The organism is Sphingopyxis sp. CCNWLW2 (assembly GCF_037095755.1).
Taxonomy (GTDB): domain Bacteria; phylum Pseudomonadota; class Alphaproteobacteria; order Sphingomonadales; family Sphingomonadaceae; genus Sphingopyxis.
Genome location: NZ_JBAWKJ010000001.1, coordinates 794,989 through 852,659, shown reverse-complemented (window position 1 = coordinate 852,659; position 57,671 = coordinate 794,989). Strand labels below are relative to the sequence as shown.

The 57,671-nt window shown below is 63.3% G+C and carries 37 protein-coding genes (2 of these 37 only partly in view); 8 read left to right on the top strand and 29 right to left on the bottom strand.

Features of this window, described 5'->3' with window-relative positions; translation table 11 throughout:
- Positions 1–116: the start of a conjugal transfer protein TraD gene (locus tag V8J55_RS03960; RefSeq protein ID WP_152682490.1), read on the bottom strand. Its footprint begins 208 nt before the window's first position; only the first 116 of its 324 coding nucleotides appear in the window; it begins with the start codon at positions 114–116; its stop codon lies off the left edge, out of view.
- A 173-nt stretch (positions 117–289) separates the two neighbouring features.
- Between V8J55_RS03960 and traA the strand changes: the two genes are divergently transcribed.
- Positions 290–3,241 (top strand): Ti-type conjugative transfer relaxase TraA, encoded by a 2,952-nt coding sequence (gene traA, locus V8J55_RS03955; RefSeq protein WP_336444447.1) that lies wholly within the window; start codon positions 290–292, stop codon positions 3,239–3,241.
- Positions 3,242–3,250: 9 nt separating this feature from the next.
- A complete protein-coding gene (locus V8J55_RS03950) occupies positions 3,251–3,712 on the top strand; it encodes a hypothetical protein (protein WP_062185654.1) in 462 nt (153 codons plus the stop codon).
- A 392-nt stretch (positions 3,713–4,104) separates the two neighbouring features.
- Here V8J55_RS03950 and V8J55_RS03945 read toward each other — a convergent pair whose 3' ends face one another.
- The 6 genes from V8J55_RS03945 to V8J55_RS03920 form a co-directional block, all read right to left on the bottom strand.
- Complete coding sequence (locus V8J55_RS03945; RefSeq protein WP_336444446.1) at positions 4,105–5,256, bottom strand: RES domain-containing protein; 1,152 nt, start codon at positions 5,254–5,256, stop codon at positions 4,105–4,107.
- Positions 5,257–5,385: 129 nt separating this feature from the next.
- A complete protein-coding gene (locus V8J55_RS03940) occupies positions 5,386–6,834 on the bottom strand; it encodes an argonaute/piwi family protein (RefSeq protein WP_336444445.1) in 1,449 nt (482 codons plus the stop codon).
- Positions 6,834–8,591 carry an SIR2 family protein gene (locus V8J55_RS03935; RefSeq protein ID WP_336444444.1) on the bottom strand — a complete coding sequence of 586 codons (1,758 nt, stop codon included), beginning with the start codon at positions 8,589–8,591 and terminating at the stop codon, positions 6,834–6,836. The genes V8J55_RS03940 and V8J55_RS03935 overlap by 1 nt, the downstream gene beginning before the upstream one ends.
- Before the next feature lie 251 nt (positions 8,592–8,842).
- Positions 8,843–9,508: a hypothetical protein gene (locus V8J55_RS03930; RefSeq protein WP_336444443.1), complete on the bottom strand. Its 666-nt coding sequence runs from the start codon at positions 9,506–9,508 to the stop codon at positions 8,843–8,845.
- 203 nt (positions 9,509–9,711) lie between these two features.
- Entirely contained in the window at positions 9,712–10,530 is an 819-nt protein-coding gene (locus tag V8J55_RS03925; protein WP_336444442.1) for a hypothetical protein, read from the bottom strand.
- Complete coding sequence (locus V8J55_RS03920; protein ID WP_336444441.1) at positions 10,530–10,892, bottom strand: hypothetical protein; 363 nt, start codon at positions 10,890–10,892, stop codon at positions 10,530–10,532. Before V8J55_RS03920 ends, V8J55_RS03925 begins: the two co-directional genes overlap by 1 nt.
- A gap of 163 nt (positions 10,893–11,055) precedes the next feature.
- Here V8J55_RS03920 and V8J55_RS03915 point away from each other — a divergent pair, with 163 nt between their 5' ends.
- The gene (locus tag V8J55_RS03915) at positions 11,056–12,447 is read left to right on the top strand and encodes a hypothetical protein (RefSeq protein WP_336444440.1); all 1,392 of its coding nucleotides are present in this window, start codon (positions 11,056–11,058) and stop codon (positions 12,445–12,447) included.
- Positions 12,448–12,645: 198 nt separating this feature from the next.
- On the opposite strand, the gene V8J55_RS03910 is transcribed toward V8J55_RS03915, so the two are convergent.
- Genes V8J55_RS03910 through V8J55_RS03900 form a run of 3 tightly spaced genes read right to left on the bottom strand, consistent with a single transcriptional unit; the run spans position 12,646 to position 14,540 of the window.
- On the bottom strand, positions 12,646–13,044 hold the full coding sequence (locus tag V8J55_RS03910; protein ID WP_336444439.1) for a nuclear transport factor 2 family protein: 399 nt from the start codon (positions 13,042–13,044) through the stop codon (positions 12,646–12,648).
- A 45-nt stretch (positions 13,045–13,089) separates the two neighbouring features.
- The gene (locus V8J55_RS03905; protein WP_336444438.1) at positions 13,090–13,788 is read right to left on the bottom strand and encodes a pirin family protein; all 699 of its coding nucleotides are present in this window, start codon (positions 13,786–13,788) and stop codon (positions 13,090–13,092) included.
- 53 nt (positions 13,789–13,841) lie between these two features.
- Positions 13,842–14,540 (bottom strand): pirin family protein, encoded by a 699-nt coding sequence (locus V8J55_RS03900; RefSeq protein ID WP_336444437.1) that lies wholly within the window; start codon positions 14,538–14,540, stop codon positions 13,842–13,844.
- A gap of 112 nt (positions 14,541–14,652) precedes the next feature.
- Between V8J55_RS03900 and V8J55_RS03895 the strand changes: the two genes are divergently transcribed.
- On the top strand, positions 14,653–15,582 hold the full coding sequence (locus V8J55_RS03895; protein WP_336444436.1) for a LysR family transcriptional regulator: 930 nt from the start codon (positions 14,653–14,655) through the stop codon (positions 15,580–15,582).
- Positions 15,583–15,619: 37 nt separating this feature from the next.
- Here the strand turns inward: V8J55_RS03895 and V8J55_RS03890 are convergent, their stop codons facing one another.
- Positions 15,620–16,495, bottom strand: a complete 876-nt coding sequence (locus V8J55_RS03890) for a LysR family transcriptional regulator (protein ID WP_336444435.1) — start codon at positions 16,493–16,495, stop codon at positions 15,620–15,622.
- Between the two features lie 147 nt (positions 16,496–16,642).
- Here V8J55_RS03890 and V8J55_RS03885 point away from each other — a divergent pair, with 147 nt between their 5' ends.
- On the top strand, positions 16,643–17,779 hold the full coding sequence (locus V8J55_RS03885) for an MFS transporter (RefSeq protein WP_336444434.1): 1,137 nt from the start codon (positions 16,643–16,645) through the stop codon (positions 17,777–17,779).
- A 3-nt stretch (positions 17,780–17,782) separates the two neighbouring features.
- Here V8J55_RS03885 and V8J55_RS03880 read toward each other — a convergent pair whose 3' ends face one another.
- From V8J55_RS03880 to V8J55_RS03850, 7 genes are all read right to left on the bottom strand, one after another.
- A complete protein-coding gene (locus V8J55_RS03880) occupies positions 17,783–19,141 on the bottom strand; it encodes an alginate export family protein (RefSeq protein ID WP_336444433.1) in 1,359 nt (452 codons plus the stop codon).
- A gap of 2 nt (positions 19,142–19,143) precedes the next feature.
- The gene (locus V8J55_RS03875) at positions 19,144–20,736 is read right to left on the bottom strand and encodes an MFS transporter (protein ID WP_336444432.1); all 1,593 of its coding nucleotides are present in this window, start codon (positions 20,734–20,736) and stop codon (positions 19,144–19,146) included.
- Positions 20,733–21,143, bottom strand: a complete 411-nt coding sequence (locus V8J55_RS03870; protein ID WP_336444431.1) for a DoxX family protein — start codon at positions 21,141–21,143, stop codon at positions 20,733–20,735. The genes V8J55_RS03875 and V8J55_RS03870 overlap by 4 nt, the downstream gene beginning before the upstream one ends.
- 3 nt (positions 21,144–21,146) lie before the next feature.
- Positions 21,147–23,078: an amidohydrolase gene (locus tag V8J55_RS03865; protein ID WP_336444430.1), complete on the bottom strand. Its 1,932-nt coding sequence runs from the start codon at positions 23,076–23,078 to the stop codon at positions 21,147–21,149.
- Entirely contained in the window at positions 23,075–23,323 is a 249-nt protein-coding gene (locus V8J55_RS03860; protein WP_336444429.1) for a XapX domain-containing protein, read from the bottom strand. The genes V8J55_RS03865 and V8J55_RS03860 overlap by 4 nt, the downstream gene beginning before the upstream one ends.
- A 23-nt stretch (positions 23,324–23,346) precedes the next feature.
- Entirely contained in the window at positions 23,347–24,183 is an 837-nt protein-coding gene (locus V8J55_RS03855) for an alpha/beta fold hydrolase (protein WP_336444428.1), read from the bottom strand.
- 70 nt (positions 24,184–24,253) lie between these two features.
- The gene (locus V8J55_RS03850) at positions 24,254–24,913 is read right to left on the bottom strand and encodes a hydrolase (protein WP_336444427.1); all 660 of its coding nucleotides are present in this window, start codon (positions 24,911–24,913) and stop codon (positions 24,254–24,256) included.
- A 370-nt stretch (positions 24,914–25,283) separates the two neighbouring features.
- On the opposite strand from V8J55_RS03850, the gene V8J55_RS03845 reads away from it, so the two are divergent.
- Positions 25,284–25,880, top strand: coding sequence for a response regulator transcription factor (locus tag V8J55_RS03845; RefSeq protein ID WP_197411472.1), 597 nt, complete (start codon positions 25,284–25,286; stop codon positions 25,878–25,880).
- On the opposite strand, the gene V8J55_RS03840 is transcribed toward V8J55_RS03845, so the two are convergent.
- On the bottom strand, positions 25,866–27,551 hold the full coding sequence (locus V8J55_RS03840; protein WP_336444426.1) for a sensor histidine kinase: 1,686 nt from the start codon (positions 27,549–27,551) through the stop codon (positions 25,866–25,868). The two genes, V8J55_RS03845 and V8J55_RS03840, sit on opposite strands and share 15 nt — an antisense overlap.
- 915 nt (positions 27,552–28,466) lie before the next feature.
- On the opposite strand from V8J55_RS03840, the gene V8J55_RS03835 reads away from it, so the two are divergent.
- Positions 28,467–34,418, top strand: a complete 5,952-nt coding sequence (locus V8J55_RS03835) for an autotransporter domain-containing protein (protein WP_336444425.1) — start codon at positions 28,467–28,469, stop codon at positions 34,416–34,418.
- 260 nt (positions 34,419–34,678) lie between these two features.
- On the opposite strand, the gene V8J55_RS03830 is transcribed toward V8J55_RS03835, so the two are convergent.
- The 7 genes from V8J55_RS03830 to V8J55_RS03800 all read right to left on the bottom strand — a co-directional run bounded on the left by V8J55_RS03830 (position 34,679) and on the right by V8J55_RS03800 (position 40,962).
- On the bottom strand, positions 34,679–34,888 hold the full coding sequence (locus V8J55_RS03830; protein ID WP_225940932.1) for a DUF2798 domain-containing protein: 210 nt from the start codon (positions 34,886–34,888) through the stop codon (positions 34,679–34,681).
- 8 nt (positions 34,889–34,896) lie between these two features.
- Positions 34,897–35,934 (bottom strand): alpha/beta fold hydrolase, encoded by a 1,038-nt coding sequence (locus tag V8J55_RS03825; RefSeq protein WP_336444424.1) that lies wholly within the window; start codon positions 35,932–35,934, stop codon positions 34,897–34,899.
- A 24-nt stretch (positions 35,935–35,958) separates the two neighbouring features.
- Positions 35,959–36,375: an organic hydroperoxide resistance protein gene (locus V8J55_RS03820; protein ID WP_192648811.1), complete on the bottom strand. Its 417-nt coding sequence runs from the start codon at positions 36,373–36,375 to the stop codon at positions 35,959–35,961.
- A 36-nt stretch (positions 36,376–36,411) separates the two neighbouring features.
- Positions 36,412–37,761 carry an epoxide hydrolase family protein gene (locus V8J55_RS03815; RefSeq protein WP_336444423.1) on the bottom strand — a complete coding sequence of 450 codons (1,350 nt, stop codon included), beginning with the start codon at positions 37,759–37,761 and terminating at the stop codon, positions 36,412–36,414.
- Positions 37,762–37,795: 34 nt separating this feature from the next.
- Positions 37,796–38,605 (bottom strand): SDR family NAD(P)-dependent oxidoreductase, encoded by an 810-nt coding sequence (locus V8J55_RS03810; RefSeq protein ID WP_192648813.1) that lies wholly within the window; start codon positions 38,603–38,605, stop codon positions 37,796–37,798.
- Between the two features lie 132 nt (positions 38,606–38,737).
- On the bottom strand, positions 38,738–39,640 hold the full coding sequence (locus tag V8J55_RS03805; protein ID WP_336444421.1) for a LysR family transcriptional regulator: 903 nt from the start codon (positions 39,638–39,640) through the stop codon (positions 38,738–38,740).
- 362 nt (positions 39,641–40,002) lie between these two features.
- A complete protein-coding gene (locus tag V8J55_RS03800) occupies positions 40,003–40,962 on the bottom strand; it encodes an AraC family transcriptional regulator (RefSeq protein ID WP_336444420.1) in 960 nt (319 codons plus the stop codon).
- 271 nt (positions 40,963–41,233) lie between these two features.
- Between V8J55_RS03800 and V8J55_RS03795 the strand changes: the two genes are divergently transcribed.
- Positions 41,234–54,838, top strand: a complete 13,605-nt coding sequence (locus tag V8J55_RS03795; RefSeq protein ID WP_336444419.1) for an autotransporter-associated beta strand repeat-containing protein — start codon at positions 41,234–41,236, stop codon at positions 54,836–54,838.
- A 191-nt stretch (positions 54,839–55,029) separates the two neighbouring features.
- Here the strand turns inward: V8J55_RS03795 and ahpF are convergent, their stop codons facing one another.
- From ahpF to V8J55_RS03780, 3 genes are all read right to left on the bottom strand, one after another.
- On the bottom strand, positions 55,030–56,586 hold the full coding sequence (gene ahpF / locus V8J55_RS03790) for an alkyl hydroperoxide reductase subunit F (protein ID WP_336445702.1): 1,557 nt from the start codon (positions 56,584–56,586) through the stop codon (positions 55,030–55,032).
- A gap of 123 nt (positions 56,587–56,709) precedes the next feature.
- Positions 56,710–57,273 carry an alkyl hydroperoxide reductase subunit C gene (gene ahpC / locus V8J55_RS03785; RefSeq protein WP_062185594.1) on the bottom strand — a complete coding sequence of 188 codons (564 nt, stop codon included), beginning with the start codon at positions 57,271–57,273 and terminating at the stop codon, positions 56,710–56,712.
- 142 nt (positions 57,274–57,415) lie between these two features.
- Positions 57,416–57,671, bottom strand: partial view of a hypothetical protein gene (locus V8J55_RS03780; RefSeq protein ID WP_056369387.1) — the 3' portion only. The gene runs 38 nt beyond the window's last position; only the last 256 of its 294 coding nucleotides appear in the window; its start codon lies beyond the right edge, outside the window — the gene reads right to left on this strand; the stop codon is at positions 57,416–57,418.

The window sequence follows — 57,671 nt, the reverse complement described above, 5'->3', positions numbered from 1 at the left end:
TCGGCACCCGTTGCTATGACCAACTCGCCGAACTGGCCCTGCTTCCTCGTCTTGAGCGCCTTCGCCTTGTCGGTCAGTGCCTGGAGTTCGGCATCAAAATCGCGGGGTTTACGCATCGTTTGTCCTTCCATGTTCATGGGATCGGACGAACCAGCTATGCCGAGTCTCACGGCCCCGCAAGGTCCTGGAATTCCGTGAGATGACCTGATCCCGAGCGCGATGAAATCGTGTGAGGGCGCGCTTATACGTCGTGCCGACGTGCTCGTTTTGCCCTAAATGAATAGCCCTCATGGCGATCTATCATTTCTCGGCAAAAGTGATTTCCCGCGCCGGCGGCAGCAGCGCGGTCGCCGCCGCCGCCTATCGCTCGGCCGACCGGCTGCACGATGAGCGGCTCGGTCGCAGCCATGACTTCTCGAACAAGGCGGGTGTCGTCCACAGCGAGGTGCTGCTGCCCGAGGGCGCTGACGAGCAGTGGCGCGATAGGGAACGGCTCTGGAACGATGTCGAGGCGGCCGAGCTTCGCAGGGACGCGCAGCTTTCCCGCGAGATCGAGTTTGCGATTCCCAGAGAGATGACCCAAGAACAGGGCATCGCGCTCGCCCGTGATTTCGTGCAAGCCGAGTTCGTCGATCGCGGGATGGTCGCCGATCTAAATGTGCATTGGGACATCGGCGCCGACGTGCTCGCCAAGCCGCACGCCCATGTCATGCTGACGATGCGCGAGATCAAGATCGGTGAGGATGGAAGCGCCGAGTTCGGCGCCAAGGTGCGCGACTGGAACCGCACCGAGCTTTTGACGCATTGGCGCGAAGCCTGGGCAGAGCATGTCAACGAGCGGCTTGCCGCGATCGACATTGATGCGCGCGTCGATCATCGGACCTTGGAAGCGCAGGGCATCGACCTCGAGCCACAGCACAAGATAGGCCCGGCGGCCTCGCGCATGGCGGCCGAAGGGCTGGAGGCTGATCGGCTCGCCGAGCATATCGAGATCGCGCGCACAAATGGTGAGAAGATCATCGCCAATCCCGGCATCGCGTTCGACGCGATCACGCATCGCCAGGCAACGTTCACCAACCGCGATCTTGCGATGTTCGTGCACCGCCACAGCGACGGCAAGGAGCAGTTCGACGCCGTCATGTCGGCAGTCAAATCGTCGCCCGATCTCATCGCGCTTGGCAGGGATGGACGCGGCGACGATCGGTTCACGTCCAAATCAATGATCGAGACCGAGCAGCGGCTCAAGCACGCCACCGCCACGCTCGACGCGCGTCGTAATCACGCTGTCGCCGACCGTCACCGCGAACGGGCGCTGGCCGGCGCGTCAGCGCGCGGCCTTGACCTTTCCGCCGAGCAACGCGGCGCGCTCGAGCATGTCACCAGCGCGCGCGGAGTCAGCAATGTCATCGGCTATGCTGGGACCGGCAAGAGCGCGATGCTCGGCGTTGCCCGCGAGGCATGGGAAGCGGCTGGCTATCAGGTACAGGGTGCCGCGCTGTCGGGCATTGCGGCGGAGGGTCTCGAGCATGGCTCCGGTATCGCATCGCGCACGCTCGCGAGCCTTGAACATCAATGGGCCAATGATCGGGAGCGTCTAACCGACAAGCATGTCCTCGTCATCGACGAGGCGGGGATGGTGGGGACGCGCCAGCTCGAACGCGTCGTGTCCGAAGCGGAGCGTCAGGGCGCCAAGGTCGTCCTGGTCGGCGATCCGCAGCAGCTTCAGGCGATCGAAGCGGGTGCCGCGTTCCGCGCTGCAGCCGAACGTCACGGCGCTGTCGAGATCATGGACATCCGCCGCCAGCAGGAGGGCTGGCAGCGCGAAGCGACGCGTGAGCTTGCGACCGGACGGACCGGCGAGGCGATCGGGCGTTATGCTGAGGCCGGCTTTGTGCACGCGGCCGAAACCCGCGAGGCGTCGCGCGCCGAGCTGGTCGATGCCTGGGATCGTGATCGCCGACACTATCCGGATGCCAGCCGGATCATCCTGACCCACATCAATGACGAGGTGCGGGCGCTCAACGAGGAAGTGCGCGACCGACTGAAGACGAACGGCGCGCTCGGGGCCGAGGTTGCTATCACCGTCGAACGCGGCGAGCGGATGCTCGCCGCGAACGACCGTGTGATGTTCCTGAAGAACGAGCGGAGCATCGGCGTGAAGAATGGCTCGCTCGGCACGGTGCAGAATGTCGACCGCATGCGCATGGCGGTGATGCTCGACGACGGACGTAGCATCGCCTTCGACCTGAAGGACTATGCCCATGTCGATCATGGTTATGCCGCGACGATCCACAAGGCGCAGGGCATGACCGTCGACCGCGTGCAGGTGCTCGCGACGCCGGGGGTAGACAGCCACTCGACTTACGTCGCGCTGTCCAGGCATCGCGAGCAGGTCGATCTATATTACGGCCGCGACGATTTTGCGACTCGGAACAGGCTCGTGCATGCTGCCTCGCGCGAGCGCGGCAAGGACATGGCGAGCGACTATCGGGCACCGACACCCGCGAAGTCGACCGAGCCCAAGCGCGGCATGTTCGACGGGCTGAAACTTTCCGTCGCGCGCGAGACGCCAGCCGCAGTGACAACCGAACGGCGGCGCCCAGTCAAGTTTGCGGAGGTCCGCGTGAGCGCCCGGTTGCTCGATGCCGAGCCGTCGCGTTCGCCGCTCGACAAGGCCATTGAGCGATTCGCGCGCATCACGAAGCAGATCGTCGATGCCCGGCGCGCCGGCGGGAAGGAACTGCCGCACGAACTCGATGCCTATCGCACGGCCCGGCGGGAACTCGATGCGCTGCGTCCCGGCGCCGCGAACGATCTGCGTGAGGCTTTCGGAAAGAGCTACCAGCTGACGAAGGACGCGGCGGAGGGTCGGACTGATGGCGCGATGGCGGCGATGGATCGCCAGGACGCGGCACGCGCTGCCGAGCGAGCAGCGGCCGAACGCACTACGCGCGATCGCGTCAGGCTTGCCGCCGATACCGAGAAGCAGGCCGATCTGTTCGTTGCGACCTGGAAGAAGGAGAGCGCGCGCGTGAAGGACGCCCCGACCTATGCGGCGCGCGACGCGGCGCGTGCCAATCTGAGCGACATGGCGAAGAGCCTTCACCGCGACCCGCAGCTCGAGTCGCTGCTTCAGAACCGGCGTGCGCAGCTCGGGCTGGACGTTATGAGCACGAAAACGCTGTCTCAGGATCTCCAGCTAAGTCTAGGCCGTGGACGCGGCATGGGCATAGGGATGTAGGCTGCATCCATGACCCAGAAACCAGCTCGCACAGCCCGGCAGCCCGCCGATGCCGCCACCGCCTTCGAGGATCTGCGCCGCGAGATATCGCTTCAGCGCACCGCGATCGAAGGCCTGACCTCGGCCAAGGACAAGCTCCCCGATTACTCGCCAACGCTGCGCGACATGGAAACGCGGCTCGGCCAGTTGGAAAAGCACGTAGAAAGCATCAACGAACACCCGGCGATGCTGCTCACGCCGCTGACGATTGCTACGGAAATGCACGAAGGATTGATCACCTACCGAGCTGATGACCGCAAGATCCTCGTGGAGGCGTGCGACGCGCTGGCGCGCTCGCTCGGCCGGGTCGAGGGCATGATCAAGCAGAAGCGCTCGAACGACCAACAGAACTGGTGGGTGACATGGGCGGGCACGGGCGGATTGATGTTTGGTGCGTTCTTGACGCTCATCGGCGTGGCGGTTTGGACCTAAAATGACAGTACCGTGTCTCGGCGGCAATGCGCCTCGATTGTCGCCGTTCGGCCCCCGGCCGACGATCCTGTAAGCAGTCATAGTTCTTCTCGCCCGGAGCTGAAGCAAGAACGGCCGACACTGAGTACTTTGGCCCTCGTACGGCGATGGCAGGCTTCTGAGAATTGCCAATTGGGATCCGGGTGCTCTTTCTCGATGGCGTTTGTCACACCGGTAGACGAGGTACTCGCTAGAAATCTTGGGCATCTAGATCAGGTAGTGCGAGGCCAATAGTCGGCGACGCGTAGTGAGTGTCGACGGCATAGACCGCCGATCCCACCTCCAGCAACTCGATCGAGCCTTCCACATAAGCCAACCCAGCGTTCGACGCTGCGGGGAGAGGGGAAGCGAAGTCAAGAAAATCGAAGTCCGCCTCGGGGCGCGTGGGCGGAGCTTCGCCTTCCGCTTCTTGAGGCGCTTGCACGCAGATGATCGCGGCGTCGCCCATAACAGCGATGTTCTTCCCACCTTCCCGCTGCGCTGAACGAAAAATGATCGCGTCGGGTGTCACCTCGTCCCCCCCGCCAGCGCACAGACTTGTTGGTGAGGTACTCTGCCACCACCTGCGCGGGAACGTATTCTAGGTGCTCGTCCCCCGGAAGGATTGGCTGGCTGATCTCGGACGCGAAGCTCTGCATGAACGCCCATTGCGTGGCGCGGACCATCTGGTTTTTGGCGAAGATATCGAGCTGCCTGCCCGCCCGAGTGAACCGTGTGAGGTCGAGCACGTGAATCGGGCGGTAGACACGGAACGCGGCTAGGCTGATTAGCGAGCCCACGGCGGGGCGCAACTCGGCGACTGCAGTGTCCTTCTCCGTCGCGCCATAGAACACCGCGATGCCGGCAGCATTCATACGTCCCGCCCGCCGTAGCGGTCGGGGAGGCGGTCCCATCAGACCGGCGGGGTTCTGCGCTATCGCGCGGAAGGCTTCCTCGTCGGCGACGATGCGGGCGCGATAGAAGAGGGGCTCATCTGCGGGCGAAAGGCGGTAGAAGGCTGGCTTATTGTCGATGTCTGACTGATTCTGGATTCCGTCGAAAATCTCGGCGAGGAACTCCTTGGCGGGATCGTTAAAGAAGCGCTGGTGGTGGAGTATCGCCTCGCGGAAGCGACGCCATAGTGCACCATGGCGCCAGCCGTCGACGCGGATCGGGACGTATGTCTGGTCCTCCGCGAAGAAGGCCTCCTCACCGTCAGGCGGCCAGTAGTCATCGTTGTCAATCAGCCATCCGATGAGCGCGTCGATGACCAGATCATCGTCGGCGCCAGTTGTCTCATTAATCACCGTGTGGAGGTCGTCGCCCTCCTGCGAGTCGAACATCCACTCGCCGATCGCGTAGTTCGCACGCAAAGCCGGTTCGACGATCCGGCCGACTTCAGCAATCGGGATGGCCTTGCGGGTCGGATGGAACTGGCAGTACTCGCCGTCGGGGAGAGCGGGCCGAATTTCGATAAGCCGGCGCTTCAGCGTCGTATTCTCAAAGCACTCCGGACATACATTCATCACGCGTCCCCAACCTCGTACAAAGCCTGCTCACGCGAGCGGAGGCTTGCACCTTTTGTTTGCCCAAACAAAGCCTCTTGAGCTTCGCCGATTCCTCTCACCCGAACCCCTCGAAAAAGGGTGAAGTCGTCACATAAACAGGCGATATGGGTAGACATTGCGCGGCAGGTCGGGGACGTTTGCTATCGTGCGTGCCAGTCTCTGCGAATAGCGAATGCTAACTGGCACAGGATCGTATAGCGCGTCATTATTCCAATCCATCTTGGTGAGCGCCAATGCCTCACGAGCCGTCAGCTCAAGCGGCCCGCTGCCCGCATGGCGGATCAGTTGAAGGGGACGCGGAATGCTCTTTTTGCCTTGATAGTAGTCGTCTTTGGTCGAAACTTGGGGAGCGTTGCCCGCTACCCATACCAAAGCCGAGTTGCCTGTGCGGACCACCATTGTTCCGCGCGGCACGGGAAAACCCGACGGCTTAGACGGCGGTTTCTCCACGCCCGATTTGATGAGCCAGACACCCCGCCAACATGACGCCGAGCCCACCTCAACGCACTCTATCTCCCCTACGCCAGCAAGTGCATCGAAGGCGCCCTCGATTTCGGCATCCCTGAAGGCCGTTGTTTTGTGAATGACCATGCGCTTTGGCAGGTCGCCGCCATTGCGCCCCTGATAGAGTTCCAAGCTTCGGGCGAGGACCGCGCGCATGTCGTCGCGGCTCAGAAAGGGGTTTCTGCGAGCTTCGACAATGTCGGCCACCGGGTCTCGGGCTTCGAACGCAACGAACTGCATGCCCCCGCCGTCCATGTCAAAGACTTGCGAGCAGCACGTCACATAATGCGCATCCTGCTGGTCGCCGCGCAGAGCGTAGGCCAGTCCGATATAGGCGGTATCGGTAGGCACGCCTACAAGTGGAGCGAGCTTCCACGGCGTGCCTCCAGCCTTCACATAGAGGGCGGTGGAAAGACGCCAGGCGAGCGAAGCTTTGTAGTTGAAGGTGAAGGCGCGATCGTTCAGTACTTGGGTCGGAATATTATACTTAGCGCCCAGTGCCTTCAGTGCGTCGTGCGCGTCGAAGAATTTTCCGCGTGTCGCCGTTTCCCAGGCATCGGGAAAATGGACCAGCACCACGTCGAACTCGTTGCGAACGGCCTCGAGCCTGCGGAGCGCGGCATCCATGGCAAGGTAGAGGCGGTACTGCGCATCGCCATCGCCTGACAACTGCTCTAGGTGTTCCGGCCACTTGACGTGTGCGCTGGCTGGTGCAGCCTCGAGTGCCACCCGGAACAGGCGTTCGAAGCCCGGATATTCGGGCACATATTCGGCTCGGTCGGTAGCCCGATGCACGTCGCGTAATAGCCGCATCAAATCACCGCGCCGGTGGAAGGCGCTTTCTGGGCCAACCGTGGCTATACGCACGCGCGGGGTATATCCGCTAAACGATCCCATCGAATACGGCCCGAAATTGACAAGCCCGCGCAGTGGATGAACATCGACCTGCGAGGCGTCGGATGGCGAAAACGACAGATCGGGCTCGTCCAAAAGCGTGAATGGCGGCAGCTCGGTCAGGGCTGGGTTCACCATCACTTGCTCCTATCGAAGTAGGTATGATGGTGCGACGGGCGGCTGTACCCTGTGACGGGTGACACTTTGAACACGGCGTCAATGCCCATGCCATCTTCAAGCCCGAAAGCGCTTCGCGTCGTCCCGGCCGTTTCGGTGAGAAGTTGTGCCCAAGCCCCAATAATGCTGGCCCAGCTCTTGTTAAATCGCGGAGCCCAGCGTTCTCGACGCCAGTCCCCAGCGGGATCACCCCGGCGCTCTACCTGCATACCCATTTCAGCTGGAGCTTGGTCAGCAGAGAGATCATCCCTGTCCGATTGAAGGGGGTCCTGGCGCGGTAGCTGAACGAAGGTGTACGGCTCGAACCCGCACCACCACTTGCCGTCCACCTGTTCTAGCTTGAGGTGAACCCCCTCCTGAAACGGGAAGCCAAGCTTAGGTACTGCGCCGAAAAGACCAGTGCCATAGGCGCTGCGTAACCTAGACAGAACTTGCTGCTGGCGGTGCGATCGCTCGGGATCATCGCCTTCACGCGGTGTGGCGACGACCAGCGAGTGGCCTGAACGCCTATAGCGAGGGATAAGCGGGCGCTGTCGGGCGAGAGATCGGACGAGCGTATCGTAGAGCAAGCCTAAGGCCCAGCTATCAGCGACAGGGTCGAGGTCGATCGTTCCTGCAATCGAGGGGCCCAGCGGCGCTAATGCGTCGAGAATTTCTTGGTCCCGCCCGAACACCGCAAGCTCCCGCCCCAACGCGGCGGCGGCTGCTCGACATCCGCTCGCCTTGAAGATTTCGCGCACCTCCGCGGACGTAGTCGATTGACTCAGCTTGATGCGCCTCGCGGTGCTCGGCATCGATTGGAGAAGAATGGCCGAATAACGCAGCACCGGGAATGCCCGGGCTTTGGCATGAGGAATTTGAACGGGGATAAGACGCGGCGTAGGCCGCCCTTCCATTACGCTATCGTAGAGCGCATGTGGCATGTCGGTCGTCTTGATGATCTCGGCGGCCAGCTCGTCGAACGTCGTGCATTCGACAACCGACACGTCAACTCCGGCCGCTAGCGCTCGATCTAGGAATTCAGTGACCGCCGGGAGCAGGCGGCTCGCTGCTGAGGCGACCCAATAAAGCCCGTTCGGGAACGGTGAAGGCGAAGCAAGGACGTCGTTCAAGGCTTCCAAAATCGAAGCATCGCGTCCGCTGTAGCCTACGAACAGCATGCCAAATCTCTTGCCGGCCTCGACCAGCACGTGCCGCATGCGAGCATCCTGCTGCTCCAGCTCCGATCCGGTATTCTTGATCGCTATTGACTGGTAATCCCCATGGAGTTTCGCGATCAGCGGCCAGTCGGATTCATCGAGGCAACGCATGGCGCGGTCAGCGGAGTCGATCGCCGCCACAGTGGGCCGTCTCTGTTCGGCGATCGGCAGGATCGTGTTAGCAGAAGTTACGGCGTCTTCCGCGAGCGGGTCGAAATTAGTCGTGAAGATGCAGTCGACCTTACCCGCCGCCATCAGGCTGGCGAGCACCTTGTGTCCGAAGCATGGAGTACCCTTGGCAATTGCATCCGCAATATATTGTCGACGGTGGCGAGGCTGCGGGTAGACCGCTTCGAAGGCAGCCGCATACTCCGTGGGATCTCCATCAGGCGGCAGCAGCGAGGTTCCGCGGAAGAAATCATTGATCCGTTCAATCCAAATTGGGTCGGCGGTATCTATTTCCCGCTTGGAAAGGTTTGTCTCTTGGCAGAAGATTTGGGCCTTAAAGTCTCGGATCATTGCGTACCCGGTCGGGATCCCGGATGCAGCCGACGCGCCAGCGCCGAGAAACCATGCGACCAGATTTGGCCGGAGGGCCAAGGCCGTCGCAAACTGAGCCGCGGACATTGTGGGAACGGAACTGATAGGGCTCTCCTTCGGCAAATCTTATCGTGGCTTAACTTATGACTTCCAGATTCAATCAAAGTATATCGGGAAAATAGCGCCCATCTAAGATCTTTATTGTCTAGGACGAATTAAAACGGGCGAAATCAGCGGTAGATCGGGCCATACATTCCCGAGTTGACCATCGCTTCGTAGATCTTCTTCATAGCCAACGCCGTATCTTGAGAGACAAACAGTGATGATCGCGCGCCATGAGGTGAACCTAAGAAGTATGTGCGCATATTTTCCCATGTTTCGCCCACCTCAGACCATCGCCAAGCTGGCACTTCTTTCTCGAGCATAAGCGGTACGGCGAGAGATTTTGGAATAGTGTAGCCATGCTCGAGGTCAGTCATCCACTCGCACTTTACGAGGATCGGCGTCGTCCCCTTGGAATAGAACGGTGCGTCAAGAGCCTCGGCCGTCACGTAGATGTTCTTTGGGCCAACAATGTCGTTCGCGGAGCGCATTACTTCTTCGCCGTCTCCGTAGGGACAAGTGACAAATCCATGGGCGAAGTAGACCGTGTGGTCGAGGCCGCGATATCCACAGCGTTCGCTTGGGATTGTTACTTGGTCGCTCGCTTTCAGCGATTTCGCCACAAGCGGGTGCCAACTGGGATAGCCTCCCACGACGGGCCCACAAGTTGTGACGATATCCGCTAATGCACGCTCCGCGTGTTGCCGCTCATCCGCAGTCAAGCTGCGCGGGATGAGATATCGTTTAACTCGCTCCAGTCCGACCTCTGCCGCTTCATCTGCGCGAAATGCCACCAGAACCTCTCAAAAGCTCGAATCAAAGCATTTGGTTAAGGTAAAGAGCATGAAATTGCAATATTATGCGTAATGTAGCAAATCCATGCGCATGAGGGCTGCAGAGTGCTCCGCCTTGTCGGCGTCAGAAGACGTTCGTGCGAGCAAAAATTAGTCTGATTGCCTTTGTGCGCGAGGCAATCTTATTGCAGGCGAAGGTGCGATCAGGCCGGGCCGCGGTCAAACCGGCGCATCAGCAGCTTCGCAGTCAACAACACGACATGAAGGCGGTATGTGCTGTCATCCTCGTCCGAGAGGCCGGGGTGCGGACCTTCGGGATGAAGCCGGCGGATCAGCCCATTGAAATAGCCGGTGCCTTGGTCGTTCCATTCGTTGAGCGCCGTGCTGAGGAAGTTCGCCTGCGCGAGCTTGATGCGGCGCGGCTGGCCGGTCGAAAGTACGGCGTTTGCGGCATCGATCCTCTCGGCGATCGTGTCTAGTAGCGCGTCGATGAAGGTGCGGATCTGGCCGTTCGCACCCGCCCAATTAGCGCGGGCGTGCGCATCGACGGCTTGGTTTAAATGGCTTTTCGCGATCTCGAACCCATGCTTGTCGAGGAGGCGAACCAATTCGGACTCGGCATCGGGAAGACCGATTTCGGTCGGTAGCGCACGGCGGAGGGCGCCTTCGCTCACGACAAAACCGTCGCGCTCGAGCGCTCGGAGAAACGCCTCCATGTAATCAGTGCGCCGCGGACCACGCGACCATTCGAACGTCTGCTTCGGTTCGGGCGGGAGCATGGCGACTGCGCGCTCGATGAAGACGTCTTCAAGTGGCGTGCCGTCGACAACGAATCCCGGATTTCGGTCGAAAAAAATCTTGAGGTCACTGAGCCGCTTTTTGAGGCTCGTTGCCTCGTCGCGGATATGGGGGTAGATCGCGGGGCCCAGTTCGACAAGAAACTCGGTGAATTGCGCGTGGTTCCAGCAATCGAGAACATCGATTGCCGCGAGGACCGTGCGGCGCGAATAGACGGCTGCCATCACACCGCGTATCCGAGTTCGGTCGCAAGTGCAGCATAGTCCGCGTCGGCGTAGCGGATTTGCTGAGTGTGGGGACTCATCGCAGTCTTAATTGACGTGCCGAGCGCGGGAAACCGTTGTGTCAGTTGCGCGGCGTCCTGCGGGTCGGTGATTCGGACTGAGGCCACGATTTTTGTCTTCGTTGCGGCCCAGTCTCCCGATAGGTTCTTGCCGAGCCACTCCAATAGTAGGCCATAGGGTGAGGGCAGTGTAAGTCCTGCCTTGTCAAACTTCTTCGGCGCGCTCGACGAGACAGGCCCTGCCGAATAGACCGGATATACGGCATGCGATCTCGCGAGGTCATTCCATTTTTTCTTCGGCACGCGCTACCCCCCATTCTGTTGCGAAGGGGACATCTATCAACATGATCGACGAGGTCCAGCGGGTTAGAAGGGGGCGTTGGTACGGCCAGATGGAGAAGGGGCGACAATCGAGAGCGCAAGCGTTGGGCGGGAGCAAGGCGTGGTGAGGGAGATGCACCAAGGGATGTTCGACATTTTTGCGCTCGCGCTGCCGCGCGGGCACGGGTTTCGAGATAGGCCGCCGATCGAGGCCTGGCGGAGCAGCGACGATAGCGCGTGGGCAGCGGTGACGCGCCATGTCGAGAGCGGCGATATCGGGCTAATTGTGCTTCGCCGGCGCGAGGACCGGGTATGGACGATCGTTTGCGACGTCCATGGGCTCCGCGGCGTCGCGGAAGCGCGCGAGCGCGCACGAGCGGAAATGAAGGAAAGCTCACCGCCGGAGCCAGTGCCCGCGGGGACGGCGCGCCGACCCTCGCTTTATGATCTCGGCGGGCGGCCGGCGAGCGAAACCATCAAGCTCCTCACAACCGAATCCTATCGTAATGCGGGATGGTTGCTTGGCGAGCTTTACCTTGCACTGCCGCGGCCCGACCGCAACTGGGCGAGCGACCTCCGGAGCGGCAATTTCCACACCCGCCTCTGGGAGGCGCAGCTACTTGCGAGTCTTCGCGAGCAAGGCCTGCTCGTGACGCAACCGGAAGACGCGCCAGACTTTCGGATCGAGAATGGCAAAGGCGAGGTCGCTTGGATCGAAGCGGTCACCGCCAATCCGCCCGAGCGATATGAGCATGTCAATGCGAAGCCGACGGTGCAGCCGGAGGAACCGGAGGAACTCTTTTTCGGACCGGCGGCGCTCCGCTTCGCAAAAACCATCGGAAGCAAGCTCCAGCGACGCTACGACAGGTTGGAACATGTCGAAGGCTACCCCTTCGCGCTCGCGCTAGCCGACTTCCAAGCGGGCGCCTCGATGGTCTGGAGCCGGGAGGCGCTCATCGGTTATCTGACCGGGATAGGCGCCACTGTTGAGGGTACTGGTACCGAGCGTTTACCTAAGCAGCTTGAGGCCGAAACCCTACTCGGTCACGCGGGCTTCAAGGCGGGGCTGTTCCGCGACAATGCGCATGCCGAGCTGTCGGCGGTGATCTTCACTAATGCGTGCACGCTGAGCAAATTCAATCGCATCGCGGTCACTCACGGAGCGTCGCCACGCGGGCGGCGCTACATTAGATACGGGAAATTTGAGGACAGCGCGCCGGGTTCGCTCAACGGTATCCCGTTCAGCCTCGACGTTGCCGGCGATGAATATCGCTCACTCTGGCCGGACGGGCGCGAGCCATGGTGCGCAGAACTAGAGGTTTTCCATAATCCATTTGCAAAGCATCCACTTCCGAACACCTTATTACCCGAGGCGACGCACTGGCGGCTTACCAGCAAGGGATGGGATTATGAGAGCCATTACAAGACCCGCATTCTCTGGTCCCGCGCGATCATCGCCGACCCGAAGGAGGGGGTTCCAACCTATGACGAAGTGCCAGCCTTTCTTAAGCGGCTAATGCGCGCGGCTTCCGAATGACGACGCCCATTGTCCGATTGCACGCTGGCGGAAGCAAGACACGATAGCGAAGGGGCGTAGACAGATGATCATCGGTCTTTTTCCGTCGGAGGTGCCGATTTGCGATTAAAGGTCTGCTTTTCACGATTTCTCTCCGAAGCCGACAGTCTCCAACCGGCCAGAGCGCGACGGTGATCGAGCTTCCGGCAGAGTCGGGAATTAGCCGGTTGGGTTCAGCAACACCCAAAGACGAGCTATTCTGCCATCGACGATCTCGGCGACATCCGTTCCCGTCACCATATGTGGAGTGGATGGGTTACCCGCATGCCAGCGCAGTGTACCAACATGGTGGTGGCCGATGCCGTCGGCTTCGGGAGTGAACCGGAAGTCCGCACCGAACTGGTCGAGTAGTTTACCGGCAACTGCCGATATTGCCTCACGCCCCTCGATAACGGCATCGGGCTCGTACATGATTGGGTCCGCAACATAGAGTTCCGCAATTGCAGCGGCCCGCAGGCCGGGGTCACGCTCGTTGAATACGCGCTGAAGATTTGCGCGGAGGAGCCGATTGAAGTCGGCTGGAGCGGCCTGGTCTGCGGGATCGATGCTCGAGGACATGGTCATTCTCCTTGCTGGGTTTGGGGTGTCGGCGCATCGTGCCGGTCAGGGTAGGTCGATCAGCAGCACTTCAACGTCCGTCTCCGCCCCGATAAACAGTTTGTCTTCCGAAGTGATCGCGGCGCCGTCGCCTTCGCGCATTTCTATTCCGTTGAGGCTGACGATTCCGGCGACGACCTGGATCCAATAGCCGCGAGCTGGGTCGAGCGTACGCGCGATGCTTGCGCCATCGTCGATGTGCGCGATCTCCATCGACGCGTCCTGGCGCAGCGTCAGCGATCCGTCGCGGCCGTCGCCGCTGGCGACCGTGACCCAGCGGTTACGCGCCCCGTCGTCGGCGAACGACTTTTGCGCATAGGATGGCGGGCCGCCGGTTTCAGCGGGGATAATCCATATCTGGAGCAGATGGGTGCGTTCGTCGGTGCTCGGATTGCGCTCGCTGTGACGGATACCCGTACCTGCGCTCATCCGCTGGACCTCGCCCGCGCGGATGACAGCGCTGTTGCCGAGGTTGTCGCGATGCTCGACAGCCCCCTTCAGCACGATCGTCACGATCTCCATATCTTCATGGCCATGTTCGGGCAGGCCGGCGCCGGGAACGACGCGGTCTTCGTTGAGCACACGGAGCGCCCGGAAACCCATATGCTTGGGGTCGTTATAGTCGGCGAAGGAGAAGCTGTGGTGGGCGTCGATCTGAGCCCCCTGGTGGCGACCTCGTGCGCCGCGGTCCCTGAACTGGATCATGGCTCTCTCCCGGAAGATGGAGCGCCGCCTGACAGGCGGCGCTCCGGTCATTGTCAGGCGGCGTCGACGAGGACGATCTCGCTGTCCTCGATCGCGGTCACGCGCAGCACGTCCATATCGCTGATCGCGGCACCGTCGCGGGCATTCACCCGGACGTCGTCGATCTGAACCGCGCCCTTGGCCGGGACGAGATAGGCTTTGCGGTCCTTGCCGAGCGGATACTCGGCGGTCTCGCCAGCCAGCAAAGTGGCGCCGACCACGCGGGCGTCGGTGCGGATTGGCAGCGCGTCATTGTCGTTGTCATAGCCCGACGCGAGCGTCACGAACTTGCCCGACCGTTCGCCTTTGGGGAAAGGCTTGGCGCCCCACTGCGGCGCTTCGCCGTCGCGGGTCGGCATGATCCAGATCTGGAAGATTTTCGTGGTAACGTCTTCCAGATTATATTCCGAATGGCGGATACCGGTGCCCGCACTCATCACCTGGACGTCGCCTGCTTCGGTGCGGCCCTTGTTGCCGAGGTTGTCCTGATGCGTGATGGCACCTTCGCGGACATAGGTGATGATTTCCATGTCGCGGTGCGGGTGGGGCGGGAAGCCGGTCTGCGGCTGAATCGTGTCGTCGTTCCAGACGCGCAGATTGCCCCAGCTGGTGCGCGCGGGATCGTGATAGCCCGCGAACGAGAAGTGATGTTTGGCGTCGAGCCAGCCGTGGTTGGCACCGCCGAGGCTGTCGAAAGGGCGAAGTTCAATCATTTTCTGTCTCCGTGGCGCGCCGGGGTCGGGCGCCGTTGAGCAGAATTTAGGAATTGCGCCCCATTTGGTTCAGTGGGATAAATTGCTTCGAAACGTTCGAGGAAATAGAAAAGTGAACAACCCGGGCACGCCGACGCTGGACCAGCTTCGTATCTTCCTCGCTATCGTCGACACGGGCAGCTTTGCGGCTGCAGGGCGCCAACTCAACCGCGCCGTTTCGGTGATCAGCTACGGCATTTCCAATCTCGAGGCGCAGCTCGGCCTGACGCTCTTTGAACGCGAGGGGACGCGCAAGCCGCAGCTGACCGTCGCGGGCCGTGCGCTCTTGTCGGAAGCGCGGGCGATTTCGGTGGGCATCGACGGCCTGCGCGCCAAGGTGAAGGGGATGCTCGACGGGCTCGAGGCCGAGGTCGATCTTGCGGTCGACGTGATGCTGCCGTCCGAACGGCTGGGCCGGGTGCTGCGCGCTTTTGCCGCCGAGTTTCCGACGGTGCAGCTCCGGCTTCATGTCGAAGCGCTCGGCGCAATCACCGCGATGGTGCTCGATCGCAAGGCGATTCTCGGCATCTCGGGGCCGCTGGCGGCCGGGGTCGAGGGTGTCGAATGCGTCGCAGCGGGGTCGATTTCCATGGTCCCGGTGGCCGCCCCCGACCATCCGCTCGGCCGGATGGAGCGCATCCCGCCCGGAGCGGGGCGCGACTATACGCAGCTCGTGCTGACCGACCGTTCGCGCTTTACCGAAGGGCGCGACTATTCGGTGATGAGCCCCAAGACATGGCGGCTCGCCGATCTGGGCGCCAAGCATGCGCTGCTGCGCGAGGGGATAGGGTGGGGCAATATGCCGCTGCCGATGATCGAGCCCGATCTTGTCGCGGGTACGCTCGTCCAGCTTGCGATGCCTGACCATCCGGGAGGGACCTATCGTTTCGCCGGCGTCTGGCGCCGCGACACGCCGCCGGGGCCAGCAGCATCCTGGCTGCTCGAACAGTTCGTCGAACTAGGACAAAATGATACCGAACTTGCGGGGATGATCGACCTTTGACGATCGCGTCCGGCGGCGAGGCGCCCGTCCTCCTGCGTCAGTGCACGTACGTGCGAAAGGCCTCGATGAACATTCGCACCCTTGCCGGCGTGAAAGCGAGGGAAGGGTAGACCGCCCAGATCGCCTCGCGCGGCATGTCGGCATCTTCGAGCATGATCGGCAGGAGTCGACCCGATTTGACTTCGTCGCGCACGTTCCATTCCGAGAGGCGCGCAATTCCCAGGCCGCCGAGACATGCGAGGTGCAGTGCCTCCACGCTATTGCTGCTGAAGTGCCCACCGACTTTCTGCTGTACCGGTTTTCTATCCCGTTCGAAAAACCAGTGTGTCGTCCCGGGGTGCGCGAGGCAATCATGACCAGCGAGCTCCGCAAGGAAGCGCGGCGCGGAATGGCGGCCAAGATACTCCGGCGACGCGTAAAGAAATCTGGGATTGTCCGCGATACGTCTGCCGATCAGGGTGCTGTCGCGGAGCGCCCCGGTTCGCAGGGCAAGGTCGATGCCGTTGCCGACGATATCGACAAGGTCGTCGCTGAGGATCAACTCGACGCGCAGGTCCGGGTTCGCGTGTTGGAATCCCGCAAGCATCGGCAGCACGAGCTTGCGGCCGAGGGCGTGTGACGCGGTGACCCGGAGGATCCCCGTTGCTCCTTGCCCGGCAGGCGTGGCGGCGGCGCGCGCCTCGGCTTCCTGTGCTATCATGGCGCGCGCGTGGGGCAGGAACGCTTCGCCCTCCGGCGTGAGCGAAAAGGACCGGGTCGAGCGGTGCGCCAGGCGCGTGCCGAGCTCCGCTTCAAGTGTCGCGAGCCGGCGCGACGCGGCCATGGGGGATAGGCCGAGCCTTCGTCCCGCCGCAGCAAGGCTGCCGTGATCGACGGCTTCGACGAGCACGAGCGTGTCAGCAAGATTAATCATATCATGAATCGATATACTGCCTCATCATATCAGTGGTATAATAACCCATTATGACATGATCCATATCCTGCGGACATTCCCGGCAGGATCTAATCGATGACACAGACTATTCCCGAGGCAGAAGCGAGTGGCGTTAGCGGCACCCGGATGCGCGGCCTCGCCTTTTCCATGGCCGTGGCGGCGGGCATCGCCGTTGCCAACATTTATTATAACCAGCCCATGCTCGGCCTGATGGAGGTCGACATACCCGATCGGTTGACCGGGTTGGTGCCCACCGCGACGCAGCTTGGCTACGCGCTTGGCTTGTTCCTCCTTGTTCCGCTCGGGGATCTGGTCGAGCGTCGGCGGTTGATTCTGGTTCAATTCGCCGGGCTCGCCGTTACGCTTGCCGCAGCGGCGATCGCGCCCGGTCCGCTCTGGCTGATCGCCGCTTCGCTGGCGCTCGGCTTCGCCTCGACGGTGGCGCAGCAGATCATCCCCTTCGCCGCCCATATCGCTTCGCCCGAGCAGCGCGGGAAAATGGTGGGGACCGCCATGTCGGGGCTTCTGTCCGGTATTCTGCTGAGCCGGACGGTCGCCGGGCTGGTCGCGAGCCATGGTGGCTGGCGCGCCATGTTCTGGTTCGCAGTTCCCCTCGCGCTCGCTGCTGGCGGCTGGATGGCGGTACGTCTGCCGAAGAGCCAGCCCGTGTCGGACCTCAATTATAGGGGCGCGATTGCCTCCTTGGCCGATCTCTGGCGCGATCACCCGCCGCTTCGAAAGGCGGCGATTACGCAAGCCCTCCTGTTTGCGAGCTTCAGTGCATTCTGGACGGTGCTCGCGTTCAGACTGGCGCAGCCGCAATTCGGCCTCGGTGCGGATGCAGCGGGTCTGTTCGGTATCGTCGGCGCGGCAGGAATTCTGGCGGCCCCAGCGGCGGGCCATCTGGCCGATCGGAAGGGGCCGCATAAAACGATCGTCGTCAGTGCAATTCTGGTGCTCCTGTCCTGGGCGGTGTTCGGATTGTGGACTTCGCTCGCGGGATTGGTAGCAGGGGTGTTGCTGCTCGACCTCGCGGTGCAGGCCGCGCTGATTTCCAACCAGCATATCGTCTATGGTCTCGCCCCCGAAGCGCGGGCCCGGCTCAACACCCTGTTCATGGGGACCATGTTCTTCGGCGGCGCGGCGGGATCGGCGCTCTCCAGCCAGCTCTGGGCGCCATGGGGATGGTCGGCCGTCGTGTGCCTGGGGGCGAGCTTCGCCGCTCTTGCTGTCACGCTACAACTGTTTCGGCCGCGCAAATGACGATCACAGTTTGAGTGTCGCCTCGGCGCCGACCATATGGATCGTGCACGCTGGGCCGGTGTCGCGGATATAGGAACCAGGACGAAAGGCCGAGAGCGAGGTGGTGAAGGACAGGAGCGCGCTGGACTGCCAACCCGCCGAAATCTCGATCTGGTCGCCGATATGGCGTGCGTCGCTGCCTCCCGCGGCACGGATGAGGCTGCCCGGGATGTCGTAGATGCCGTCGCCGCGGCTTTCGCGCCAGAAGCGCGCTGCAACCAGCTCGACCGTCACGCCCTTGCCCAGATCAAAATCGATGCTGGGATGAAGGTTCACGATATTGCGCGGACCGATCGGCGACAGTTCGCCGAAATATTTGCCCTTCGGGAAAAGGGCGTTGAAGGTGCCGAGGCGCTCGTCCGTGGCATCGCGGTCTCCGCTGGCTATGTTCGCGCGAAGGCGGAGTCGCGGTTTGAGCGGCACCTGCGGAAAGCTCCAAGCAGTTTCGGTCGCGAGCGACCAGGCCCGGATGCGGTCGTCGTCAAATCGGCCGCGCTGGAGCATCGCCTCCCAGTTCCAGCCGAGGTCGCCGCGCTTGCCGAAGAAGCGCAGCCCGAATGTGTCGCGCGCCTCATGTCCGGTGCGGCCGCCGAAGCGCGCCCCTTCATTCGTATATCCCAGCCAATAGGCGTCGATCCCGATGCCGTCGACCGGCGTGACGGTCGCATAAAGCCCGTCGAGCCGCCGCGTCTTCGACGTCCGGTCGTCGAAATCGCCGGCACCGATCGCGACGGGACGCAGGTGGAATGCGTCGACGCGCACTGGGCCGATATCTGCGATCGCGCGCGCGCCGTCGAATGCCTGCGGAATATTGGGACCATAGCGAATGCCGACGAGCCGCTCCGACCCCAGCGCGACGAGTTCGCGCCCGCCGCGCAGCGTCAGGCTGTCGGACCCGCCCAGCGGGACGCGGACATCGGCAAAGCCCTGTAACAGGTCGATCCCCGTTTCGTCGGCGGGGCCCTTTCCCGCGCCGACACCGCGAGCATAGCCGGCGATGCCTTGCACGAAGACGCGCGCGGGACCCGCGTGCAGATCGGCGTGCGGCAGGACACGCAGCCACAGATAGCCGTCGTCGGGGGCCGGCTGATCGCCCCAGAGATTGTCGTCGAACCCCTCAAAGCGCGCCCGCGCTTCGCCGCCCAGCGTCAGATAGGCCGATCCGTCCTTGGCGAGTGGGATATATTTGGCCTGGCGCCATCCTTCGCGTGTCGCGTCGCGCAGCACCGACCAATCCTCGTCATAGCGCAAATTGGTTTGCGCCACCTCCTGCGCCTGCGCCGCGAGGGGTAGCAGCGTGGCAAGCAGGGCCAGGATACGCATCGTCAGCGGCGGGTGACGAAGTGGCGCACGACCGGCGGCTTATCGTCCGTCTGGAAGGCGCGCAGCGCTTCCTGCTGCACGCGATCCGCATTGGTCACGCGGTCGTGCTGACGCAGATGTTCGAGCCAGCTTTCGACCGTGAAGCTTTCAATCACCGTGCCGGGGACCGACGTATCCTCATAGACGCCCCAATGGATCGCGCCGTCGCGGCGGCGGATGCGGCGCATCGCCTGCATTGCCGCAAAGAAGTCGGGCACCTTCGCGGGGTCGATGCGATATTCGATCGTCACCAGCACCGGCCCGCTGTCATGCTCCACCGTGCCGTCGACCAGCGGGGCCGGCCAGTGCGCCGACGGGGCGAGGTCGAGCGTGCTCGCCCGGCCGAGCGGATAGCGCCATGCAAGGACGATCGCGGCGACGATGAGCAGCGCGGCGGCGGCGAGCAGCGTCGAGGTAACACCGACGCGCGATGCGACCGATCCCCACAGTGCCGATCCCCCGGCCATCGATCCCTGAAAGACCAGCAGATAGATGGCGAGCGCGCGCGCCTTGACCCAGCCGGGCGAGGTCGCCTGCGCGCCGCCGTTGAGCGAGGCCATCATCGCGATCCATGCGAGCCCGCCAGCGAACAAGGCTGCGGATGCGGTCCAGAAGCCGCTTGCCAGCGAAAGAGCCGCCATCGCTGTGGCGAGCAGGATCGACGCGGCGAGCGTGATCATATTGGCGCTCATCCGTCCGCGCAGACGGGGCATCAGGATCGCGCCGCTAATCGCGCCGATCCCCATGAAGGTCAGGAGGCCGCCATAGCCCGCCGGCCCCAGTCCCAGGTCGCGACGCGCGATGATCGGCAGCAGTGCCCAGAGCCCGCTGGCGAAGAGGAAGAAACCCACCGAGCGGATGAGCACGACCTGCAGTTCGGGCGCGCGCATCGCATAGCGCAGCCCGGCGCGCATCGCGCCGACCATATGCTCGGCGGGCAGATGGCGTTCGGTTGCGGTCCGGCGCCAGCGGACCAGCACGATGATGACGCCGATTACCGACAGCGCGTTGACCGCGAAGACGGCGGCCGGACCCGACGCGGCGATGATGACGCCGCCCAGCGCGGGGCCGATTGCGCGGGCGATGTTGACGCCCAGCGAGTTGAGCGCGACCGCCTGTTGCAGTGCCTTCGGCGGCACCAGTTCGGGCACGATTGCCTGAAAGGCGGGGGCGGAAAAGGCGGCCCCGACCGCGATCAGTGCGGTGAAGACCAACAGCACCCAGGCGGTTGTCAGGCCCGCCAGCGTGATCGCGGCCAGCCCGGCGGCGCCGATCAGGCCGAAAAGCTGTGCACCGATCAGCAGGCGGCGGCGGTCGACGATATCGGCGAGCGCACCGGCGGGCAGCGCCAGCGCGAACATCGGAAAGGTCGTCGCGGCCTGGACCAGCGCGACCATCAACGGGTCGGGCGACAGCGAGGTCATCAGCCAGCCCGCGCCGACGTCGTGCATCCATGTGCCGACGTTCGATACGATCGTCGCGATCCACAGGGCGCGGAACATCGGGCTGGCGAGCGGGCGTTCTGCAGCGGCGGTCCCAACGGTTGACGCGGTCATGCCTTGCGCTCCTGCAGTATGGCCGCGAGAATCAGGCCGCCGATCAGCCCGACATGTTCGAGGAAAGTGTTGCGTTCGTGGAAGCGCGCCATCGGGTCGGCGACCTGCCAGAAGGGATGCGCGACCAGCGTCGCCGCGGCGGTGAACACGCCGAGCGCGCCCGCGCCGAGCCACGCCTGACGGCCGAGGATGACGAGGAGCGAGCCGCCGATCTGAACCGCGATGGTCAGCAGGACGACCAGCGCGGCGGGCTCCAGCCCGAAATGCCGCGCCTCGCCGAGCGCGCCGCCGAGGTCGAACAGCTTGGCGACGCCGCTCGTCCAATCGGGGAGAGTGAGCAGGGCCGCGGCGAGGGTCGAGAAACCATTGTTGCCGAGCAGGCGGGCGATAGGGGCAGGGGTGTTCATCGTTCAGGCCGCCCAGCAGCCGCAGCCGAAGGCGCCCCAGAAGCTCTGGACGTCGGCGGCGGGGACATTGGCGCCCAGCGCTGCGGCATGGTCGTGGCCGTGGACGGCGCAGGACGAGGCGCAGCCGCAGGCGGCCGCCATCTTCTGCGCGCCTTCGGGCCGGCGATAATGGCCGCCGAAGGTCGCGACCGGCGACCAGTCGGGCATCAGCTTGGGCAGCGCGGGGGCGAGGGGGCCATAGTCGCCCTCGCCATATACGACCTTGCCGCCGAGGATGGTCAGCACCGAACGCAGATGCACGATTTCGCTTTCCGCGACGCCGAAATAATCGCCCGACAGCAACGCCAGATCGGCGAGTTGGCCAGCCTTGATCTGTCCCTTCTTGCCGACCTCGTTCGAGAACCATGTGTTCTTTTCGGTCCACAGCCGCAGCGCAGTTTCGCGGTCGAGGCGGTTGCGGACGGGATAGAGCGTCGTGCCCCCGAGCGTCTTGCCGGTGACGAGCCACGACAGCGAGACCCACGGATTGTAGCTCGCGACGCGCGTCGCGTCGGTCCCCGCGCCGACGGGCAGGCCGGCGTCCATCATCCGCCTGATCGGCGGGGTCGCCTCGGCGGCCTTGGCGCCATAGCGTTCGACGAAATATTCGCCCTGGAACGCCATCCGGTGCTGCACCGCAATGCCGCCGCCTAATGCAGCGATACGATCGATGTTGCGCTTGCTGATCGTCTCGGCATGATCGAAGAACCAGTTGAGGCCCTGTAGCGGGATGTCGCGGTTGACCTTCTCGAACACGTCGAGTGCGCGCGCGATCGTCTGGTCATAGGTCGCATGCATCCGCCACGGCCATTTGCGTTCGGCGAGCAGGCGCACGACGGGCTCGAGGTCGCTTTCCATATTCGCCGGCATGTCGGGCCGCTCGACGCGGAAATCCTCGAAATCGGCGGCGGAATAGACGAGCATCTCGCCCGCGCCATTGTGGCGATAGGTGTCGTCGCCGTCGCCGGGCTTCACCTGGGTGGACCAGGTCGCGAAGTCCTTGAGCTCTTCCTTCGGCTTTTGCGTGAAGAGATTGTACGCGATACGCAGCGTCATCTCGCCGTCCTTGTGCAGCTTTTCGATGATCTGATAATCGTCGGGATAATTCTGGAAGCCGCCGCCGGCGTCGATCACGCTCGTGACGCCGAGCGAATTCAATTCGCGCATGAAATGCTTCGTCGAATTGAGCTGATACTCCTCGGGCAGCTTGGGTCCTTTGGCGAGGGTCGAATAGAGGATCGTCGCATTGGGCTGCGCCAGCAACAGTCCGGTCGGGTTGCCGGCGGCGTCGCGGACGATCTCGCCGCCCGGCGGGTTCGGCGTGTCCTTGGTATAGCCGACAGCGCGGAGCGCGGCGGCGTTGAGCAAGGCGCGGTCATAGAGGTGGAGGATGAAGACGGGCGTATCGGGCGCGGCGGCGTTGATCTCGTCGAGCGTCGGCAGGCGCTTTTCAGCGAACTGATGCTCGGTGAAGCCGCCAACGACGCGCACCCACTGCGGGGGCGGCGTGTTTTGCGCCTGCTTCTTCAGCATCGCCATCGCGTCGGCGAGGCTCGGTACGCCGTCCCAGCGCAGCTCCATATTATAGTTGAGCCCGCCGCGTATGACGTGGATGTGGCTGTCGATCAGCCCCGGGATAAGACGGCGGCCCTTCGCGTCGATGACCGTCGCGTCCGGACCGGCGGCGGCGCGGACCTGCTGTTCGCTGCCGACGCTCAGGAATTTGCCGCTGCGGATCGCGACCGCCTGTGCCTCGGGATTGGCCTTGTCGAGCGTGGTCACCTTTGCGTTGACGATGACGAGGTCGGGCTGGGTCATGGCAAAGCTCTCCGAAGCGGTAAGAAGGGCGGTGGTGGCGGCGCCGGCAAGCGCCTGGCGGCGGGTGATCGAATTCATGCGTCATGCTCCTTGGCTGAGGCGGAGGTGCCGAGAATGTGCGGCGCGCAATCCTCGCGGACGAAGCGAACGAGTTCGGTGCGGTCGGCGAGACGCTTGGCGACCGGCACGAGCTGTTCGCCTAGCAGTATCCCGGCGAGGCCGACGAGCGCGACGACCGGAGGGGCAGGAGAACGGACCCCGATGAGGCCGTAGACGAGACCGGCGAGCAATCCGGCGCCCAGCGAGATCAGGTAGATTTTCATCGGTCCGTCCTCCCGTCTTTGCTTCAGCCGCGCACGAAAGCGAGCAGGTCGGCGTTGAGGATGTCGGCGTTGACCGTCAGCATGCCGTGCGAAAAGCCCTCATAGATTTTCAGCGTCGCGTTTGGCAGGATTTCGGCCTGCAGCATGCCGGCATTCTTGTAAGGCACGACCTGGTCGTCGTCGCCGTGCAGCACGAGCGTCGGGACGGTGATCGCCTTGAGGTCGTCGGCCTGGTCGGTTTCCGAAAAGGCCTTGATGCCGTCATAATGTGCCTTGGCGCTGCCCATCATGCCCTGGCGCCACCAGTTGTCGATCACCGCTTCATTGACCTTCGCGCCGGGGCGGTTGAAGCCGTAGAATGGGCCGGCCGCGACGTCGCGGAAGAAACTGGCGCGGTTGGCGGCGAGGCCGGCGCGCAGCCCGTCGAACACCTCGATCGGAAGCCCGCCGGGGTAACGGTCGGTCTTGAGCATGATCGGCGGCACCGCGCTGACCAGCACCGCCTTAGCGACGCGGCCCTGGGGGATGCCGTGGCGCGCGACATAGGCCGCGACCTCGCCGCCGCCGGTCGAATGCCCGATGTGAATCGCATTGCGCAGGTCGAGATGGTCGGCGACCGCCGCGGCGTCGGCGGCATAATGCGCCATGTCATGGCCTTCACTCACCTGTTCCGACCGGCCGTGGCCGCGGCGGTCGTGCGCGACCACGCGGTAGCCGTTTGCGAGGAAAAAGAGCATCTGCGCGTCCCAGTCGTCGGACGAGAGCGGCCAGCCATGGTGAAACATGATCGGCTGGGCGTCCTTTGGACCCCAATCCTTGTAGAAGATGCCGGTGCCGTCGCTTGTGGTCACAAAAGCCATGGTGAATTCCTTCGGGTTCGAAAATCGATGATGGAGAGAGGGCCGGGCGGGCACCCGGCCCCCGAGGGTCTTAGTGGCCGCCTTCCGACGCGCCGAACATCGTCTTGGCATAGGTGATGCCAAGGCCATAGGCGCCGCCCCATTTGCGGGCGATGCCGGTGGTCAGGTCATAGGTTTCGGCGCGTGCCCAGTCGCGCTGCAGTTCGAGCAGATATTGCAGCGAGGTGATCGGCTTCGCGCCGGCCTGCACCATGCGTTCGACGGCGCGCTCATGCGCTTCGGTCGAAATGTCGCCGCTGGCATCGGTGATGACATAAGCTTCATAGCCCTGTTCGAGCGCCGAGAGCACCGGGCCGACGATGCAGACCGAGGTCCAGAGGCCGGCGAACACCAGCCGCTCCTTGCCGATGCGGTTGACCTCGTCGATCACTGCGGCGTCTTCCCAGGTGTTCATGCTCGTGCGGTCGAGCAGCTTCTGGCCGGGGAAGGCTTCGGTGATCTCGTCGAACATCGGGCCCGAAAAGCTTTTTTCGGCGACCGTGGTCAGGATGGTGGGGACGTCGAAGCCGGCGGCGCCATTGGCGACGAGCGCGGCATTGTTACGCAGCAGTTCGGCGGGGATCGACTTGGTGGCAAAGGCCATCTGCGACTGGAAATCGATGAGAACCAACGCGTGGTTGCTGGGATTCAGCAGGGCCTTGGCGGGGGTCGGGGTGGCTTTGATCGACATGGGTGACACTCCTGTTGGCTAAACTTTCTTCCCGATCCGGTCGGGATGAAGCCGGTTTACGCCGGAGTGTTTGTGCGAAACAGGCTGATAAAATTTGCATCAATGTTCGATAAAATAGAAAAGATGGTGCCCGGTACGCGAAGGCCGCTTTTCGAAACTCGGTTCCCAGAAGGGGAACGGCCGCTACCGGCCAGTACCGGTCCCGGTATCGCCCAGAAAGAGCGCTTGGCCGTCATGGATATGCGCCCCTTTCCACGCCCGGAGCCCGACCTGCAACCACCCCGCATTATTTCGGGTTGCGGCAGGTGAATAATCTGCGGAGAAGCATCTGGGGAGGAGAGAGTGGGGCATGACGGTACAGCATAATGTCTTGATCGTCGACGATCACCGTATCACCCAAAGCGGTCTGCGGTTCCTTTTTGGTTCGCTCGATCGCTTCGTCGTTGTCGACGCGCTCGATTGCGGCGCGATGGTCAATGCTTTCGTACAGTCGCAACCGATCGATTTGGTTATCCTCGATCTCAACTTGCCCGACGTGCGGGGTATAAATGTTCTCGCCGAGATCGTCGGGTCGCGCGACATGACGGTTATCATCCTGACTGGTGAAACGAACCTTGCCGAGATTCATTCGGCGCTCAAACTGGGCGCGCGTGCTGTCGTGAGCAAATCGGACCCGCTCGATCACATTGTCGCCGCCTGCGACGCAGCGCTGGCGGGCGAGGTCTATATTTCGCCGCATATCGAAGAAGCGCTCGGCAAGTTTCAGCAATCCCCCGTTGCGCTGTCCTCGCGGCAGATGGCGATCCTCCACTATCTGGCACAGGGTGAGACAAACAAGGAGATCGCTTACCGTCTTGCGATCGCGCCCCCGACCGTATCTTTCCATATTGCGGAACTGCGGCGTAAACTCGACGTCCCGCATAACCGCAGGATCGTCGAGCGCGCGAATGAGCTAAACCTTCTCTGACGCAGCCAACAGAAGGGGATGGTGCGTCAGTTCGCGGCAAACGGGTTTGATCGCCACCATCGTGACAAGCTGGCCGAGCCGCCCGCGCGTGACTGTGCTGTCATCATAGGTCACAGCGAGGACAGGTTTTGTTTCGCTGTCCGATGCGGCCAGCCCCAACTCGAAATCTTCGCGCTGGTCGAAGTCGAGAATCGTCCATTCGTATAAGCCCGCTTGCAATTCATCCGTTGAGATCGGCGTAACGGCAGTGGAGGCTGCGGGGAGGGCTATCCGGATTTCCGTGCCGTGGCTGGACGACGAACAGATTTCGAGGGTTCCCCGAAGCATTTCGATGATGCGCTTGGCCGACCCGAAACCGGAGCCGGTTCCCTCTGTCGTTTCATTTCCTCGAACGCGCGCCCTGCCTCCGCTGTTCAAGGCGGCCATGATGTCTGCAGGCATTCCGCTTCCGGTGTCGGTGATGCTTATCATGGCACGGCCCTCGTCGAGCACGAGGGCGATGTGGGCGCCGCCAGTCTGCGTATATTGATAGCAATTGCTCAGCAGATTTGCGAGCGCGCGCATCAGGAGCGGTTTGTCCGAAATGATCATGACGTCGTCCGCGACGCTGACCTCCAGTGTCAGCTTTTTGTTCGCGAAGGGCGTCTTGAACATCATCGTCAGCGGCTCGATCAACGCCTGGCCGCGAAAGGCACCGAGTGCGACGAATTCAGCATTGCCCGCGGCGATGTTGGCGCCGGAAATGGTCGTCGTCACGATTTCGTTCAGATAATCGGCGGAGCTTTCGAGCATCGCGATCAGCGCCGGGTCGCCGCCCGGCGTTTCCTGCCGCTTTAGAACCGCGACTGCGCTGTTGAGCGCCAGGATAACCTGCCGACTGTCGTGGCCCGATGCATGAAGCAGCGCATTCTGACTATGTACGGTTTCGAGCGCATAGGCTTTTTCTTCAGCGAGGCGCGTCGCCCGTTCGCTGATTTCGAGGCGTTCGCCAAGCGACTGCGCATAATTGGCGTCGGCTACCAGCTTTTCCCGTTGGATCTTCTTGAGGTTCAGTCCGAGCGCCAGCGTTACCATGATCGATTCGAAGAGCCCGACGGGCCCGGAGAGGTGCCAGTTGATCGGCAACCAGGTAAAGAAGCCCATCGACGCGATCGCGGCATAGAAAATGAACAGCGCGAGGCTGGCCCAGCCGACGAAGAGGGGCCAGAGCTGGGACCCAAGCTGCTTCATCGCCGCATAGCCCACAAAAGGCAGGAATAACGCCACCCCGACCGCGACGATCCAGCCGGACAGGTGGAGAAAAAAGCGAACATCGGCGGGGTAGAGTGATAGGCCGGGCTGGACCAGCATGACGGCGACGGCGAAAAGGATCAGCGCCTTCAGGGTGAGGTCGCTCCTAGGGAAGTTGTCCGCAGTCTTCACGAAGCTTCGGCAAAACTGCGCCATCGCGGCCGCAAATCCGCATTTGAAGAAATCTTCCACGGCGACGCCGGTCAGCGGCTTGTCGTACAGGAAGAATATGGTGATGTAGCCCTCGGAATGGACCGTGTTGAGCGCAAAAAAAGCTTCCGCGACGGCCAGCCAGAGAAATTCCTTGAAGCCTGTGATCGAGAAGAAGAGGAAATTGAGGAGCAGTAGCGTCAGCGCGCCGACGACGACACCCGACACCATCGATATGTTGGCGCGCCGATCCTTGAAGAAGGTGCCATAGGTTTCGATGCGGAGCGGCATATAGGTCGAATTTTCGGAAACAAATTCGATGACAACCAGCTTTTCCTGCCGCGGTGCAAGCACAAGCTCGGAGCTGAACGCCTGGTAGGTCCCGAGATTTTCGCGGGCGACCTGCGGATCGGTAGCATCGACGATCAGCCTGAGCGCGTGACCTTCGGCTTCATAAAGACGGAAGTGCTTCAGCGAGCCGCGGCCGGTGGTCAGAATCCAGCTTCCCTGCGCGTCGCTCGCATTGCGAACGTTGAGGAGGACGACGGTCCGGGTGCCCGGGGGGCCGAAGTGGATCGTCGATCCCTTTATATGCTGCAGCGGACCGCCGAGAATGGCTTCCAGTTGCGGAGTCCTTGCGACGCCGGGGCGCTTCGCGAACCGAACAAACGAGGCGAGTGCGGGTGCATCTTCTCCCGCCCTGAGATCGAGCAGCGGCAATTTGTCGGAGTTTGCGCGCGCCGGTTGAGCGGCCAGCAGGCAAAGGAACCCAAGGATCGCGTATAAGATCTTCATTATCACCCCCGCCGCCGGGCGGGGACCGAACGCTTATCTGCGTCCAACGGGCGCACGCACAGGTTCGCCCAAGACAAGTTCAACCCACCCCCCGGTGATCTGTCACCCGTAACGGCCAGACACCTCGGTGCAAGCACCGCGGCAACGGTCCGTCGCAAATTCACCCTAAATAACATTGGGTAGACGTCCCGCCGTCCACGCCACTAGTCATCGCACGCAAAGCCGATGGGTATTTTTGCCCGAACGGCTGGGGGCGCAAATTTTCGAGGCGGGGCGGATGAGCCGGAGAGCGCAAATGCTCTCTGGTGAACCCTTTGCCTTGCCTGCAACGTCAATGGGGGACTCCAGAATATGTCACGCATCTCGAAATCTCGCCTGCTTGCTACCAGCGCGATCGTCGGCCTCGCAATCGGACATATGGCGCCCGCAGCCGCGCAGAATGCGTTCGGCGTTCATAATGACCAGCCCGAGCGGCTAGAGCTCGAGGTCGATGTAGGGGAGACGATCGAGGGGGAACTTATCGGGGTTTATGCCGACAATGGTCCGGTCACGGTCGGCAATGCCGGTGTCATTCGCGGCAACGGCGTTGACGTCGGCGGTATCGACAGCCGACCGAGCGGCGGCATCGTGATTGCGCAACCGAATTCCATCGTCACCAATGCGGGCCAGATCAGCGGGGCGGCGAACGGCGTCGTTACATCCTATTTTTTCAGCGAAGACGTAAATGGCGACGATCTGCCCCCGAAGCCGCTCGCTGCGAACACGCAGGTTTCGAACAGCGGTGTGATCCGCGGCGAAGCAGGGTCGGGCGTCGCCCTCGTCGGCGGCGGTACCGTCACCAACGGTGGCACGATCTCGGGGACCAGCGGGGCGCCCGGGAGCATGATCAACGGCACCGGCGTATCGATCTCGGAATTCCCCGGCGCGGCTGCCGGGAACATCACGGGCGTGGGCTCGATCACCAACAATGACGGCGGCGTGATCGAAGGTCAGATGTTCGGCGCGGTGCTGCAGGGCGGCGGCACCGTCACCAATATGGGCACGATCCGCAGCACCGGTAATCCGAACCCCGCGACCCCGAACGTCAGCCCGTTCGGACTCATTCTCGGTGCAACCACCGAACAGACCGGCCGCGCCGCGACGGTGGTGAACACCGGCAACATTTCGGGGTTTCTCGGGGTTCTGGCTGGCGGTGCGCTGGAAAGCGCGACGATCAACAACGATGGAATGATCAGTGCGACCGCGATCGCCATCATCGGCCAGTCCACCGGCAACCTGACCGTCAATAATTTCGAGAATGGCGAAATCCTTGCAAATGCGACGGCGATCGCGTCGAACGCCGGCACGCTGACCGTCGATAATAAGGGCTTCATCTTCAGCGCCGGTCAGAATGCGATCAACATCACGACCGCCGACGCCGTGATCAACAATAGCCAGGGCATTGTCGGCGCCCTGTCGGGCATTACGACCGCCGTGTTTCAGAATGCCGAGGGGACGCAGGCGCGCGCGCGCAACACTGCGGTCACGAATTCGGGCACGATCGAAGGCCGCGCAGGCAGCGGCGTTTCGCTCGCGGGCGGCGGATCGGTGGTCAACAGCGGCGTGATCCGCGGACTGAACGGCAATAACGGGTCGGGCACCGGTGTCGCCCTTTCCGAATTCGCCCAGTCTGTCGCGACTGATGTCACCGGTATCGGCTCGGTGACCAATGCTCCGGGCGGCCTGATCGAAGGCCAAATGTTCGGCGTGGTCGTCCAGGGTGGCGGGACCATCGATAATGAAGGGACCATTCGCAGCACCGGGACCTTCAATCCCGCCAATCCCAATGTCAGCCCGTTCGGCGTCATCCTTGGCGCGACCGCAGACCAGACTGGTCGCATCGGCACGCTCAACAACAGCGGCACCGTTCAGGGTTTCTTGGGAGTCCTTGCCGGAGGCGCGCTCAGCAGTGCCGTGATCGAAAACGAGGGTCTGATCAGCGGCCAAGCGGCCGCCATCATCGGTCAGTCGACGGGCGCCCTCACCATCAACAACCATGACGACGGCGAGATCGTCGCCAATGGGACCGCGATCCGTTCCAACGAAGGCTCGCTGGCTCTCAATAATGCGGGGTTGATAAGCGCTGGCGCCCAGGATGCGATTGTCATTACGACGGCGGACGCGGTGATCGTCAACAGCGGTCGGATCATCGGCGGCCAATATGGGATCGTCACCACGCCGATGGCGGATGGGACGGGCCGCGCAATCAATACCTCGATTACCAACAATGGCGAGATCATCGGTCTCAATAACGACGGCATTCGCCTCGCCGGCGGCGGGAGCGTGATCAACAGCGGCTTTATCGTGGGTGTCAATGCAGGTGCGCAGGGCACGGATGGCATCTCGATGTTTGCGCATGTCGACCAGTCGAACGAAGATTATTCGGCCCACGTCACCAACGATGAGAATGGCCGCATCGAGGGCCAGCGGTTCGCAATCATCCTGTCGGGCGGCGGCGAGGTCGTGAACGCCGGGGAAATCGAGGGCGTTAATGGCGGCGTCTATGTCCAGGGGACTGCCCTCAATACAGATCCAAGCGAGGATCGCAGTGGATTGACCGCCAAGGTCGTGAACACAGGCGACATTCGCGGCACTGGTAATCTCGGCGGCAGCGGCGGCGACGGCTATGGGGTTGGCTTCGGCAGCGACATGTCCAGCGCGACGCTCGAGAACAGCGGCACGATCGGCAGCGATTTTGGCGCCGGCGTCTCGCAGGGATCGCGTGCGGACGTAACGATTACCAATGCCGAGGGGGGCACGATCACCGGCGGCACGTCGGGCATCTATTCCTTCGCGACGGGCACACTTGCCGTGAACAACGCCGGTGTGATCCGCGGCGAGGGCAGTTACGACGGGTTCGACGCTGCGCCCGACGCCGGCATCACGATCACCACCGCGTCGTCGAGCGTGACCAACAGCGGGACGATCACAGGTGCGGGCGCCGGCATCACGACCGCCTATCAGTTCGACGAGGCGATCGGCGATATCGTCGGCATCGCGGTCGGCACGCAGGTGACGAACAGCGGCACGATCCGAGGCGAATCGAACGATGGCGTGCGCCTGATTGGCGGCGGCAGCGTGAGCAACAGCGGCATCATCCGCGGCGAGGGCAGCGTGCTGGCCGATGGCATCTCGATCTATCCCTATGACGGTCAGACGCTGGCGAACTATGTCGGAACCGTTGCGAACAGTTCCACCGGCGACATCAGCGGTACGCGGTTCGGGATCATCATGTCGGCCGGCGGCGCGGTCGACAACGCCGGCAAGGTCACCGGTGAGGGGCCGGGCGGCGTTCTTATCCAGCGCGGGGCAGGGCTTGTCCAGGAAACGGGCTTTGACGGCACGCTCACCAATACGGGGACGATCACGGGCTCCAACGGCTATGGCGCGGTCGTCCTCGTCACCGATACCGCAACGATCACCAATAGCGGAACGATCACTGGCGCAACATCGGGCGCTGTCGTCGAAGGGCTGCAGGTCTCGCAAGAAATCGCGCAGACCGGCACGATCAGCAATAGCGGCACGATCACCGGAAGCGGGACCTTTGGCGCTGCGGTCGCGGGCTTCCTCGATACTGCCGAAATCACCAATAGCGGCACGATCACTGGTGCGACAGACGGCGTCATTCTCGGTAATTTCGGGACAGCGACGCTCGTCAACACCGGGGCAATCACGGGCGGCGGCCGGGGCGTCTGGGGCGATGACAGCGGCGCGGTCATCCTCGACAACGCAGGGACGATCACCGGTTCAAGCGGGATCGCGGTCCAACTCGGCAGCTTCGACGACCGTGTCACCCTGCGAACCGGCAGCGCGATGTCCGGCGCAGTGGACGCAGGCGGCGGTAACGACAGCCTGACGCTCGATGGGGACGTCCTTGAACTGACCGAGGCGCAGCAACTCACCGAAGCGACCGGGTTTGAGACGCTCGACGTTGCGGCAGGCTATTGGTCGACCGCAGGGATGGTCGGCGCATTCGATAACGTTTCGATCGCCAGCGGTGCGTCGCTGCAGGTCAATGAAATTGACTTGGGCGCGGGCGATACCTCGTCGCCGATCCTGACGCCGTCGGTTCGGACTGACGGCCTGCTTGTCTTGAACTTCGGCACCGACGACGTCGTGTCCGATCTCGCGGACCTGACGATCGATGGGACGGGGCAGTTGCAGCTGATCGGCGACGCCGTGTTTACCGTCGACACCTCCAACATCGCCCACACTGGTGGAACGATCATCTCCAATGGCGGCCTTGTTCTGACCGGTCTGCTCCAGGGTGACGTGAAGACCGAAGGGGCCGGCTTCTTCGAGCTGGGCGCCGGCGGAAGCGAGGGCAGCTTTGCGGGCAATATCGTCAACGATGGGCGCTTCGTCTTCAATCGTTCGGACGATTATGATTTCCTCGGCGCCTTCTCGGGCAGCGGTACCCTCGACAAGATGGGCGACGGCGCGCTGACCTTCATGGGTGACTATGCCTTCCAGGGGGTGACGAACATCCTTGGGGGCTCGGTACGCATCGGCGGCACGATCGATCCGGGCACCGAATTCGACCTAGGCGACGGCGGCACGCTCGACATCACGGGCAAGGACCAAACGATCGGCGGCCTCGAAGGCGATGCGGGTTCGAACGTCGTGATCGGCGACAGCCAGCTCACCGTCGATCAATCTGGCAACACTGCTTTCGGCGGCGATATCTCGGGCACGGGCAGCCTGGTAAAAGAGGGCGCCGGCACGCTCAACCTTACCGGAAACAGCAGCTATACCGGCCCGACGTCGGTTAACGGCGGCACGCTCGCGGTCAATGGTTCGATCGCCTCGCCGGTGACCGTCAACAGCGGCGGAACCCTTGGCGGCAACGGCGCCGTGGGATCGACGACCGTCGCCAGCGGCGGCACGATCGCACCGGGCAACTCGATCGGCCAGCTCACCGTGAACGGCGATCTCGCCTTTGCTCCCGGCTCGATCTACGAAGTCGAGGTCAACGCGGCGGGCGCCGCAGATCGCCTCGACGCGACGGGCGCCGTGACGATCGCCAGCACGGCGAGCGTTGCGGTCCTAGCCGAGGACGGCAACTATAACCCGCGCACCGACTATATCATTCTGACAGGCGGTGCGGGAATCACCGGGACGTTCGGTTCGGTGACGACCGATCTCGCCTTCCTCGATCCGCTGCTGCGCTACAGCGCCAACTCGGTGACGCTGTCGCTCTATCGCAACGATATCGATTTCGCCGATATCGCGGTCGGCTTCAACCAAGCGAGCGTGGCGGCCGCAGTTCAGGCACTTGGCGTCGACAATCCGCTGTACGAAGCGGTGCTGGTCCAGAATGCGGCGACCGCACAGGCGAGCTTCGGCGACCTGTCGGGCGAAATTCTGGCTAGCACGATCAGCGGCCTGACCGACGACAGCCGTCATTTGCGCAACGCCTTGATGGGTATGAAAGCATCCGAAGAGGGTGGTGCGTTCGTGTGGGGCTCGGCCTTTGGTGGCTGGGGCGAGTTTGACGCAGCGCGCGGCAATTACGCGATGGACACCGATCACAAGGGATTGGTCGCGGGCGTCGGTTTTGGCGGCAACGGCTTCGCCGCAGCGCTTTCGGCGGGTATTGGCGGATCGGACTTCCGCTTCGGCGGGCGCAGCGACCATGCGGATGTCGAAAGCAAATATCTGGCTGCCCACGCCACTTATGGCGCCGACGGCGGTCTGCGGGGTACGATCGGTGTAAGCTATGCCTGGCACGACATTGACACGACCCGCGCGATTAGCGGCGCGCCGCTGGCTCAAACGCTTTCGTCGAACCGTGACGCTGATACGCTGCAGATCTTTGGCGAGATCGGTTATGACATTGTCACCGGCAAGACGGCGATCACGCCCTTCGCTCGACTGGCACATGTCGATACCAGTAGTGATGCTTTCGCTGAAACCGGCGGCAACGCGGCGCTCACCGTCGCGAAGGGCGATCAGAAGACCACCTTCGTCAGCTTGGGCGGGCGCGCGCAGTTCAATGCCGGTCAGTTGGGCTTCCAGCCCTATGTGTCGGCCGCCTGGAACCTCGCCCTTAACGATCGCAGCGCGCCGGTCGTCTCGCGGTTCACCTCCGGCGGACCGGCGTTTGGTATCCTGGGCACGGCTATCCCGAAAAACTCGGCAGAGGTCGAAGCCGGATTTGAATATGCTACAGGCTCGTTCCGCCTCGGGGCCGCTTATACCGGAACCTTGGCCTCTGACCGCAGCTCTCATGGTGCAAGGGTTACCGCACGTATCGCCTTCTGATTAGCGACCCGTCAGAAGAGCGAAACGCGCGGTATGGGGCCGAGGCGACTTACGTCGTCTCGGCCCCATTAATGCCGCATTTTATTCGTCGCGCCGCAGGAGCAAGTTGCGAACGGCTGCTTTCGCAGATCTTCGCTTGAAAGCGGTCAGGCAGCAAACGGCCAATCGCTGCCAATTTCATTGCCCGCGACGACTGAACGTTCATGCTGCTCTTCCGAAATGATGAGATCGCGCCTCGCCCGTCGCAGACCGAGCTTGAATCAGGTGATAAGCCGGTCGACCTGCGCCTGCAGGCGAGGGCTTATCAGCAGGATCGCGGGTATAACGATCGCATAGGCTGTTGCCCAGGAGCGCAACCAGATCGCCACAAAGTCGCTAGAAAGGCCGAGGTTGATCGCGACGAGTGAGAAGGAGATAATCCCGGTCGTCACAATGCCCATCAGGAGGGCGAACGCGATTTTGCGTTTCATCTGAAGGCTCATTGTCCGGCTCCCCGAAAATCGGCAGGCGCGACGTCAATCACCGCCTGGGCAAAGGCTTTGGGAGCCTCCTGCGGCAAGTTGTGGCCGATACCGCCGCTGATATTGCGGTGCGCATAGGGTCGGGAAAATCTCTTTGCGTAGACCGCCGGCTCGGGATGCGGGGCGCCGTTAGCGTCGCCCTCAAGCGTGATTGTCGGTACGGTAATTGCCGGGAACTTAGCTAGCCTTGCCTCCAGCGCATCATAGGCAGGTTCGCCCTTGCTCAGTCCCAAGCGCCAGCGATAATTGTCGATGACGATTGCGACATGATCCGGATTGTCGAGCGCGCGGGCCGTCCGGGCGAATGTGGCGTCGTCAAATTGCCAGGTTGGCGAGGCCGTCCGCCAGATCAACTTTGCGAATTCGGCACGATTAGCTTCGTATCCGACGCGACCCCGTTCGGTGGCGAAATAAAATTGGTACCACCAGGAAAGTTCGGCCGCTGGCGGCAGCGGCATCCTGTTGGCCTCCTGGCTGCCGATGAGATAACCGCTCACCGAGACGAGCGCTGCGCAGCGCTCTGGCCAAAGCGCCGCAACGATGCACGCGGTGCGGGCACCCCAGTCGCAGCCAGCGACGATGGCCTTGTCGATGCCGAGCGCGTCGAGCAACGCGATCGCATCTGCGGCAAAAGCGGATTGCTGGCCATTACGAGCCTCATCCTGGGACAGGAAAGTCGTCGTGCCGAAACCGCGCAAGTAGGGGACGATCACGCGGTAGCCGGAAGCGGCCAGCAGCGGGGTGACCCCGTCATAACTGTGAATATCGTACGGCCAGCCGTGCAAGAGGAGGACCGGAGGCCCGTCTTTTGGACCCTGCTCGACGAAGCCGATGTCGAGTTTGCCGGCCCGGATTTGCTTGACTAGGCCGAATTCGGTCGAGCCCGCAAAGGGCCGGGCCGGCATGTGTGCCCGGCTGGACCCCCATGCCATTCCGGTGGCGGCGATGGCGAAGCCGAGGAAGTTTCGCCGATTATGTGCGTCCAGATATGGCATGGGAGGTCTCCTTACATTTCGGGATCAGACGAGGTTGATCTCGACATCGATATTGCCGCGGGTCGCTTTCGAATAAGGGCAGGTCTGGTGCGCCATATCGACGATAGCCTGCGCCGCCTTGCGCTCGACGCCAGGCAAGCTGACATTGAGGCGTGCCTGGAGCAGATAGGCATCGCCGGCCATTCCAAGATCGACCTCGGCATCGATCGCAAGATCGGCGGGGAGTTTTACATCGAGCTTCTTGGCGGCGAGACCCATGGCGCCTTCGAAGCAGGCGGACCAACCTGCGGCGAACAATTGCTCGGGATTGGTGCCGCTGCCCGGCCCGCCGGGGCTCGACAGCTTCACATCGAGCCTGCCGTCCGAGCTTGCCGACTTGCCATCGCGGCCTCCGGTGGTGTGGGTCTTGGCGGTGTAGAGAATTTTATCAGGCTTGTTCATGATCATATTCCTTTGATGAGGTGGTGGGGCGTTCGTTCACTTCCTCTCGCGCAGGGGACGAAAAGCGGCGCGGATTTCGGCAGCGAACAGCTCGGGCTGTTCCCAGGCGGCGAAATGACCGCCCTTCTCGACCTCGTTCCAGTAGATCAGCTTCTTGAAGCTCTTCTCGCCCCAGCTGCGCGGCGCGCGATAGATTTCGCCGGGGAAGACGGTGACTGCGACCGGCACCTTGCTAATCTCGATCGCATTGAACGGACCGCCGGGGCCTTGGGCTGCGTCCCAATAGCTGCGCGATGACGAGGTTCCTGTGTTGGTCAGCCAGTAAAGGGTGATGTTGTCGAGGATCTCGTCGCGCGTCAGCACGCTTTCGGGATTGCCGCCGCTGTGCGTCCAGGTCGCGATCTTTTCATAGAGGAAGGCGGCAAGACCGACCGGCGAGTCCGACAGACCATAGCCGAGCGTCTGCGGCCGCGTGTTCATCATCTCGGCATATCCGAAGCCTTTGCCGTAGAAGGTTTCGAGTCCGGCATAGGCGATCTTCTCCTCGGGCGAGTAGCTGTCAGGAACCGGCTGTTTGGCACGGACGAGCTTGAGAACGTCGGGCGGCACGGTGCCGGGCATGTTCGTGTGGATACCCAGCAAGCCATCGGGGGCCTGAACCGCCAACACCTGGGAAATGATCGCGCCCCAGTCGCCGCCCTGCGATACATAATTCTTGTACCCCAGGCGCTTCATCAGCACGTCCCAAGCACGCGCCACCCGCGCCGGATCCCAGGCCTCGTTCGGCTTTCCCGAAAAACCATAGCCCGGGTAGGTCGGCATGATCAGGTCGAAGGCGTCTTCCGCCTTGCCGCCATGGGCCGTCGGATCGGTCAGCGGCCCGACGGTTTTGAGCAGCTCGAACGGCGAGCCGGGCCAGCCATGCGTCATCAGCAGCGGCATCGCCCCTTTATGCTTCGAGCGGATGTGGATGAACTGAATGTCGACACCGTCGATCGTCGTAATGAACTGGGGCACGGCGTTGAGACGGGCTTCGCCCTTGCGCCAGTCATAGTCGGTGCCCCAATATCGGACGAGCGGTTCGAGACGGTCGAGCTGCACGCCCTGCGATGCATCCGAGACCTTTTCGCGGTCGGGCCAGCGCGTCTCGGCGATCCGCCGACGAAGGTCGGTCAGCGCTTCTTCAGGGATGGCCACGTGGAACGGCCGGATGGACTCATCCTGTGGTGCCGCGGCGACTGCAGCGGTCGTGGCCGCGATCGGGGTTGCCGAACCGGCGGTGTTGGCGAAGCTCGGGCTGGCCTGAAGCGACATGCCGAGCGCAGCTGCCGAAAGGGCTGTTGCGGATAGCAAGCGGCGCAGTGACGTTGAGTTTTTGGGGGACATGATATTTCTCCTGTTTTGATATGAAGGGGGACGCTCAGGCGCCTATGGTGGCGGGCCGATAACGGTCGGCCGGATGGGTCAGCGACAGATTGGGGAGCATGGCGATCCGTGCCGCTTCGAAAGCATCCCAGGCGGACGTGTCCGGAAGGGCGGGGATCGTGACGGTTTCACCGAGATCGAGACCGGCGAGAGCGGCATCGACCATCGCATCGGCCGACATCACGATCTCCGCGGGAACGCCGGAAAGCGGCACACCCGACAGATCCCAGAACTCGGTCGCGGTGGCGCCGGGCAGGACGACCTGGACACGTACGCCCTTGTCGGCGAGTTCGGCTTGCAGCGATGCCGTCAGCGCAACCACGAATGCCTTTGTCGCGCCATAGACCCCGTTGAGCAGAAACTCCGGCGCGATAGCGACCGTCGAGGCGATGTTGATGATCGTACCGCTACCCACTGCAGCAAATCGCTGCGCAACGGCGTAGGTCAGCCGAGCGAGAGCGGTGGCGTTGATGTCGATCATCGCCTCCATCTGGTCGACATCGGCCTGCCACGTCGGGACGGGCGCGCCGATGCCGGCGTTGTTCACGAGCATCGTGATGCGGCGATCGTTGATGAGGCGCGCCTCGATCAGCCGCAGTTCGCCCGGATTGGACAAATCGGCCGATAGCGTTTCGACGCTGCGGCCGGTCGCTTCGCGGATTGCTTTCGAGACCTTGTCGAGATTGGCGGCGCTGCGCGCCACCAGGAGCAGATCATAGCCACGACGGGCCAGACGGTCGGCATAGATCGCACCGATACCGGCGGAGGCGCCGGTGATGAGCGCAGTGCCCTTTACTTCGTTCATCGCTCTTCCTTTCAAGAAGGTTGGGATGCCGACCGACCGACGTGATCGGGGCGACCAGAACGATTTAGAGGGTTGGGAGAATGCCGGTAGAAAGGGAAACCGAGAGCAAGCCTCTCATTTCCGCCATGTTGGTCAGGCGCAGTCGAGTCCCGTACATGCGACGCGAAGGCGTGGTGCGGCCCAGTCGATGAAGGCGCGCACCTTGAGCGGAAGCAGGCCTTGGCGCGGATAAACGATATGGACGGGACGGAGCTCGCCATCGGCATCGGGAAAGAGCCGCACCAGCGTGCCCGACCGGATATGCTCCGATACCTGATAATCGAAGAGGCGCGCGACCCCCACGCCGCCGAGCGCGGCCGCGAGATTTCCAGCGGCGCTGTTGACCGTCACTCGTGCGCGCGGCAAGCACATCACGTCCTCGTCTTCGACGCGATAACCCCAGAACATCGGCAGCGGTCCGAACAGGATTCCGTCATGTTGAGGAAGGTCGCGCGGGCCGGACGGTGTCCCGCACCGTTCCAGATAGGCCGGGCTGGCGCAGGTGATCAGTCGAAATTCTCCCGCCTTGACTGCAAAGAGCGCGCTGTCCGGTAGATGACCGAGCCGGATCGCGACATCGACATGCTCATCGACCATATGCACCAGCCGGTCGGAGGTGACGAGTTTGAGGGTGACCTCGGGATATTCCTCGATGAAGGCGAGCGCGATCGGGATGACGTGCCGCACGCCGAACTCGATCGGCATGGTGATCGACAACTCGCCGCGGGGCGTCTGATACTCTCCCGAGGCCCGTCGTTCGGTTTCTTCCAAGTCCGCAATGATACGTCGTGCTGCCTCGACATAGTCGCGGCCCGCATCGGTCAACTGAATGTTGCGGCTCGTCCTGACGAGCAGATTGGTTCCAAGATACCGCTCGAGTTCAGCGACCTTGCGACTGACGCTGGGCAACGGAGACCCAAGGGCGCGGCTACCCGCTGACAGGCTGCCGGCATCGACGACCGCCAGAATGACCCGCATGGCGTCCAGCCGATCCATTTGCTCCTTCTCCCGCCCCGAGCAGAGGTGAATAGCCGACTTCGGGAGATCAACATAGCTTCATGCGCGGCGCCAAATTGATACGCGCCCGCGTATATGTCCGCCCTTGAGCTGCGCGGCTTGCTCGATGTCCGCTTTTGCCGACTTCGCGCCCAAAGCCGCCAGTCCGCAAGCGGCCAGGTCCGGCAGCAACCTCTATGCCAGCAGCCAGCGCGAGAGGAATGTCTAATGATGGGTCGGCTTCCAGATGCTCCTTCCGCCTGCGGGACGCGTTACGCCACAATCCCGATGGATGGCTCACGCTCTCTTGCAGCTGCCCGCGGTCCGAGGAGACACCGTCCCGCCGCCACCGCCGCATGAGCTTATGATGGGACGGGGCTATTCGATTTGTCTAGCAGCCTCGTCCTGCGCAGGGTTTCTGAGGGCAATTCGCCGAAGAAGGTTCGATACTGCTGAGAGAACCGGCCAAGATGACCAAAGTCCTGTGCGAGCGCTGCGGCGGTCACGCTCGGTTCGGAAAGGCGCGCATACCACAATTCGTTGCGCACCTGGTTGAGGCGAAATGACAGAACCAAATCGAGCGGACTCATGTCGAGCGTCGATCGCACGGCGAGATGGAGCGCACGTGGCGTAATACCGAGTTCGTGCGCAACATCGCTCACCGTGACCCGTTGGCCGAAACGGCTTTCGACATATCTTATCATACGCCGCGTCAGCTCATATCCTTCCACTCGCCGGCGACGAATAATCGGAGATTTTCCAATCGAAGCTGCCCAGAAGGCCTTGTCGAGGGCGCGCAGCAGGCCCTGTCGTAGCGAGCTATGATCGACAGAGAAATTTCTGCCATTCCCGAACGCCGTCTCGGTCAGGCGCCGGAACATATCCACCAATTCAACCGGCAGGGGAATGGAAGCATGTTCGGGGCCGGCAAGCAGGTGCGGAGGCGCTTCCAATCCGTGCTCGACAAGAACGGACGACGAAACCGCGATCTCGATCGAATACCAATTCCCGTCGAGGATGCTTCGATATTCGCGTCCCGGAGCCATGAGGGTCAGGTGCCCCGCCCCGACCTCGATCCCGCAGAATATGGCAGGAGAAAAATTGACGACGCATTTCAGCCAACCGGGTTCGGGACGCGAATGATCGATAACCCTTCTATTAACCCGGATATCGGAGAAAACCACGCCTCCGAGTTTGAGGCTGCGAAGCTGGATGCGGATCTGGCCGGGCTCGATCTGTATCGCCGGCGTATCCCAGCCCGACAACTTCTCGCGGAAATGATCTATATCGAGAAACTCGCACTGGATCAGCTTTCCAACCACCGAGTCACTCCTCTTACCGCCATGGTTAACCGATCAGCTTCCGATATCGGATAGCGGGTGCTTGGCAAAGGTTTACGAGATCATTCTGAAATTCTTGGCTTAACAGGCAGGTAAGGGGTGCGGGATGGGGCGTATGGCGATGGCTCGGGGCGCTTCCGAAGATACTCCCGGCCTTCTTCGTTCAGCGCCTATCCGCTGCGACGGCTTTCGGCCTTTTTGTCCAACGTCGGCGCGCGCGCGGATACGCGCGGGGGTCTGCCGATGGGCATTGTTGGCGTTGGTCCCCGCCGCGATCGCGACGCCCGCCTGCGGCCAGGAAGCGCTCTACTGGGACGTCAACGGCACTTCGATCGGGGAGGGAGGGAGCGCGACCTGGACCCTGTCCGACCCCCGGTGGAGTCTCAGCACGGATGGGGTAAGCGGCCCTTATCGGACGTGGGACAATCTGGCGCTCAACGATGCTTTTTTTCGCGGGACCGCGGGCACGGTGACGCTCGCCCAACCCATTCGTGTTCACAACATCACCTTCGCGACGAATGGTTACATCATAACGGGCAATACGCTGACCCTCGATGGCGTCGATCCGACGCTTTCGGTCACGACGGGCGCTTCGACCATCGCTTCGACGATCACTGGTACGGGACGCGTGATCAAGGCGGGCGGCGGAACCCTGACCCTGTCAGGCAATAACAGCTTCAATGGAGGCCTGACGGTCAGTGCGGGTACCCTGTTCCTCACCGGCAACAACAGTTTCGGCAGCGGCCCGGTGATCACCGGCGGCGCGCTTTCGCTGACCGGTACGAACAGCTTTGTGGGTGATATCAGCGTCAACGGCACCTTGACTGCCAGCGGTGCCGCCGCTCTGGGCACCGCCGGCAACAATATCACGATCTCGGGCGGTTCGCTGAACATCGGCGCGACCGGCGGCACGCTGACGGGACGCACAGTAACGCTCAGCGGGGTGGGCAGAGTCAACATCTCGGGGGCGGGTATCGGCGGCGCCCATTTCACCGGCACCGGCGGGCTTGCCGTCAGTGCCGGGGTGAACCTGACCGACGATAGCAACAACTACAGCGGTTCGACCGCCTTCAATGGCGCAGGCGGTTCCACCTTCTCCTCGATCGGAAATCTGGGCGAAACCAGTTCACTGGGGGCGCCCAACACCGTTGCGGACGGCACTATCGTCATATCGAATCCAAGCGGAACCACCGGCACGCGCAGCGTCTCCTATGTCGGCGACGGCGATGTGTCGAACCGCAACTGGAGTCTGACCGCCAACGGTTATCGCGGCGTGGGCCTTACCAACAGCGGCACCGGGACCCTTACACTGACCGGCGCCATTGGCGTGAACAGGACTTCCCTCGCCCAGACGCCTGCCTTCACGGCGCAGACCGCAGATCTTGAGCTGCTCGGCGTCATCAGCGGCAATGACGTTGCCTTCAACGCGAATGCCGGCCTCGTTCTGAGGCTTGGCGATGCCAATACCTTCGCGAGCGGCAGCATCGGCGGTGCGGGCAAGGTGGAAGCGGCTACCTTGACGAATGTCGGTGTCGCCAGTTCGCTGGGCACAGGCGGCGGGACAGGTATAAGCGGCACTCTGAGCTATGTCGGAGCGGGGGCCAGCACCAATCGTGCCTGGGGCCTCAGCGGCACCCTCAGTAATGACGGGACGGGCGCGCTGACGTTGAGCGGCGGCACGAGTCTCAGCGGCACCGCCACGCTGGGCGGCAGCTTCACCGGCGCGGACAATGTGATTTCGGGCGTGATTTCGGGCGCCGGCAATTTGCGCGGCGCCGGGGCAGGGACCTGGGTGGTCTCGGGCGCGAATAGCTATACCGGCCAGACCATCGTCGATAGCGGCACTCTGCGCGCCGGGGCGGCCAATGCCTTCACCAGTTCGAAGATTTTCCAGGTCAATGGCGGCACACTGGACCTCAATGATTTCAACCAGACGCTGACTAGCCTGACCGGCACTGGCGGCACGCTGGATCTGGGCAGCGCGCTGCTGACGATCGAGGCGCCCACCGGAACCACCGCGAGCTTTGGCGGCAGCATCGCCGGCAGCGGCGGGCTCACAAAATTGGGGGCCAGCACCCAGACCCTGACCGGCGCCAGCACCTATACCGGCGCCACCACCGTCGGCGGCGGCATCCTCAATCTGGATTTCAGCCCGGCGGGAGGTCCCGCCAGCGGCATCGTCGGCAGCGGCTCCACCCTCAATATGGCCGGCGGCCGGCTCAACATCATTGGTGCCGCAGGCGAGAGCAACAGCCAGACCTTCAATGGTTTGAACATCACCGCCGGCAACAATGTCATCGACGCCCAGTCGGGCACCGGCGGCAGCCTGACCGTCAATCTGGGGGCCATTACGCGCTCTGGCGGCCTGATGAACTTCAATCTGCCGACGGGCGGCAACATCACCACCACCAATACATCGCTTGGCGGCTGGGCCACGGTCAACGGCACCGATTATGCCAAGGTGGTAGGCGGCAACATCCTCGCCTTCGTCGAGGCCGACTATACCGACAAGGACAATGCCGCCGACTGGCTCGACAACGAGTTCATCACCGATGTCACCGGCTTCTTCGGCACGGTGACCGGCACCAAGCAGCTCGGCGGACTGCGCTACACTCAGCCGGTGTCGACCACTGTCACGGTCAGCCCCGGCGAGACGCTGGGCGTGGATGGCACGATCATCGTCGCGCCCACGGTGCTGGCCACGAACCAGCTCATCACCGGCGGCATGATGACCGGCGCCAATGGCGGCGTGCTGGGGGTCCAGCAGAACAGTAGCGGCAATTTCACCATCGCCTCGCGGATCGTCGACAATGGACCGGGCATGGGGTTCACCAAGGCGGGGACCGGCCTCGTCACCCTGTCGAACACCGGCAACAGCTATACCGGGGCCACGCGCGTCGTTCAGGGCACGCTGGCCGTCACCAGCATCGGCAATGGCGGCGCGGCGAGCAGCATCGGCGCGTCATCCGCCGATCCGTCCAACCTGGTGCTGGAAGCCAGCACGCTACGCTATACCGGTGCGGGCGACACCAGCGATCGCGGATTCACCTTCGCCAAGTCCGGCGCCATCACGGGCAGCGGCGTCGAGGTTACCAATGCCGGCGCCAACCTGACCTTCGGCGGCCTGGTCACAAGCTCCGACGGTGCGAATTTCACCAAGACCGGCGCGGGCACCCTGACGCTCGCCAACGACACCAACGATTTCACAGGCATCGTCACCGTCAGCGGCGGCCTGCTGGCGGCCGACACATTGGCGGATGGCGGCCTCGTCAGCGGTACTGGCCGGGCGAGCAGCGCGTCCGCCAATCTTGTGCTCGCCGGCGGCGGCCTGCAATATACCGGCGGTACGGCGAGCACCAACCGGGGCTTCACCTTGGGGGTCGGCAACGGCACGGTCGACGTCGCCAATGGCGCCACGACCCTGACCGTCAGCGGCACCGCCGTCGGCACCGGCCGCTTGTTCAAGGCGGGCAACGGCACGCTGATCCTCTCCGGCACCAATAGCTATACCGGCGGCAACACGGTCAATGCCGGCATTCTTCGCGCCGGTTCGACCCAGGCTTTCGGTCTGGCCTCCGGGAGCATGACCCTGGCCAACACCGCCGGCGTATTGCTGGACCTGAGCGGGCTCAACAATGCCGTCGGTCCGCTCAGCGGCGGCGGCGCCAGCGGCGGCAACGTGACCCTGGGCTCGGCCACCCTGACGATCAATGGCGGTGGCGGCAATTATTCGGGTGTCATCAGCGGCACCGGCGGGGTCACGCGCACCGGCGGCGGCACGCAGACCTTCAATGGCTGCAACAATATATATACTGGCCCCACCAGCCTGCAGGGCGCCGCACTGAGCGTGGACTGCCTGGCCAATGGCGGCGTAGCGAGTGGTATCGGTGCGTCCGGCAGCGCTTCCACCAACCTCGTCCTTAACAATGGCGGCCTGAACTATACCGGCAGCACCGTCACGATCGATCGCGGCTTTCAGCTTGCCGGCGGCGCCAGCACGATCGGCGTGATCAGTGCATCCACCACGCTGGAGTTCACCGGCGCCATTGTCGGCGGCGGCAGTCTGAACAAAGCGGGCGCGGGCACTTTGATTCTGTCCGGGACGAGCAGCTCGACCGGCAATAAGCAGGTTTCGGAGGGCGTTCTGCGCGCGGCGCGAACCAATGCCTTTGGCCCCCAGGGTGTGATGACCCTGAACAACACCGCAGGCGTGTTGCTGGATCTCGACGGATACGACACGCTGGTGACCTCCCTCAACGGTGGCGGTGCCATCGGCGGCAACATCAGCCTGGGGGATGCCGTGTTGACGATCATCAACGGCGGACACACCTATGCGGGGGCCATCGGCGGCAACGGCAGCCTGATCAAAAATGGCACCGCCGATCAGGCGCTCAGCGGCTGCAATAGTAGCTATACCGGCGGCACCACGGTCAATGGCGGCACGCTTGTGGTGACCTGCCTGGAAAATGGCGGCGTCAACAGCTCGATCGGCGCATCGTCGTCCGATGCCGCCAATCTGGTGATCAATGGCAGTATTTTGCGCTATATCGGCACGGGCGACAGCACCGACCGCCAGTTCACGCTCGGCGCCGGCGGTGGCGCGCTTGACGCCTCGGGCAGCGGCACGATCGCGTTTACCCATGCTGGCCCATTGACGCTGGCGGGCTCCGCCACGGCGCGCAACCTGACGTTGACGGGCACCAATACCGGCGAAAACATCTTCTCCGCTGAGCTGGGGGACAGCGGCGCGGGGGCCACCGGGCTCGCCAAGACCGGCACTGGCACCTGGCGCCTGAACAATCAGGCCAGCAACTACACTGGCGCGACCACCATCAGCGGCGGCATATTGATCGTCGACAAGCTGGCCGATGGCGGAATGGATAGCAGCATCGGTTCTTCTTCCAGTGCGATGGGCAATCTGGTGATCGGCAACGGTTCCACTTTCCGTTATGTCGGCACGGGCGACATAACGGATCGCCAGTTCACCCTCGATACCGGCGTCACTTACATTCAGGCCTCCGGAACCGGCGCGCTCGTCTTTGACAATGTCGGACCGGTCGGGCTGACCGGCACGAACGCAACGCGCACCGTTGTACTGGGCGGTACCAATACCGGCCTGAATACGATGGGCGGCGCCATCGGCGACAATGGCACCGGCGCCACGACGCTGGCCAAGAATGACAGCGGCACCTGGGTGCTGACCGGCAACAACAGCTTCACCGGCAATACTGTCATCAACAACGGCAATCTGATGATCGGCAATGGCGGCACCACTGGCAACGCCGGCGCGGGCAATGTGATCGTCGATTCCGCGACCTCCACCCTGTCGCTCAATCGCAGCGACAGTTTCATCTTCAGCGGTTCGCTGAGCGGCCCGGGCACGCTCGCGCAGATCGGCGCCGGCACCAGCATACTGACCTCGGCGAGCAACAGCATCGGCGCCACCACGATCAGTGCGGGGACGCTGCAGGTGGACGGCGCGTTGACGACGCCGACCGCCGCGATGACGGGCACGTCGGCCTTGACCGTCAACGGCACGGTCGGGGCGATCGCGGGCGGCACTGTGGCCCTGAACGGCGATGCGGGCTCGAGCACGATCACCGTCGCGGCGGCTGGTACGCTCCGGGGTTCGGGCGATCTCGGCGGCGGCAGCGACGTCGTCAATCTGACGGGTACGCTGAACACGGGCGTCGGCGCGCTCTCGCTCGGCGATGGCGACGATATCCTGGCGCTCAACGATTCCGCTATATTGGCCGGCGGTGTCCTCGGCGCTTCCGGCACCGACATGCTGCAGGTTAATAATGCCGCGGCGCGTACGCTTGCGGGCACGCAGGCCGGCGGATTCGAAACGCTCGCCAAGTCGCTTGGCGGCACACTGCTCCTCACCGGCACGCACGATTATGCGAACAGCGTCAGCATCGCAGGGGGGCTGCTGCAGGCTGACGGCATTCTCACCACGTCGGCGATCGCGATGGCCGGAGATTCCAGGCTGACCGTGAACGGCACGGTGCAGGCAGCGGGGGGCGCCGTCGCGACGATCACGGGCGACGCCGGAGCAAACACGGTCACCGTCACTCCGGGAAGCACGCTGCGCGCCGGCGGCGACCTTGGTGGCGGCACCGATTTCGTCATTCTGACCGGCACGCTCGACACCGGCGCGGGCACGCTTTCGCTGGGCGATGGAGACGACAATTTCGCGCTAAACGATGCGGCGGTGCTCACCGGCGGTGTTGTCGGCGGAAGCGGAGTCGACGCGCTGCGCGTGAACAACGCCGCGAACCGTACCCTCACCACGGCGCAGGTCAGCGGGTTCGAGACGCTCAACAAGACGCTCGCCGGCACGCTGACGCTGACCGGCGATCACAGCTATACGAACGGCGTAACGATCGCCGCGGGCACGCTGCAGATCGGTGACGGCACCGCCACGGGCACGCTCGTCGGCAATGTCGCGAACGCCGGCACGCTGATGTTCAACCGCACGGGCAGCTCGACCTATGCCGGGGTGATCTCGGGCGGCGGAGCGGTCAATCACAACGGCAACGGCACGACGATCTTCACGAGTAACAGCAATTATTCGGGTACGACGAGCGTCGCCGCCGGCACGTTGCTGATCAATGGTGACCAGTCGGGCGCGACGGGGCTGACCAGCGTTGCATCCGGCGCGACGCTGGGCGGTACCGGTACGATCGGTGGCAATGTCACCATCGCCGACGGAGGCATCCTGGCCGCGGGCAGTAACGGCGCAGGCACGCTGACGATCAACGGTGATCTCGCGCTTGGCAACACGACCCAGCTTGACTTCGAGTTTGGTCAGGCAAACGCGTCGGGCGGACCCTTGAACGATCTCGTCGATGTCGGTGGCAACCTGACGCTTGACGGCACACTGATCGTCGCCCAGTCGCCCGGCGGCACGTTCGGACCCGGCGTTTATCGCATGTTCAACTATGGCGGCACGCTCACCGACAACGGCGTCACGGTCGGTTCGTCGGAATATCTGGTGCAGACCTCGGTCGCGAACCAGGTCAACCTCGTCAACTCGGCGGGTCTGACGCTGAGCTTCTGGGACGGCGATGCCGGGCCGCACGCGGATGGCATCATCGGCGGCGGGAGCGGTACGTGGCGCGCCGCGGGCGACGTGAACTGGACCGACAGCACGGGTCTCTTCGCCGCGCCCTTTGCCAATGCGAGCTTCGCGGTCTTCCAGGGTGCCGGCGGCACGGTTGCCGTTGACAATACGAACGGACAGGTCGAGGCGACCGGCATGCAGTTCGCCGTGAATGGCTACACCGTGCAGGGCGGGGGCCTCACCCTCGTTGACGACAGCAGCCAGCCCGGTCAGTCGGTCATTCGCGTCGGAGACGGCACGGCTGCGGGTGCAGACTACACGACGACCATCGCGTCCGATCTGGCCGGCGCGACGCAGCTGGTGAAGACCGATGCCGGCACGCTCATACTCTCGGGCACCAACAGCTACACCGGCGGCACTGCGATCAACGGCGGTACGATCCGGATCTCGCAGAACCTCAACCTAGGCGATAATGGCGGCACGCTCAGCTTCAACGGCGGCACGCTCAACACGGCCGCCGACATGGGGATCATCCGCAGCATCGACCTCGGCGGTACCGGCATCATCGATGTTGACGCGGGTACGCTGCTGACGATCAACGGGACGATCTCGGGCGGCGGCGCATTCGTCAAGAACGGCACCGGCTTGATGATCCTGACCGCCAACAACGGCTACACCGGCGGAACGACGGTTAATGCCGGCATTCTGCAGGTCGGCAGCGGCACTGCGGGCTCGATCCAGGGCGACGTAGTCAACAACGCGCAGATCGCCTTCGCGCGCTCTGACGATTTGGTCTTCGGCGGCGCCATCTCCGGCGGCGGATCGCTCTCGCAGCTCGGCGCGGGCATCCTCACGCTCACCGCGGACAACAGCTACACCGGCGCCACCAGCATCAGCAACGTCAACGCGGGCACACTCCGGCTCGGTAGCGGCGGTACCACCGGCAGCGTCGCGGGCGATATCGCCAATGGCGGCACGCTGATCTTCAACCGCTCGAACGAATACAGCTTCGCCGGAACCATCTCCGGCACGGGTGATGTCCGTCAGGAGGGCACGGGCACCACGATCCTCAGCGCCGACAACAGCTACACCGGATCGACGGTTATCTCGTCCGGCACGCTGCTGATCAACGGCAACCAGACCGCTGCAACCGGCGCGACCAATGTGCTCGGCGGCGGTACGTTTGGCGGCACCGGCACGATTGGAGGTGATGTCTTTGTCGGCGGCGGGGCGACGCTGGCCCCCGGCGATGCGACCGGTCCAGGCACGCTCACCATCAATGGCAATCTCGGCTTCAGTCCGAACGCGACGCTCGCCTATGATTTCGGGCAGTCGAACATCGTCGGCGGCCCGCTCAACGACCTGACCGAGGTCGCGGGCGACCTCGCGCTCGACGGCACGATCGACGTGACCTTGTCGCCGGGCGGCAGTTTCGATCCGGGCGTCTATCGTGTCATCAACTATGCCGGGACGCTGACCGACAATGGACTCGACGTCGATCCCGCCTATTATGTCCAGACGTCGGTCGCGAACCAGGTCAATCTGGTCAACACCTCCGGCCTCACGATGCGCTTCTGGGACGGCGTGAACGGCGGCAAGAACGACGGCGCGATCACCGGCGGCGACGGGCTGTGGCAGAACAGCAGCGGCAACGACAATTGGACCGAGTTTGATGGTTCGGCCAATGCGCCCTTCACCGACGATGCCTTTGCCGTCTTCTCCGGCGTCGGCGGCACGGTAACCGTCGACGATTCGCTTGGCGGCATCACAGCGTCCGGAATGCAGTTCGCGAGCGACGGTTACAGCATCATAGGCACGGGCGTGAGCCTGGTGACGCCCCAAGCAGTCATTCGCGTCGGCGACGGGACCGCGAACGGTGCGGCCTACACCGCGACGGTCGCGTCGAACCTGACCGGCGTCGGCGACCTGATCAAGTCCGACCTCGGTACGCTGGTACTGACTGGCACGAACGGCTTCGTTGGCGACGTCGGCGTCCGGGGCGGCGAGCTGCGGTTGGCCGATGGTGGTACGATCACCAGCGCTAACGGCATCGTGGCGATCGAGGCAGGTGACGCGGCGGTCATGACGGTCGCGGGTAACGATGGCAGCGGCAACGCCTCGACCTGGACCGTCGGTGCCGATTTGTCGGTCGGTTACGGCGGAAATGGAACGCTGAACGTCATTGATGGTGGCCGCGTCGTCAGCAGCGCCGGGCAGGTCGGACTCGATAGCGATGGCATCGGGCAAGTGCTCGTTAGCGGAACGGGTTCGTCGTGGGAAAATAGCGGACGGATCAGCGTCGGCCTTTTTGGCGCGGGTGTCCTGCGTATCGAAAACGGCGCTGCGGTGACGAGCAACGACGGAGTCGTCGGCGGTTCGGGGCAGGGCGATGCAATCATCTCCGGTCCAAGCACGTCGTGGGTCAATACCCAGCAACTCAATGTCGGCAGCTTCGGCAACGGTTCGCTGCGCATCGAAAACGGTGCGAGCGTTACGAGCAATCAGGGCTATGTCGGCGCCAATTCTACCGGCAGCGCGGTGGTGACCGGCGCCGGTTCAAACTGGCTGGTCACCGACTTCACGATGACCATCGGCAATGAGGGCGACGGCTCGCTGACGATCGAAGACGGCGGGCGTGTCCGGGCCGAAGGTGGCTTCTCGCTGGGCGTAGCGGCAGGCGTTACGTCGACGGTGACCTTGCTCGGCACGACCGGCAGTCGTGGCGTTCTGGAAACGAGCCAGATTCGCGCCGGGGCGGGGACCGTGAACTTCACAATGGATGGTGGCTTGCTGCGGGCCACCGCGAACAATAATGTCTTCTTGAACAATTTCGCGACAACCGACGTAACGCTGGGTGCGAATGGCGGTGTCATCGATACCGACGGCTACAATATCGGTATCTCGCCACGCTTCATCGGCGCCGGAGGTTTGGTCAAAGACGGTTCGGGCACATTGCGGCTCGGCGGTGCGAACAGTTACGCTGGCGCGACTCTCGTCAACGCCGGTACGCTGATCGTCAACGGGGACCAGTCGGCGGCGACGGGACTCACGACCGTCTTCTCGGGAGCGACGCTCGGTGGCAACGGGGTTATCGGCGGCAATATCGACATGCTGGATGGCGCCATCCTTGCGCCCGGTGAAAGTGCCGGCACACTGACGGTGGGCGGCAATCTGTCGCTCGCCGGCGCTTCGATCCTGAACTACGAGTTTGGCCAGGCAGGTGTCGCGGGCGGCGCGCTCAACGATCTTGTCAATGTTGGCGGCGACCTCGTTCTCGACGGGACGATCAACGTAACAATTCCGGCGGGCGGAACCTTCGGCCCCGGCATCTACCGCGTGTTCAACTATGGTGGCATGCTCACCGACAACGGGCTCGCGATCGGCATGATGCCGGCCGGGTCCGACGTCTTCGTGCAGACTGCGGTCGCGAACCAGGTTAACCTGATCAACACCGGGGACGCGCTGCTCAACTTCTGGGACGGCAGCGCCGGCGCAAGCAAGTTCAACGATGTGGTCGACGGCGGCAGCGGCATGTGGCGGACCGCGTTGGACAACAGCTGGACCGAGGCGACCGGCGCCGTGAACGCGGCCTATGACAATGGCGCTTTCGCGATCTTCACGGGCACCGGCGGCGTGGTCACAATCGACAATAGTCTGGGCGCGGTCGCCGCGTCGGGACTCCAGTTCGCGACGACGAACTATCGGATCCAGGGCGGTGCGCTCACGCTGACCGGTCCGCAATCGGTGATCCGCGTCGGCGATGGTACCAGTGCCGGGCTCGGCTACAATACGATCATCACCTCCGAGATCACGGGCAGCGCGCAGCTGATCAAGACCGATCTCGGCCGGCTCGAACTCACGGGCACCAACAGCTACACCGGCGGTACCGCGTTCAACGGCGGCACGGTGCAGATCTCCAGCGACGCCAACCTCGGCGCCGCTTCGGGCGGGCTCAGCTTCAATGGCGGCACGCTCGACACCACGGCAGATATCAGCTCCGGCCGCACGGTCGATCTCGCCGGCCAGGGCGTGTTCTCCACCGACGCGGATACGACGCTCAGGCTCACCGGCAATCTCACCGGCGCGGGTCTGATCGGCAAGCTCGGTGCCGGCACGCTGGTGCTCGCCGGCACCGGCAACCATACCGGCGGCATCGGGGTCGCACAGGGCACGCTGCTCGTGAACGGCGACTATGGCGCCGCGACCGGCTCTGTGACCGTGAACCAGCTCACGACGCTGGGCGGCACCGGCACGATCGGCGGCACTGTGAACCTCAGCGGCACGCTGGCGCCGGGTGCAGGCGGCGCGGGTACGTTGACGGTGGGCGGCGATCTGCTTATCAGCCCGACCGCGACGCTCGACTTCGAGTTCGGCGAGGCGGGTGTGGTCGGCGGCGCGCTTAACGATCTCGTCAACGTCGGCGGCAACCTCGTCCTCGACGGCGTGCTCAATGTCGGCGTTCCGGCAGGCGGCGCGTCCGACCTCGGTATCTACCGCATATTCAACTATGGCGGCACGCTCACCGATAACGGCGTCATGCTCGGAACCATGCCCACGGGGTCCAATGCGCAGGTGCAGACCTCGATCGCGGGCCAGGTCAATCTGGTCAATTCCGGTGGCCTCACGCTCAATTTCTGGGACGGCGCGGCCGGCCCGAAAAATGATGGCGTTATCAACGGCGGTAGCGGCGTCTGGCAGGCGAGCTCCGGCAACGATAATTGGACCAATGCCGACGGCTCGGTGAACGCGCCCTATTCCGACGGCGGCTTCGCGGTCTTCGGCGGGGTGGGCGGCACAGTTACGGTTGATGACGGTCGGGGCGCCGTTATCGCCGTGGGCATGCAGTTCGCTGCCAATAATTATGTGATCGCGGGCGACGGCATCACGTTGACGGATCCCACGGCCACGATCCGCGTCGGCGAGGGAAGCGCCGCCGGGGCTGGCTTTACTGCGACGATCAACTCGGCGCTGGGCGGCGCGGCGCAGCTCGCCAAGACGGACGCGGGAACCCTCATTCTCGGCGGCACGAACAGCTACACCGGCGGTACGGTGATCACGGGCGGTGCGATCCGCATTGCGAGCGACAGCAACCTTGGTGCGGTAAGCGGCGCCGTGACGCTCGATAGCGGAACGCTCGAGACGAGCGCCACCATGGCAAGCGCGCGCGACATTATCGTTGCAGGCGACGGTGCGATCTCGACGGCGGCGGACACGGTCTTCACCTACAACGGGATCTTCTCGGGGGCGGGATCGCTCACCAAGGCGGGGACAGGGACCCTGCTCGTCGCTGCCGACAATAGCAGCTTTGGCGGCAGCACGTCGGTCGCTGCAGGGACGCTCGCGGTGCAGGGCAGCCTTGGCGGCGTAGTCAGCGTCGGCGCGGCGGGCCGTGTCGAAGGTGCGGGCCGTGTCGGCAGACTCGTGAACGCCGGCGTCGTCGCGCCGGGCAGTGGCATCGGATCGCTGACCGTTGCGGGTGACTACACCGGCAATGGCGGCGTGCTGGAAATCGAAGCCGCACTCGGCGGCGACGCCTCGGCGGCCGACCGCTTGATCGTGAACGGCGCCACGTCGGGCAATACGCGAGTCACGGTGATCAACCGCGGCGGCTTGGGCGACCAGACGGTGGAGGGGATCAAGATTGTCGACGTCGCGGGCGCGTCGAACGGTATCTTCACGCTCGAGGGCGACTATCTTTTCGACGGAGAGCAGGCCGTGGTTCTCGGCGCCTATGGCTATCGTCTCTACAAGAATGGCGTATCGACGCCGCAGGACGGCGACTGGTATCTGCGTTCGGCGCGACTCAATGGCGCCGGCAATCCGGAAGGTCCCCTCTATCAGCCGGGCGTGCCCGTTTATGAAGCCTATGTCGGGGCGCTGCAGTCGCTCAATCGTCTGCCGACCCTGCAACAGCGTGTCGGCAACCGCTCGTGGGCGGCGTCGCCGATTGCCGGTGCGGGACTGTGGGGCCGGTTCGAATCCGAACGCCAGCGTCCGGAAGCACTTGTTTCGACGAGCGGCGCCGACCGCAAGGTCGACCAGTGGCAGGCGCAGCTCGGACTCGACGCGGCGCTCTCCGAGCGCCGCGACGGCGCCGCGCTCGTCGGCGGGCTGACCGCGCATTATGGCAAGGCGGACAGCAGCGTCGCGTCGGTCTTCGGCGACGGCACCATCGGCACGCAGGGTTATGGCGTCGGCGCGACGATGACCTGGTACGGGCCGCAGGGCTTTTATGTCGACGGACAGGTCAAGCTTAGCTGGTTCGACAGCGATCTTGAATCGAACATCCTCGGATCGCTCGCGCGCGGCAACAAGGGCGACGGACAGGCGTTCAGCCTCGAACTCGGCAAGCAGACCCCGATCGGCGGCAACCTCAGCATCACGCCGCAGGTCCAGATGAGTTATGCCAAGGTCGATTTCGATCGCTTCGCCGATCCTTCGGCGGCCGCGGTTTCGGTGGCGAAAGGCGAAAGCCTGAAGACGCGCTGGGGGCTGGCGATCGATCATCAGACGAGCTGGAAGGGCCGCGCGGGCGATACACGCCGCACGCGCCTCTACACCGTGATGAATCTCGGATACGAATGGCTCGATGGCGCGGTTGCCGACGTATCGGGGACGCCGATCGCCAACCGCGACCACCGCCTGACGGGCGAACTGGGGCTCGGCGGCAGCTATAGCTGGGGCGATGACCGCTTCACCCTCTATACCGAGGTCTCGGGCGATACCGCGATCGCCGACTTCGGCGCGGGCTATAATTTGAAGGGCACGGCGGGATTCCGGGTGCGGTTTTGATCGCTGTCGGAATATGACGCGGGAAAGCAAGTGAGCCCTTCAAAGACTATGAGGGCGTCAGGCCAATTTGGGTCTGATGTCCGCTTCTTGCGATTGGTCGTCAAAAGCTGACTGGCAGCAAACGGCCAAAAACGGCTGCATTTGGATTCTGTAGTTCCGACTTCAGCGGAGAAATTATCGGCCCAGTCACATCAAGCCGAGGAGCGGATTAGGTGATCGAACGCAGAGAGCGACGCCTTTGATCCTTCGCCCATCGCGATGACGATCTGCTTGTACGGCACGGTCGTCACGTCGCCCGCGGCAAATATACCGGGCTGGCTTGTCGCGCCGCGCGCGTCTACCTCGATCTCGCCGCGGTCGCTGAGCGCCACGGCGCTGCCCAGCCATTCCGTGTTCGGAATGAGGCCGATCTGGACGAAGATGCCTTCGAGTTCGACAAGATGTTCCTCATCCTTGTTGCGGTCGCGATAACGCAGGCCAACCACCTTCTCACCATTGCCGAGCACCTCGGTGGTGAGCGCTGACGTAATGATCGTGACATTGGCCAGGCTGCGTAGCTTTGTCTGGAGCACCGCGTCGGCGCGAAGCTGGCTATCGAACTCGATCAGCGTCACATGCGCGGCGAGCCCGGCGAGATCGATCGCCGCCTCAACGCCCGAATTGCCCCCACCGATCACCGCGACGCGCTTGCCCTTGAACAGCGGGCCGTCGCAGTGCGGGCAATAGGCGACGCCCTTGTTGCGATATTCGGCTTCGCCCGGGACGCCCATTTGGCGCCAGCGCGCGCCGGTCGACAGGATCACGGTCTTGCCCTTCACGCTCGCGCCGCTCTTGAGCTTCACTTCGTGGAGGCCGTGCGCGCCGCCGGGGATGAGCTCGGCGGCTTCCTGAACGTTCATAACGTCGACGTCATAATCCTTCACATGCGCCTCGAGCTGCGTGGCGAGTTTCGGGCCCTCGGTGTGCTGGACCGAAATGAAATTCTCGATCCCCAGCGTGTCGAGCACCTGCCCGCCGAAGCGTTCGGCGACGATGCCGGTGCGGATGCCCTTGCGCGCGGCATAGATGGCGGCCGCGGCGCCGCCGGGCCCGCCGCCGACGACGAGCACGTCGAACGGCTCCTTGGTGGCGATCTTCTCGGCCGCCCGCGCCACGGCGCCGGTGTCGAGCTTCGCGACGATCTGCGCGAGGTCCATCCGGCCCTGCCCGAAAAGCTCGCCGTTGAGGAAGACGGCGGGCACCGCCATCACCTTGCGGCGTTCGACCTCATCCTGAAAAAGCGCGCCGTCGATCGCCGTGTGGCGGATGTTCGGGTTCAGCGCGGCCATGATGTTGAGCGCCTGCACGACGTCGGGGCAATTCTGGCATGACAGCGAGAAGAAGGTTTCGAAGACGAAATCGCCTTCCAGCGCACGCACCGCGTCAAGCAGTTCGGCCTCTTCTTTCGGCGGATGACCGCCGACATGGAGGAGCGCGAGGATCAGCGAAGTGAATTCATGCCCCATCGGCAGGCCCGCGAACATGGCTTCGGCGCGGCCCTCATCGGCGCGGATCGCGAAGGACGGGCGGCGGGCGTCGTCGCCGTCGAACCGCGCGGTGACGAGGTCCGACTGCGCCGCGACCTCTTCGACCAGGCTGCGCATCTCGGCCGACTTGGGCGATGCGTCGAGGCTTGCGACCAGCTCGATCGGTCGGCGAAGGTTGCCGAGATAGGTCTTGAGCTGGGAGGTCGTGTTGGCGTCGAGCATCGGCATGGGGAGAGCCTTTCGGACAGAAACAGGGGTTCGCCGCGGGGAACGGCGTCAGAATCTTTTGTTTTATGAAAAGCTGAGACCGGGCGGGCGCCGCCCGCCCGGTCCTCGCAAATCGGCTTAGATCTTGCCGACGAGTTCGATCGAGGGAGCCAGCGTTTCGGCGCCTTCTTCCCACTTCGCCGGGCAGACCTGGCCGGGGTTGGCGCGGACATAGACTGCAGCCTTGATCTTGCGGACGAGTTCCTCGGCATTGCGGCCGACGCCTTCGCTGGTGATTTCCATCACCTGGATCACGCCGTCGGGATCGACAACGAAGGTCGCGCGGTCGGCGAGGCCCGAATCTTCACGCAGCACGCCGAAATTGTTGGCGAGGACGTGGTTCTGGTCGCCGAGCATGTGATAGTTGATCTTCCCGATCGCGGGCGAGCTGTCGTGCCAGGCCTTGTGGCTGAAATGCGTGTCGGTCGACACCGAATAGACCTCGACGCCGAGGCCCTGAAGCGTGGCATACTGATCCGCGAGGTCTTCGAGCTCGGTCGGGCAGACGAAGGTAAAGTCGGCCGGATAGAAGAAGAAAACCGCCCACTTGCCTTTGGTGTCGGCGTCCGTCACGGGGACGAACTTGCCCTGGTAGTATGAGGTGGCGTTGAACGGCTTGATCGAGCTTCCGATGATACCCATGGGAGAGTGTTTCCTTTGTTTGCTGCACTGCAAAACGATTTGCAGAGGCGCATCTATGCACTCCGTCCCGGCGGCTCAATTCCAATTTTTCGGGTACAGTAATCGTCTCGGTCGATTAAAATGAGAGCTAAATTTCAACCGTTCAGCGAGAAGCTCGCCGCAAGCCGCACAGCATCTCGATCACCTCGGAGTCGAATGCGTCGGGGGCATGTGGCGCGATTTTGCGAAAGCGGCTCGCGCAATAGGCTGCGCGCGGCCCCAGTTCCGCAACATCTCTGAAGTTCAGCGCCGTCCCGGCATTCCCCCCGGCAAGGTCGGGCATGTTAGCGAGCACGGCGCGGACAGTAAAAATCGCTCCGGGACGAACCTGGGAGGGGTAGCAGTCGTGCCGGCTGACG

Bases quoted from the DNA above. Each gene is read 5' to 3' on its own strand.
- traA (WP_336444447.1), top strand. From the start codon at position 290: ATGGCGATCTATCATTTCTCGGCAAAAGTGATTTCCCGCGCCGGCGGC.
- V8J55_RS03950 (WP_062185654.1), top strand. From the start codon at position 3,251: ATGACCCAGAAACCAGCTCGCACAGCCCGGCAGCCCGCCGATGCCGCC.
- V8J55_RS03945 (WP_336444446.1), bottom strand. From the start codon at position 5,256: ATGAATGTATGTCCGGAGTGCTTTGAGAATACGACGCTGAAGCGCCGG.
- V8J55_RS03940 (WP_336444445.1), bottom strand. From the start codon at position 6,834: ATGGTGAACCCAGCCCTGACCGAGCTGCCGCCATTCACGCTTTTGGAC.
- V8J55_RS03935 (WP_336444444.1), bottom strand. From the start codon at position 8,591: ATGATCCGAGACTTTAAGGCCCAAATCTTCTGCCAAGAGACAAACCTT.
- V8J55_RS03925 (WP_336444442.1), bottom strand. From the start codon at position 10,530: ATGGCAGCCGTCTATTCGCGCCGCACGGTCCTCGCGGCAATCGATGTT.
- V8J55_RS03915 (WP_336444440.1), top strand. From the start codon at position 11,056: ATGTTCGACATTTTTGCGCTCGCGCTGCCGCGCGGGCACGGGTTTCGA.
- V8J55_RS03910 (WP_336444439.1), bottom strand. From the start codon at position 13,044: ATGTCCTCGAGCATCGATCCCGCAGACCAGGCCGCTCCAGCCGACTTC.
- V8J55_RS03905 (WP_336444438.1), bottom strand. From the start codon at position 13,788: ATGATCCAGTTCAGGGACCGCGGCGCACGAGGTCGCCACCAGGGGGCT.
- V8J55_RS03900 (WP_336444437.1), bottom strand. From the start codon at position 14,540: ATGATTGAACTTCGCCCTTTCGACAGCCTCGGCGGTGCCAACCACGGC.
- V8J55_RS03890 (WP_336444435.1), bottom strand. From the start codon at position 16,495: ATGATTAATCTTGCTGACACGCTCGTGCTCGTCGAAGCCGTCGATCAC.
- V8J55_RS03885 (WP_336444434.1), top strand. From the start codon at position 16,643: ATGCGCGGCCTCGCCTTTTCCATGGCCGTGGCGGCGGGCATCGCCGTT.
- V8J55_RS03880 (WP_336444433.1), bottom strand. From the start codon at position 19,141: ATGCGTATCCTGGCCCTGCTTGCCACGCTGCTACCCCTCGCGGCGCAG.
- V8J55_RS03875 (WP_336444432.1), bottom strand. From the start codon at position 20,736: ATGACCGCGTCAACCGTTGGGACCGCCGCTGCAGAACGCCCGCTCGCC.
- V8J55_RS03870 (WP_336444431.1), bottom strand. From the start codon at position 21,143: ATGAACACCCCTGCCCCTATCGCCCGCCTGCTCGGCAACAATGGTTTC.
- V8J55_RS03865 (WP_336444430.1), bottom strand. From the start codon at position 23,078: ATGAATTCGATCACCCGCCGCCAGGCGCTTGCCGGCGCCGCCACCACC.
- V8J55_RS03860 (WP_336444429.1), bottom strand. From the start codon at position 23,323: ATGAAAATCTACCTGATCTCGCTGGGCGCCGGATTGCTCGCCGGTCTC.
- V8J55_RS03855 (WP_336444428.1), bottom strand. From the start codon at position 24,183: ATGGCTTTTGTGACCACAAGCGACGGCACCGGCATCTTCTACAAGGAT.
- V8J55_RS03850 (WP_336444427.1), bottom strand. From the start codon at position 24,913: ATGTCGATCAAAGCCACCCCGACCCCCGCCAAGGCCCTGCTGAATCCC.
- V8J55_RS03840 (WP_336444426.1), bottom strand. From the start codon at position 27,551: ATGGTGTCGGGTGTCGTCGTCGGCGCGCTGACGCTACTGCTCCTCAAT.
- V8J55_RS03835 (WP_336444425.1), top strand. From the start codon at position 28,467: ATGTCACGCATCTCGAAATCTCGCCTGCTTGCTACCAGCGCGATCGTC.
- V8J55_RS03830 (WP_225940932.1), bottom strand. From the start codon at position 34,888: ATGAAACGCAAAATCGCGTTCGCCCTCCTGATGGGCATTGTGACGACC.
- V8J55_RS03825 (WP_336444424.1), bottom strand. From the start codon at position 35,934: ATGCCATATCTGGACGCACATAATCGGCGAAACTTCCTCGGCTTCGCC.
- V8J55_RS03820 (WP_192648811.1), bottom strand. From the start codon at position 36,375: ATGAACAAGCCTGATAAAATTCTCTACACCGCCAAGACCCACACCACC.
- V8J55_RS03815 (WP_336444423.1), bottom strand. From the start codon at position 37,761: ATGTCCCCCAAAAACTCAACGTCACTGCGCCGCTTGCTATCCGCAACA.
- V8J55_RS03810 (WP_192648813.1), bottom strand. From the start codon at position 38,605: ATGAACGAAGTAAAGGGCACTGCGCTCATCACCGGCGCCTCCGCCGGT.
- V8J55_RS03805 (WP_336444421.1), bottom strand. From the start codon at position 39,640: ATGGATCGGCTGGACGCCATGCGGGTCATTCTGGCGGTCGTCGATGCC.
- ahpF (WP_336445702.1), bottom strand. From the start codon at position 56,586: ATGCTCGACGCCAACACGACCTCCCAGCTCAAGACCTATCTCGGCAAC.
- ahpC (WP_062185594.1), bottom strand. From the start codon at position 57,273: ATGGGTATCATCGGAAGCTCGATCAAGCCGTTCAACGCCACCTCATAC.